The following is a 56,672-nucleotide window of genomic DNA, read 5'->3' as shown; positions in this document are numbered from 1 at the left end:
CCTTTATTGAGAAGTTTTTGTTGGAGCACCAGTGGACCTTTTTCTCCAGAGAGTTTGTTTTGGTCGAGGATGTTTTGGACATAGTGTCTGTCGTTAATCCAGTTATCGTCCTCAAGCTCCTTCAAAATTTGTGAGATAAAATGCTTTTCGATAGCATGGTCATGAAGGTAGTCGTAGATTTCTTTTTTGGTACGCTGCTTGAAGGAAAGGTGATAAAGGGCTAAATTTTTTCCGTAGGAAAGTTGAGCAAAGGTCTGGATTTCTGTCCATTGTTCTTCTGAAATATCTTTCTCTTTGGATAAAAAGAAGCGGACGATGGTATCTTCTGTAATATAGGTTTTCAATCCGGTATCTGTTTCGAGGAGATAAAGTCTTTTTTTCTTTTCGAGTTTCGTGATTTTCATGAGTAACTTTCTAGCCAAATGCTTCAAAAGCAGCAATGAGGCGCAATTTTTCTGTATCGATATTTTTTCTACCATAGTAATCTAAAAAGAGTTCACCATATTCTGAGGTACCAAGATTATAATGGAGTGACCAAATGGCCCAGTAGAGGTCAATGTGTTTGTCACTGATGCCAGCTAAGCCAACGTCGATAAAGGCAGAAAATGAAAGGTCATGGTTTAGAATGATATTTGGCAAACAAGCATCTCCGTGGATAAGGGCGTCTGGTGTCAGTAGGTGTCCTTTTTCTTGGATGAGACGATAGGCTTCTTCCCGATTAGAAATGCCAAATTGTGGTAAAAGGGCTTTTGGAGAGAAGTCGCCTTTTTCATAATTGTCTTGAGCAACTTTTCGATAGAGGTCAAGAGAATGACTGGTTGGGAAGTTTTGTGGAGCAAGATGATGGAGTTCTTTGAGTTTTTGGGCTAAGACCTTACAGATTGCTTCTGGTTCATGGAGATAGTAGGTCGCATTTTTTCCAGGTGCTTCTTTTGTGAGTAGGTAGTCCTTATCAGTAGAAAGATAGTGGATGACAGGTACTCCAAGGCCTGCTTTAGCAAACCATTTTGCTATGGTTGCTTCCCGATTTAATTTGCCCTTGGCATCACTTTTTAAATAGTAGCCATTATCTAGATAGATGACTCTAGCTCCAGAGTGTGATGAGGAATCGTAGGCAGTGCAATTTTTTAAAAAAGGATGGAGTGTGTCTGGATAATCTAATAGTTGGAGTGTGACTTTTTTCTTCATTCTTTCATTGTATCATAATGTCAAAAATTCTGGGGAAAGCGTGGTATAATGAGATTATGAATCTACAAGTGAAACAAAAAATTCCATTGAAAATCAAGCGGATGGGTATAAATGGTGAAGGGATAGGCTTTTTCAAAAAAACCTTGGTCTTTGTACCAGGGGCCCTCAAGGGTGAAGAAGTCTTATGTCAGGTAACGGCTGTCAAGCGAAATTTTGCAGAGGCTCGCCTCCTGACAATCCACAAGAAATCTAAATTTCGAATGAAGCCTCAGTGTGATATCTATGAGGTCTGCGGAGGTTGTCAGTTGATGCACTTGCGCTATGACAAGCAGCTGGATTTTAAGCTTGACTTACTACGTCAGGCATTAAAAAAATACCAACCAGCAGGGTATGAAGATTATGTCTTGCATCCGACCCTTGGGATGGCGAAACCTGAATTTTACCGTGCTAAGCTGCAATTTCAAACGCGTCAGTTTAAAGGGAAGGTTCAGGCTGGTCTTTATGCTCAAGGGAGTCATCGTTTGGTGGCTATTCAGGATTGTTTGGTTCAGGATAAGGTGACACAGGAAATTATTAACCAGGTAGCAAACTTGCTGACTAAATATCAGATTCCTATCCATGATGAACGTCGTCAGCTAGGAATAAGAACGGTCATGGTTCGTCGTTCTCGTAAGACTGGTCAGGTTCATTTAATTTTTGTAACCTCACGTCAGGTCAATTTGCAGCGCTTGCTTGGGGAACTAATCGCAATGCATCCTGAAATTATGACAGTGGCCCTCAATCATCATAAGAGTAAATCCAGTGAGATTTATGGGGAAAAAACAGAGATTATTTGGGGGCAGGAAAGTATTCGTGAATCTGTTTTGGGGTATGAGTTTGACTTATCTCCGAGAGCTTTTTATCAGTTAAATCCGGAACAGACTGAGGTTCTGTATGGGGAGGCGGTTAAGGCTTTGGACTTAGATGGGTCGGAGCACTTGATTGATGCATACTGTGGTGTGGGAACAATCGGCTTTGCTTTTGCACATCAGGTTCAGTCGGTAAGGGGGATGGATATTATCCCAGAGGCGATTGAGGATGCTAAGAAAAATGCTAGGCGCCTAGGTTTTGATAATACTTACTATGAGGCTGGGAGGGCTGAAGATCTTATTCCTAAGTGGTATGCGGAAGGCTATCGTGCGGATGCTCTGGTTGTAGATCCACCACGAACTGGTTTAGACAAACAACTTTTGGATACGATTTTAAGATACAAGCCTGCAAAAATGGTCTATGTTTCTTGCAATGTTTCTACTTTAGCTCGTGATTTAGTCGAGTTGACGAAGGCTTATACTGTCGAATACATACAGAGTGTGGATATGTTCCCACACACAGCACGGACTGAGGCGGTGGTGAAATTGACTAGGAATCACTAATCTAGGCATTCTCAAGATAAGGTCAGACAAAAACTGGTCAGGACCAATTTTCTCTTGCTTTCATGACTTGAAAATAATATAATAATTTCAAGTTCAAAGGAATCAGTCCCAAGAGATTTCTTTAGGGTGATAGTGGTTCTAGATTTTTAAGAAGGGAAAAAGGTAGATGTTGGACGGGGCTAGTGAGCAACCATTGTATTTACAATTAGTGGATCAGTTGGAGATGGAGATTCGCAACTCGATGTTGGCAAATGACAAGTTGTCTTCTGAGCGGGAACTGACCAAGATTTATGGTGTTAGTCGGATTACGGTGCGTTTGGCTTTGCAGGAGCTAGAAAAAAGAGGATTGGTTTACAAGAAGCATGGCAAGGGAACCTATGTGTCTGAGATTACCGATTCAGCGGTAGATTTATCAGCTGCATACAGTTTTACCGATCAGATGAAGAAGCTGGGAAAAGTTCCGCAGACCAAAATTTTATCCTTTAGGCTGATAGAGGCTCCTGAATCTATTGCCCAACAGATGCAGATTGCTCCTGGGGAATTAATTTTTGAAATTGAGCGTTTGCGGATTGCAAATGATACTCCAATGATGATTGAGCGGTCCTATGTGCCTCACACCTTGTTTGATGGCTTGACAGAAGAAATGTTGAGTGTGCATCCTCTGTATGAACTCTTTCAGTTACAGTTTTCGCAGACGATTCGTCTTGCCGAGGAGGAATTTTATGCCAGTATCGCCTTAGATAATGAAGCAGAGCTTTTAGGGATTCGCAGTGGCAGCCCTGTTCTTCATCTTCTGCGTAAGACATATAACACAAAAAATATCGTGATTGAGTATACCTTTAGTATAGCAAGGGCAGACCAATTTCGCTATAAAATTATTCACCAGAGAAATGATTGATGAGAAAAGAGAGTTCCACTTGGAACTCTCTTTAGTTGTTATTTGCGGCAATTTCAAATTTATAAAATTTCCAATGTTTGTATGTTTCAGTGTATTCTAAGACTTCATCGGTTCCATTTTTCCTAGTAGTTTTTATCTGAAGGACTGTCGGTTCGGATTGGCTCATCTGCATCAGTTCTGCAATGGCTTCTGGGGTTGGGAAGCAAATTTCATTGGTTTCAATGAAGGGTTCCTCAGACATGTGGATGTTAAAGTCTAGTTTAAATCGTTGGTAAATGGATTGGAAATGTTCCAGAGGTGCATCGGGTTGTTGTATGTAACGAGCTGGGATGAAGGATTGATGGAAGATATACGGCTCGCCTTTTGCTGAACGCAGGCGACTAATTTTATAGTAGAAGTTATTTTTATCTAATTGTAAGGTCTTGAGGATGCGTTGGTCATTTCCTTTTTCGCATGATAAAACTTCAACGGTATCTTCATCGGTTGAAAAGATTTCGATATCAGAGAATTTGACTAGTTTTCCTTTCCGAGAGCGCGAGACAAAGGTACCTTTTCCTTGCTGTCGGATGAGGTAGCCATCTTTGACGAGCTCGTTCATCGCTCGGATAACAGTGATGGAGCTGACATTGTAGAGTTTGGTTAACTCAGCTTCTGTATAAAATTTATCTCCATTTTCAAATTTTCCGGAGATAATTTGTTGGCGTAGTTCATTTTGAACCAGCTGGTATTTGGGGACTTTCATGACTGGAACTCCTTTCTGTTTACTAGCGTTATATTTCTAATGTTATTATACTAAATAATCATAAAAAAATAAAAAAATTATATAAAAAATTGAAAAAAATGAAACAAACTACTGGACATAACCAGTGTTCTATGTTAATATAATGACATAGAAAGAAAGCGATTACAAGGTGAGGTAAGATGGTCAATTTTCAGATAAAGGAAAATTTTTATCTAAATGGTCACCCTTTTAAGATTCTATCTGGGGCTATTCACTACTTTAGAGTTCATCCAGACGACTGGTACCATTCCTTGTATAATCTCAAAGCATTGGGATTTAATACTGTTGAGACATATGTTCCTTGGAATTTGCATGAACCTCAAAAAGGATGCTTCCAGGATGAGGGCATATTAGATGTTGAACGATTCTTGCAAATTGCACAAGATTTGGATTTGTATGCCATTGTTCGTCCGTCTCCCTATATCTGCGCTGAGTGGGAGTGGGGTGGCTTGCCTGCCTGGTTATTACGTGAGGATATTCGAGTACGGTCTAGTGATTCCGATTTTCTAAGTCACCTAGATGCCTACTATGCTTGGCTTCTGCCAAAACTAGTTCCGCATCAGTTGGAGCAGGGGGGAAATATTCTCATGTTTCAGGTGGAAAATGAATACGGTTCTTACGGAGAGGAAAAGGCTTATCTGCGAGCAGTAGCAGACCTGATGAGAAAATATGGATTGACAGCTCCCTTTTTTACTTCAGATGGCCCTTGGCGAGCTTGTTTGCGAGCAGGCAGTATGATAGAAGAGGATATTTTGGTCACAGGGAATTTTGGTTCCAAGGCCAAAGTTAATTTTGCCCAGATGCAAGCATTTTTTGATGAGTATGGTAAGAAATGGCCACTCATGTGTATGGAATTCTGGGATGGCTGGTTCAACCGCTGGGGTGAAGAGATTATCCGAAGGGGTCCAGAGGAACTAGCCCAAGCAGTTATGGAAGCTATTGAGCTAGGGTCAATCAATCTTTATATGTTCCATGGGGGAACCAATTTTGGCTTTATGAATGGTTGCTCAGCCCGTGGTCAAAAAGATCTGCCTCAGGTAACTTCTTATGATTACGATGCAATTTTAGATGAAGCGGGTAATCCGACTAGAAAATTCTATTTGATTCAGGAAAAAATGAAAGAAGTTTATCCTCATTTAGACTACCAGGAACCCCTGATAAAAGAGGCTAGAGCTTATCCTCAGGCTTCTCTGAAAGATAAGACAACCTTATTTAGTAACTTGGAACAATTGTCTAAGAAGTCTAGCTCTTTTTATCCACAGAATATGGAAGAGTTGGGTCAAAATACAGGCTATATCTTCTATCAAACCAAGTTGGAAAAGGATAAGGAAGAGGCAGAGCGTTTCCGGGTCATTGACGCCAGAGATCGCATTCAAGTCTATCAAAATCAAGAATGGGTTGCGACCCAGTATCAGGAAGAAATCGGTGAGGATATCCTGCTGGAATTTCCTGAAAAGGTATCTGAGATTTCGATCTTGGTGGAGAATATGGGTCGTGTAAACTATGGGCATAAGCTGACAGCTCCTACACAGATTAAGGGTCTAGGAAGAGGAGCAATGGCAGATTTGCATTATATTGGAAATTGGGATAGCTACCCCTTGCCATTAGATAACATCGGAAATGTAGATTATACCAAGGAGTGGAAAGAAGGTAGTCCAGCTTTTTATCGTTATCAGATAGAAATAGATGATTTGGCAGATACTTATTTAAATATGACAGGATTTGGAAAAGGTGTCGTCTTTATTAACCATGTCAATATCGGACGTTTTTGGGAAAAGGGTCCACATCTTTCTCTTTATGTACCGAAAGGATACTTGAAGAAAGGAGAAAATGAGATTGTGGTCTTCGAAACGGAGGGCCGCTTTAGAGAAAGCTTGACCTTTTCTCAAGAACCCGTTTTTAAAACAGATATTACAAACTAAAGGAGAATATGTATGGCAATTATCGCTACAAGGATTGATGGTCGCCTGATTCACGGACAGGTGGCAAATTTATGGACAGGAAAACTAAACATTAGCCGTATCATGGTCATTGACGATGAAGTGGCTCAAAATGATATTGAAAAACAAGGTTTGAAATTGGCTTGTCCTCCAGGTGTAAAATTGAGTATCTTGCCTGTTCAAAAGGCAGCTGAAAATATTTTAGCAGGGAAGTATGATTCCCAACGTCTCTTGATTGTAGCCCGTTATCCGGATCGTTTTCTACGTCTGGTAGAATACGGGGTTCACTTGGATGAACTCAATGTGGGCAATATGTCTCAAACACCAGAAACTCGTTCGGTAACCCGTTCGATCAATGTGGTGGACAAGGACATTGCGGACTTTGATGCCCTTCAAGCAAAAGGTGTAAAACTGATTGCGCAGATGGTACCAAACGATCCAGCTAAAGACTTTATGCCATTATTGGATAAAGTTCGTTAATATTTGGTTATATTTAAGAAAAATTTATAGGAGGTTCACTATTATGCAATGGTGGCAAATACTTTTACTGACGTTGTACTCATTCTATCAAATCTGTGATGAGTTGACGATTGTTTCATCTGCTGGTTCACCAGTATTCGCTGGTTTCGTAGCAGGTTTGGTTATGGGAGATGTGAAAACAGGTCTTCTCATTGGTGGTAGCTTACAGCTCGTGGTTCTTGGTGTGGGTACCTTCGGTGGTGCTTCTCGTATCGATGCGACTTCTGGTGCGGTTTTGGCAACAGCTTTTTCGGTGGCACAAAATATTGATCCAGAAATTGCGATTTCTACTATTGCGGTACCAGTAGCTGGACTTCTTGTCTATACTGATATTCTTGGTCGTTTCACAACAACCTTCTTTGCTCACCGCGTGGATGCAGCGATTGAGCGCTTTGACTATAAAGGAATTGAGCGTAACTACCTTCTAGGTGCGCTTCCATGGGGTCTCTCTCGTGCCCTACCAGTTTTCCTAGCTCTTGCATTTGGTGGTAGCCTAGTTGAAACCTTGGTTGCAGCCTTGGAAGAACCAAACTTTGCTTGGATTGCAGCAGGCTTGACATTGGCAGCTCGTATGCTTCCAGGTCTTGGTTTTGCGATCTTGCTTCACTACCTTCCAGTAAAACGCAATCTTCACTACTTAGCAGCAGGCTTTGGTTTGACAGCTATGCTAACAGTTCTATATGGAAATATCTCTGCTTTGGGTGGGGCTGTTGCAAGTATCGTGCCAGCAGTTAATGAATTGATTCCTGAAGCAACGCTTTCCTTCACTAACAATTTCAAAGGCTTGTCCATGATTGGTATTTCTATCATTGGTATCTTGCTAGCTGTGCTCCATTATCAAAACGCTCGTCGAACAGTAGTGGCTGCGCCAGTATCTAACGTAGAAAGCGGGGAGATTGAAGATGACGAATTCTAAATACAAACTAACAAAAGAAGATTTTAATCAAATTAATAAACGGAGCATGTTTACCTACCAGTTGGGTTGGAACTATGAGCGTATGCAGGCTTCTGGTTACCTCTACATGATTTTGCCACAGCTCCGTAAAATGTACGGAGATGGTACTCCTGAGCTCAAGAAGATGATGAAATTGCATACGCAGTTTTTCAATACTTCACCATTCTTCCATACGATTATCACCGGTTTTGACTTGGCCTTGGAAGAAAAAGAAGGCGTTGCATCTGCGGATGCGGTTAACGGTATCAAGACTGGTTTGATGGGACCATTTGCTCCACTTGGAGATACTATCTTTGGATCTCTTGTACCAGCTATTATGGGTACGATTGCAGCTTCAATGGCTGTTGAAGGCATGCCTTGGGGAATCTTCCTCTGGGTTGCGGTGGCTGTAGCCTATGATATCTTCCGTTGGAAACAGTTGGAATTTGCTTATAAAGAAGGTGTGAAACTTGTTACCACCATGCGAGACACTATGCAGGCCATCGTTGATGCAGCTTCTGTTCTTGGGGTCTTTATGATGGGGGCTTTGATCGCAACCATGATCAACTTTGAAGTTACTTGGGCACCAACAATTGGTGAAAAGGCTATTGATATCCAAGATATCCTAAACACCATCTTCCCACGCTTGGTACCTGCTATCTTCACAGGCTTTGTCTTCTGGTTGTTGGGTCGTAAGGGTATGAATTCTACAAAAGCAATCCTTATCATTATTACACTTGCGCTTGCTTTGTCTGCCCTTGGTCACTTCGTTTTAGGTATGTCTTAATATGGGAAAAAGTTTAATTCTAGTCAGTCATGGTCTTTTCAGTGAAGAATTAAAAAAATCAACTGAAATGATTATGGGACCACAGGCTGATATTCATACAGTGACACTTTTACCAGAAGAGGGACCAGAGGATTTTCTAAAGAAATTTGAAGAGACTGTCTCCAGTCTGGAAGACTATGTGGTATTTGCTGATTTACTTGGTGGTACCCCTTGTAATGTTGTTTCACGTCTCATCTTGGAAGGCAATCCGATTCAACTGTATGCTGGCATGAACATGCCGATGGTTATTGGCTTTTTGAACGGCGAGTTAATCGGTGAAGCAGTAGATTATGTCGAATTTGGTGCTAGCAATATTCGAGATATCAATGCTATGCTAGCTTCAGATGATGATGAAGATGATGAATAATGTATTAAAGTAGCTAGATAAAACTGGTTTTAGACTAAAAAGTGTAAACAGTACTTGAGTTTAAATTAAAAATATCCCCTGTTTAAAGCCAGTTTTAGATAGTACTGTGATATACTGTAAGTATCCTGAGAGAGACTAGGACTGTGCTCCTAGTCCTCTTTGGGTTTTAAGCTTTTATCAAGAAATATGAGAGGACGAAAGATTTATGGTGATGATTGACAGTAGCCCATTTGGGACCAGTCAGGCCCAACTTTATCGATTGACCAATGAAAATGGAATGCAGGTGACTCTGACCAATTTTGGAGCTAGGATTGTAGAAATCTTACTTCCTGTTGATGGTCAACTTCGCAATGTCAGTTTGGCTGCGAATTCGGATGAAGACTACTTGAACAAGGATGCCTATGTTGGCTCTACGGTGGCTCCAGTTGCAGGACGAATTTCAGGAGCTGCGACTCTTATCAAGAGAAAGACCGTTCATTTTACAGAAAATGAACCTGGACGGACCTTGCATAGCGGTGTTGAGGCTTCTAATGTACAATACTGGCAAGTGAATTTGGTGGAGAAGGAGAATCAGGTCATCTTTAATTTGGTTTTACCGGATGGTTACAATGGTTTTCCCGGTCCGGTCACAGTCACTGCGACCTATGAATTGACAGAAGATAATGAATTGAAGATTCACTATCAGGCTCACTCAGAATCGGATACCATTTTCAATCCAACCAATCATGTGTACTTTAATTTGTCTGGTGATTTTCAACAAAGTGTGGGAGAGCATCAATTGAAGATTGTGGCAGACCAGTTTGTACCTCTGGGTGAAGACAATATGCCTTTGGGTGAGTTTTGGCCAGTAGAGGGAACTCCCTTTGATTTTCGAGACTTTGCACCTATCCAACAAGGATTGAACAACCAGCATCCCCAAAACAAGGTTGTCGGTGGATATGATCATCCTTGGGTCTTATCTCAGGTAGATATTCCTGTGGAGGTCATCAGTCCTGATCAGAAGGTGCGCCTTATCATGCGGAGCAATCAACCAGCAGTGGTCATTTATACTTACAACCATGGACCAACTGCTATGACAGATCGTCATAGTGTCTTCTCTTTGGAATGCCAAGGCTTTCCAAATGCCTGCAATTTGGAAAATTTTGGGTCTATCTTGTTAGAAAAAGGTCAATCATTTGATAGTCAATTTTCTTATCAATTTATTTTTTAAAGACTCTCCTGACAGGGGTTCGGCTATGGCTGGCCCCTTTTTTGTAGGAAAAAGACTTAAAAATATGGTATAATACGGGCAGAATATCAAATAAAATGGGGAATATGAATGAATATAATTGACCTATCCATACCAGTAGCAGAAGTGGTAGAACAACATCCAGAGGTGCTGGACTTGCTGGTGGAATTAGGTTTTACACCACTGGCAAATCCTCTCATGCGCCAGACCCTTGGCCGTGCAGTTTCTATCAAACAGGGGGCCAAGATGAAAGGGATTGATATGGCTAAAATCAAGCAAAATCTGATTTGGAATGGTTACGAAATCAAGGGGGACTAAGATGTCTGAGGAGAGAATCCATATTTTACGGGATATTTTACTGGATTTGCACCATGGGGCTAGTCCAGAATCAGTTCAGGAACGCTTTAATGCTACTTTCTCGGGAGTCTCGGCTATTGAGATTTCACTAATGGAGCATGAACTCATGAACTCGGATACGGGCATCACTTTTGAGGATGTCATGGAGCTGTGTAATGTGCATGCCAATCTTTTTAAAAATGCAGTGGTTGGCGTAGAAGTGGCAGAAACGGAGCATCCTGGTCATCCTGTACGGATTTTTAAAGATGAAAATTTGGCTCTGCGAGCTGCCTTGATACGGGTAGGACGTCTGTTGGACTCCTATGCAGATAATGAAGACGAGCAAAGTCGATTGGAGATTAGTAAGGGGCTTCAGCGTCAGATGGACTTGCTTGGACAATTTAACCATCATTACCAGCGCAAAGAAGAGCTATTCTTCCCTATCATGGAGGCCTATGGGCATGATGCGCCTCCAAAGGTCATGTGGGGAGTGGATGATCAGATTCGAGACCTTTTCCAGGAAGCAAAGACTTCTGTAGCCAATTTGCCTCAAACAGATATTGGGCAAGCTAAAGCAGATTTTGAAGCTTTTTCTCAGGAATTTGAGAGTATGATTTTTAAGGAAGAGTCAATTCTGCTTATGATTTTGCTGGAGGCCTTCACCCAAGATGATTGGATTAAAATTGCAAAGGAAAGCGATGTTTATGGCTATGCTATTATCCGTCCAACTGAAACATGGCAACCCCAACGGGAAAACTTTGTACCAGCAGTAGAGGAGGAGTTGGATCATAACTTGGAAATGAGCACCCAGCAGATTATTGATACTCCGCAGGGACGCTTTACAATCCAATTTACCCCCAAAGAGTCAACCCAACAGGTGGATAGAACGACAGTCCAGCCTTTTGGTAATGGGTATTTATCGGTGGAAGAGGCCAATCTCATTCTTAATCATTTGCCTATGGAGATTACCTTTGTTAACAAGGAAGATATATTTCAATATTACAATGATGCGGTACCAGCAGAGGAGATGATTTTCAAGCGGACGCCTAGTCAGGTGGGACGACATGTCGAACTTTGCCATCCGCCCAAACTGTTGTTTAAGGTCAAGAAGATTTTTGAGGCCTTACGCAGTGGCAAAAAGGATCAGTTTGTCATGTGGTTCAAGTCAGAAAGTCGTGGTCAGTTTGTCCATGTGACTTATGCAGCGGTGCGCAACGAGGCTGGCGAGTTTCAGGGTGTGCTAGAGTATGTTCAGGATATTGCACCTTATCGGGCGATTGATACAGATTTTTACAGAGAGATTGGAGAGGAAAACGAGTGACCTACGAACAGGAATTTTTAAGAGATTTTGAGGAATGGATTCAGAACCAGATTATGGTGAATGAAATGGCGATGCATGAGAGCCGCCGAGTTCTGGAAGAAGACAGGGATGAGCGGGCAGCAGATGCCTATATCCGGTATGAAAGCAAGTTGGATGCCTATCAGTTCATCCAAGGGAAATTTGCCAATTACAAGGCTGGTAAAAGTTTTCATGATTTACCAGATGGCTTGTTTGGTGAGAGACGTTATTAGTTTGTCTTTACAAAGGAGTAAAAGATGAAGAAGAAAACGATAATCAGTCTGCTTAGTTTATGTGCAATCTTTGGTTTGTTAACAGCTTGTGGTTCGGGTAAAAAGAAGCAGGCAAATGACACAAGGACTACTGAGATGACCCATCAGTCAACGACCGAATCTGCTAGTTCAACCATCCTTTCGGATGTTCAGTTGGATTTGAAAGGCATGCAGCAAATTGGCAAAGAAGGCTATGGATACCTGTATGTACCCGATAATTGGCTTCCTTTTACTGATCTTGATGGCAGTGATACCTATCAATATACGAGAGAGGGATACAACATTGTCACTTTGTATTCTTACACAAAGGAAGATTTAGCTGTTGAAAAAATAGATCAACTGGCTGTAAAAAATGCAGCAGCTTCTTATTACTATGGCATGGAATCATCTAATATATATGAAAATTTGACAGCGTCAATGTCTGAGGTTGCAGGAAGAGAAGCCTATCAAGTTTATGGCACTGTAAAATCTGACGGGAAAATCCTCTGTGCATGGTTCTTTAAGACAGAAAAGAATGACAAGGTGTATTTGGTATCGCTGGAAGGTGATAAAGAAACATTGAACCAAGTTTTGCCCTACATCGAAGGGACTTGGACAGCAACAAAATAAAATGTAAAGTGAGAAAATATAATGGCAAAAAAAAGAAATCGTAAAAAAGAGTATATTCTAGGTTTGAAGCGTCAAGGTCTTGTGAAAACGGCTGTTGATGTAGTAAAGGTTATTTCAGACAAGACGGAAGAAGTGAAAAAGGAAGTCAGTACTGCGACTCAGAATTTTGACAAGTTTGTCAAAGAGTTGGAAGGTCTGGCAGTCAGTCGCCTAGAAACTTTTTATGCAGAAGGCATCAAATCTGCAAAAGATTTTGCCAAGTGGACTGAAAAAGAACTTTTAGCCCTTAAAGGTATTGGTCCTGCGACCATCAAGCAGTTGAAAGAAAAGGGTATTGCATTTAAAAAATGATTTGGTTTGCCTAAGTCTGGGAAATCTGTTAAAATAAGTACATTCAGAGGTGTTTTGAAGTCCATGTGTTACAGGAAGCGGCGTTATTGAGAAATCCGCACACATGTCAAAATTGGTTGCTGATGGTTCAATGGAATAAGTAAAGTTGCGGGTATCATACCCGAAATTGGGTGGTACCGCGGATATCATTAGAAATTCGTCCCTGTCTAGCTTGTCTAGGCAGGGATATTTATTTTGATGGAGGAAGAGAGGAGGTGTGTGATGGAAACCTATGCAGCATTTTTAGAGAGAGTGAGCCAGTTTGAACAGGCAGAACTTTCCATACCAGAACAGGAATTCTTGCCGAATCCTTCTATCAAAGCTAAGGTTAAGGCAGACAATACTTTTTCTAACTTTTATGGGGATACGGTTGTCTTTGACTTGGATGATGGCGTAAAGGCTTATTTGGCTGAAGTGGTGGATACTTTATATCGCACCGCCCCAACTTGCTTTGCGGAAAAACTGCCTACCTCTAGTTTTCACATGACGCTACATGATTTATCAAGTGGCAGTCAGTTGCCCCAGCTTCTCGATGAGCTGATTGTGAACCGTAAGCGACTAGAAGAAAAGTTGGTAAAAACTCCTCTGACACCAATGGTTATTCGGATGCGCAGTCATTTTCTCTTCAATATGGTAGATACCAGTTTGGTATTGGGCTTGATACCGGCAAGTAGGGCAGATTATGATAGGCTGATGGAACTGTACACATTAGTAGATGATGTGAAAAAACTGCCTTATCCTTTTACACCTCACATTACCTTGGCCTATTACAATCGAGATGGTTTTTCAGCGGAGCAGGCTAGAGACTTGAAACAGGTAGTTAGAGAGTTGAATCATGCACCTATTGAACTAGAGCTCGATACTCGTCGTCTTTATTACCAAACCTTTAGCAGTATGAAGGATTACCAGTCTATCTTTTCACTCTTGAAAAATGAAGGAGCGTGCCATGAATAATGGGGAAACATGTAACGAGAAAGCCTTGCCGCAAATCGAGACAGAACGCCTAATCTTGCGGCAGCGAACACTTGCTGATGCGGAAGATATATTTGCCTATGCCAAGTTAGCAGAAGTCAGCTATCCAGCAGGTTTTCCGCCTGTTGAGACCTTGGAAGATGAGATAACCTATCTGCGTGATATTTATCCCAAAAATCTAGCTGAGAAGAAGATTCCAGCGGGCTATGGTATAACCCTCAAGGGGCAAGATAAGGTGATTGGCTCCATTGATTTTAACAACCGCCATGCGGATGGTGTGCTGGAGATGGGCTACCTTCTCCATCCAGATTATTGGGGGCAAGGGATTGTGACAGAAGCTGCGCGTGCTCTGATCAACATCGGCTTTGACCTGCTCCAACTCCATAAAATTGAAATCGGCTGCTATGACTACAACAAACAGAGTCGACGTGTGGCAGAGAAACTGGGCTTTACCCTCGAAGCCACTATCCGTGACCGCCAAGATGTTCAAGGCAAACGCTGTGATGATTTACGGTATGGATTGCTGAAGAGTGAGTGGGAGAAAGAAAAGCAATGACCATCCCAATCAAACTTTACGAACCCCTCTACCAGCTCAAACCCATTGCTGAGAATATCTGGATCGTGGATGGCCCTGCTATTGAGATGCCTTTTGGTTTAGCCAAGGTGCCTTTTTCCACTAGAATGACCGTCGTCAGGCTGGCAAATGGCAAACTCTGGTGCCATTCGCCCATTGAGCCAAATCAGGCCTTGTTAGACAGCCTTGACCAGCTGGGAGAGGTGGCCTATCTGATTGGGCCCAATAAGCTTCACTATGCCTATCTTCAAGCATGGAAGGACCTCTATCCGCTGGCTCAAGTCTGGCTGGCTCCAGGAGTTAACCAACGAGCCCGTACCCAGAAAATGCCTTTGCCACAAGGGCAGGAATTGACAGACCAGGCGCCTCCTGATTGGTCAGCGGAATTAGACCAAGATCTCTTCAAGGGGAGCCGCTTTATGCAGGAAGCTGTCTTTTTCCACAAGGCCAGCAAAACCTTGATTTTGACCGATATGATTGAAAATATTGAAACCCATCAGATGAAGCCCCACCAGCGCCTGCTCTACAAGCTAGGCGACAATGCCTATCCCAATGGCAAAACGCCCAGAGATTTGCGCCTGACCTTCTTAGGTCATAAAAGCGAAGCCAAAGCCAGCTTTGAAATCTTGAAAAACTGGAAACCAGAAAAAATTATCCTAGCCCATGGCCAGTGTTTTCTGGAAAATGGACAGGAAGATCTGAACAGAGCCTTTAGGTGGGTGGGGGAGGAGAAATGAGCAAAGTTAGTATTATCAACTCATACAAAATTTGTACTAGTTGAACTGTTCAAAAAAATCGAACAGTTGAATCAAAAATAACTTGAGAGGAAAGAAATGGCGATTGAGGAAATTGTTAAATTATTATCTGCTTTTGGTATTGGAACAATTGTCAGTGCTGCTTTTGTTTTTATGCAGTCAAGCAAGAGAAATCAGTTGGATTATATCACAAAAGAGAGATCAGAGTGGCGGAAGGACGTTAAAAAGATTATTGTTTGTTTGCTGAGTGAAGATAAAGATAAACAAACTTTGGCGATAAATAAATTGAAAACCCAATTAAATCCTTATGGATTTGAACCTAATTTTAAGTTCTCTAGCGAATACTATATGAAAGATGGTCATATATGGGATTTAATATATGATTTTGATTTTACAACTGAAAAGATATTTAAACTTGAGAGATACTTAGAGTTACTTTTAAAATATGACTGGGAAAGAACAAAACAGGAAGTGAGTAATAAAATTCCATCTCTTTTCTATAGTTTTATCCGATTTTTCTCGATAATATTTTTACTAATTACTTTTTTTACAAGTACTTTCAAGAGTGAATCTTTTGCATTTTCTATACTAATATCTTGTGACTGGGCTGCCATTGTTTTTTTATCCCTGCAAGATTTCATTGAAGATACATGGACAATTGAAGCAAATATTAATCTCCCAAAACGTCTATTATGGGCAATAATAGCCTATGCCTTACCACTTCTCTATGTCATAGTAAAGTTGAACTATATTCTTTCAGATAGTTTTCCATGGGATGAACGATTGATTTTTTTAATTATTACAATTCTGGTTCTGAGTGGCCTTTATGCATTAGCAAAACAAAAATATGAGAAAGAATATGTTAGTAAGTTAAAACTTATTGATTTTGAAAATCCAGAAATAATAAAACAAACAAATGAACTATATAACGAGATAAATTATCTACAGAACAAGTTACATCGACTTGATTATGAAATTAATGAAGAAGATTTGAAAAAATTAAATATCAAAAAAGCTAAGCTTACAGAGAAAATAAAAGAAAAAAGGAGAACCTAAAATGAAAGAATTATCACCAAAATACAATCCAGCCGAGGTTGAGGCTGGGCGTTATCAGACTTGGTTGGACCAAGATGTTTTCAAGCCGTCGGGCGATGCAGAGGCTAAACCCTATTCCATCGTGATTCCGCCGCCCAATGTGACAGGGAAATTGCACCTGGGGCATGCCTGGGACACGACGCTTCAGGACATCATTATCCGCCAGAAGCGCATGCAGGGCTTTGACACCCTCTGGCTACCGGGCATGGACCACGCAGGGATTGCCACTCAGGCCAAGGTGGAGGAGCGCTTGCGGGAGCAGGGCGTGACCCGTTATGACCTGGGGCGGGAAAAATTCCTGGAGAAAGTTTGGGAATGGAAAGACGAGTATGCGGCCACCATTCGTGAGCAGTGGGGCAAGCTGGGCTTATCCCTAGACTATCAGCGGGACCGTTTTACACTGGATGAAGGTTTGTCAAAAGCCGTTCGCAAGGTCTTTGTGGAACTCTACAAAAAAGGCTGGATCTACCGCGGTGAATTTATCATCAACTGGGACCCAGCGGCCCGCACAGCCCTTTCTGATATTGAAGTTATCCACAAGGATGTTGAAGGTGCCTTCTACCGCATGACCTATATGCTGGAAGACGGCTCACGTGGTCTTCAAGTTGCGACCACTCGTCCTGAAACCATGTTCGGTGACGTGGCGGTGGCGGTTAACCCAGAAGACCCTCGCTACAAGGACTTGATTGGCAAAAATGTCATCCTGCCCATCGTTAACAAACCCATCCCAATCGTGGCGGATGAGCATGCCGACCCAGAATTTGGTACAGGTGTCGTGAAAATTACTCCTGCCCATGACCCCAACGACTTTAAGGTCGGACAGCGTCACAATTTACCACAAGTCAATGTTATGAACGATGACGGCACTATGAACGAGCTAGCTGGTGAATTTGCCGGGATGGACCGTTTTGAAGCCCGTAAGGCAACTGTTGCCAAATTGGAAGAATTGGGCCAACTAGTTGAAATTGAAAACCGTGTCCACTCTGTAGGGCATTCAGAGCGGACAGGTGTCATGGTTGAACCTCGCTTGTCCACTCAGTGGTTCGTTAAGATGGATGAACTGGCAAAGAATGCTATTGCCAACCAAGCGACAGATGACAAGGTGGAATTCTACCCACCTCGCTTCAATGATACTTTCCTCCAATGGATGGAAAATGTCCACGACTGGGTGATTTCCCGTCAGCTCTGGTGGGGTCACCAAATCCCAGCTTGGTACAATGAAGCAGGGGACATCTACGTCGGCGAAGAAGCGCCAGCAGGCGATGGCTGGGTGCAGGATGAGGATGTTTTAGATACTTGGTTTAGCTCTGCTCTTTGGCCTTTCTCAACCATGGGCTGGCCTGACACAGAAGCAGCAGACTTTAAACGCTACTTCCCAACCTCAACCTTGGTAACTGGCTACGACATCATCTTCTTTTGGGTGTCCCGCATGATTTTCCAATCGCTGGAATTTACAGGTCGCCAGCCATTTAAGAACGTCCTGATGCATGGCTTGATCCGGGCTGAGGATGGTCGTAAGATGTCCAAGTCTCTTGGCAACGGGATTGACCCAATGGATGTCATTGAGAAATATGGTGCAGATGCTCTGCGTTGGTTCTTGTCCAACGGCTCTGCTCCAGGACAGGATGTCCGTTTCTCATATGAAAAGATGGACGCGTCATGGAACTTCATTAACAAAATCTGGAACATTTCCCGCTATATCCTCATGAATAACGAGGGCTTGACGCTGGCCGATGCGACCGCAAATGTAGAGAAAGTAGCTAGCGGTGAAGCTGGTAATGTGACGGATAGCTGGATTCTTCACAATCTCAATGAGACCATCGCCAAAGTGACGGAGAACTTTGACAAGTTTGAGTTCGGTGTGGCGGGTCATATCCTCTACAATTTCATCTGGGATGAGTTTGCGGACTGGTATGTGGAGCTGACCAAGGAGGTGCTGTACAGCGACAATGAGGCTGAGAAAGTCATCACCCGCTCGGTTCTCCTCTATACCCTGGACCAGATTCTCCGCCTTCTTCACCCGATTATGCCATTTGTGACGGAGGAAATCTTCGGTCAAATCTCTGATGGTACCATCGTGACAGCTACTTATCCTGTGGTCAACCCTGCCTTTGAAAATGCGGAAGCCCACAAGGGAGTGGAAAGCCTCAAGGACCTGATCCGTGCGGTGAGAAATGCTAGAAGCGAAGTGAATGTTGCCCCTTCTAAGCCAATTACCATCTTGATTAAGACGGCGGATAGCGAGTTGGAAGCCTTCTTCAAGGGCAATGTCAACTACATCCGACGCTTCACCAATCCTGAAAAATTGGAGATCGCAAGCGATCTGACTGCACCAGAATTGGCCATGTCAGCCGTCATCACAGGTGCTGAAATCTTCCTGCCCCTGGCTGATCTGCTCAATGTCGAGGAAGAACTGGAACGCCTCAACAAAGAACTGGCCAAGTGGCAAAAAGAACTGGACATGGTCGGCAAAAAACTCAGCAACGAACGCTTCGTCGCCAACGCCAAACCAGAAATCGTCCAAAAAGAAAAAGACAAACAAGCCGACTACCAAGCAAAATACGATGCGACAGTAGGACGGATTGAAGAGATGAAGAAGTTGGTGGGGTAATAGTTCAAATTGCATAAATATTTGAATATTGATTGTTAAAGCTGAGAAAAAATAGCAGTTTGTTGACCATTAAAATTTTCAAGTGAACTTCAATTTAGAATAAAAGGAGAAATTATGGGGCTTTTAAAAAAGATTTTAAATAAGAAAATTGTTAATACTAATGGATATACACGCTCAGATACTGGGAAAGCTGTACATTCTTATTTAAGAACACATCCTAAAAATCAAGGTTTGGGGAAAAAGGTGACAAAAAGTATTATCAATGCTTTGAAAAAATAGCCTAATAAATAACGATATTACCCAGTCTAAAAGGCTGGGTTTTGTGGTATAATGGAAATGAGTAGATTCTTTATTATGATAGGGGTTTAGCCATGGCGTTAGTTGATTGGATAGAAAAGAAAGAATTGGATTATTGGGATTTTTCAAAGACCTTTTCAACTGGTATTCATAAAATCAGTGCGTATCCCGCAACTATGGTGCCAGATATGCAAAATGAGTTGATTAGATTGATTAAACTTGAAGATAGCAGCATTGAAAATATTTTGGATCCTTTCCATGGGTCAGGTGTGACACTGGTTGAGGGTGAGAAAAATGGTCTAGAACCAATTGGAATAGATATAAACCCCCTAGCTAATCTTATAACAACTGTAAAATTACAAGGTGTTAATAAAAAATATATAAAATCAGCAAATAAGAGACTTAAAAAGTTAGTGCAAGACAACAATTTTAAGTTTGAAGTTCATTCTTTCAATAATATTGAAAAGTGGTATCGTGAGGATTTTATTCATACTTTTAGTAAAATTAGGGTGGCAATTAAACAAGAAAAATATAAATATATTAGACAATACTATTGGGTTTGTCTAATTAATGTATTAAAAAAATATAGTAATACTAGAAGTTCGACATTCAAATTACATGTTAAAACCCAAGAAGATATTGAATCTATGGTAAATAATATAGAAGAAGATTTTTTCTATAACATAGAAACACATTTTCAGTATTTACCAGAATATTCTAAAGCGAAAAAATTAAATATTGTTATAGGAAAATCTGAAGAAGTTCTTTCAATGTTTGATGAATGTACTGTTGATTTAATTTGTACTTCACCACCATATGGGGATAATTCAACTACTGTCACCTACGGTCAATATTCTATGCTTCCTATTTATTGGATTGATCGAAAAGATTTAGGGAATTTCGATGATAATTTGATAGAGAATTATTCTAGTATTGACACTAATAGTCTTGGTGGCAATTCTAAGAGAAATCGGATAAAAATTGATTCAAAAATTCTTGAAAATTATTTGTCCATGATAAGTACTGATAAGCATAAGAAGGTAAAAAATTTTATTTCAGATTATTTTGAAGTATTAAATGAGTTAGTAAGGATATTAAGAAAAGAAAAGTATCTAGTATTGACTTTAGGGAATCGACGTGTGGATAATCAAGTTGTACCTCTTTCGGCTATCACTGAAGAATATCTAGAGAAAAACGGATTAAAGCTAGAAGCATCATTTACAAGGAATATCCCTCAAAAAAGAATGCCTCGAAAAGTTTCGAGAGTTGACAATAGTTCGGTAGAATCTATGAATATCGAATATATTATGATTTTTAAGAAAGGTTAAGATTAGTTATGAATCCAAAAGTACCAATAACAGTATCAGGTAATATACTTAGTGAGTTATCCGAGAAAATCCCAAATAATATTATTGCTCTAAATGAATTGATAAAAAATTCATATGATGCAAAAGCAACAGAAGTTAAAATTATTTTAGATACTGACAATAGTACCTTAACATTAATTGATGATGGAATAGGGATGGATACTGAAGATATAAAGAAACTATTTCATATTTCTAGTAGCGAGAAAAAGTATGGAATTGATTCTGGGTATGAAGGACGACTTTTACAAGGATCAAAAGGTTTGGGATTTTTATCCGTTTTTAAGTTCGGTAGAAATGTTACATGGAAAACATATAAAAATGGTGGTATAAGTGAATTTTCTGTAGAATTTGATTCTTTAATCCAGGAGTACAATCTGACTGATAAAACTATTGATATCCGTGAGGTTCAAGATGATAATTTTTCTGGTACAACAATAGTTATTCAAATTGATGAATATAATATAGAATCGCTAAAAAATTATTTTAGTGTTGAGATGAATCGGCTTAAAATATTAAACTCTTTTATTAAAGATCGATCAAGAAATGATAGTGTAGATATCACTATAGATAAATCATTTTCTATACAAATAGTTATTGATAATGAGAAATTTGAAACTGATAAGAGCATGGATTTAGCGACTCAGAATTCATCACAACAATTATTTCGTATTAAATATAATTCAGATAAAGAAGATTTAGACTTTTATAAAGAAGATAAATTGTTATTTACAGAAAAAATTCCTTTTTCATCAGAAAGATATACTCTTTCTATTGATTTGATGTCATATAGTCTAAAATCGAGAGGGAAAGAGAAGATAAATTCTTTATTTTATAATATAAATACTAATGAATTGACACCGTTATTATTTGTTAATCAAAATATTTTTAATAACTATACAATATTTAATACTGAAATAATGACGGTAAAGAAATATTCAGATGTTTTTAAACAATTAATAGGCTTTATTTCTATAAAATCTGATGATAGCGAATTAGAGTTTAATTCAGACCGTACTCAATTTTCACAAAATATCTTAACTGATGAAATTCTACAGTTTATCGAAAACATAAATTTGAAGATCCAATCTATAGGAAGTTCTTTAAAAAAAGAACTGAGAGATATTGATGCATTTAATACTAGAAGCATTGATGAAGAAATGTTAGACGAGTTTTTAAGGGATAATAATTTTTTAGAGTATGTAAAGCCTGATTTTAAATTAAAACAATTTTTAACACCTAGATTAAACAGTGATAAAAAAATAGTAGAAATGTGGTTGTTTGATGACTATATTTCATTAGAGATATTGCCAAAAGAAAAAGAAGTGAAGTTAATGGATTCCATAGAAGCGTGGTTAGACTTTGGAACATTAGATGAGCAAATAGAAGGTTTTAGTGAATTAATTCATTCTGCAACTCAATTTAAAGTTGATGGAACTACAGTTGAAGAGTTTTATCAACAAGAAGGAAACTGGGAAATTATAAAAGATAGCCCAAATTCTGTGGAGAAGACTATTTTGAATTTAAAAACTGTGCAACCACCAAAGATACAGTGTGTCCAAAATACTGTTGAAATGGGGTGTGATTATAGTTTAGATGAATTATTTAAAGTTTGGAATAGTTTTAATGAGGAAGATAAGGGTATAAAATTTGAACTAGATACTGAGGGAAATAATACAATCCACTTCAATAGTAGTGAAGGTAAGGTCAACTTTGGTCGTTCAGGGGAACAAAAAATTATTATTAAGATTACTGATAAGAAAACAAATCTAGTACATCAGTCAGATTTTATATTTAGAGTAATACAGAAGGCTTATGAGATTCCAAGTGCTTCTAAAGAAAATGATAAATTTATAAAATCACCAATAAATGTCAAACCTAATTATAATCCAGATATAATTCATTTTATAGATGAGCTTAACAGTGTCTTTCAGGATGAAAACTATAATACCATACCAGTCGTATCTTATAGGGCTCTTGTAGAAATTGTTGTAAGGGATATTTTATCTAACTTAGGTATTGCAAAAGATGAGAGCCTTTTGAAAAATTATTCCAAGGTTATTGAGAAAAGCGAGTCTATTATTGACAGTAGTTCATTAGATGCTGATGATAAAAGAACCCTTGGTACTTTATTAACTTCCTTGCAATCTCAGGTTGAAAAAGAAGCATTTTTGGCTTTTCTAAATTTATCGACTCATGGTGGACCCAGAATTATTACTAAAACAGAAGCATTGGCAAAGGCAAAGGAAATTAAATTCTTAATTGGTATCTTGTATATAACACATTGTAAATAATATTCATCCAGATCAGATGAATAGAAGCATTAGTATTTTTCTAGAAAGCAGGTGCTTACATGACAAATTCTGTAAGTTCGCGCCAGCAGGGGAAGTTTGCCATTGCAGCATTCTTTTCAGGTGTTGGTGGAATTGAGTTGGGCTTTGAGCAGACCAACGAGTTCAGAGTGGTGTATGCCAACGAATTTGATAAGTATGCCAGACAGACTTATCAGTTGAATTACCCAGATACCTATCTGGACGGGCGTGATATTCACGCCGTATTGCCAGAGGAAATTCCTTCGGAAACAGTCGATGTGATTGTCGGAGGCTTTCCTTGTCAGGCCTTTAGTATCGCAGGCTACCGCAAGGGCTTTGAAGATGACCGTGGCGACCTTTTCTTTGAGTTGCTTCGCATGATTGAAGCCAAGAAACCCAAGGCCATTTTTGTAGAAAACGTGAAGAACATGGTTTCTCACGACCATGGAAATACTTTCAAAGTTATCCGTGAAGCATTGACCGAGAACAACTACTTTATTAAGTGGAAGGTTCTGAACGGTAAGGATTACGGAAATATCCCGCAAAACCGTGAGCGGATTTATATCGTCGGCTTCGATAACAAGGAAGCCTATGACAACTTTGAGTTTCCAGAGGAAGTCAAACTCACGATGGGTCTCCAAGATGTCATTGATTTTGGGGCAAAACCTGAGGAGAACTACTATTACCGTGCAGGAAAACAGCCTTTCTTCGATGAGTTAAAACACGCTGTAACCAGTCAAGATACGGTTTACCAGTGGCGTCGTCAGTATGTCAGGGAAAATAAAAACGGTGTTGTTCCAACCTTGACGGCTAATATGGGAACAGGTGGGCATAACGTCCCTCTTATCTTGACAGATACTGGAGAAATTCGTAAATTGACGCCTAAAGAAACCTTTAATGTTCAGGGCTATCCAAAGAGTTTTAAAATTCCTGATGGAGTGTCCAATGGACAACTGTATAAACAGGCTGGAAATAGTGTTGTTGTGCCAGTTATCAATCGTATTGCTAATAAGATTGCCGAGGCCTTGAAAACCTCATCTGGAAAGTCACAGTTAGAACGAACTGGAGACGTCGCAATTATCTATACAAAGATGAATGGACAGTTTGAAGGTCAATCCTATGTAAAGGATTTTGTATCAACTTATGAAGAAGCGATTGACAAGATAGACAGCTACAATGATGGTTTAGGTATCTTATCAGACTATGAGTATTTACGCCTGGTCAAAAAAGGTGGAAATTTAGAATTTTACAGTATTGCTGTTACGAATAATTAAATTGAGGGCTAGTGAAAAACTAGTCTTCTTTTGTTATACTATATATTAAGGAAATGAGGTGCAAAGTATGTGGGAAAAGTTAAAATCTGAACAAAAAGAAAAATATAAGGCCCTTATCACTAATTTTGCCAGTCTTAGTGAAGCATTTTCGCAAAAATCAGAAGCTGGAGAAGCAGAAGAAGTACAAAACTATGTTGCACCAATTGTCAACTCAAAATTTCAAGAAACAGTCTTTCAGAGAGCTTTCGGTGCAGTAGCAGAAGATATTGCCAATACTTCATATGATGCTTCATTGAGAGTTGATGAAAATCATAAGTATCTGATTGGTCTGAAATCTTTTGGTTTTAATTCAGGAGATCAAAAAGTTGCACAATTTAAGAAGAACTCACAAGAGTGGAATGAGATTTTATCTGAAATTCAATTTTATGATTCAATTGGAGAGGATAATCGAGAACGCTACGAATTTTTAGCACGTGAAATTTCAATGTTAAGAAACCAACGGATAGAGTCCTCAAAAGCTCAAATTAAAGGATTTAATTCGGATGCGCTATCTGTTGAATCGGTATATCATGTGCTTATGCCAACATCAAAAGGTCAGAAACCTCAAATATTTGTTGGGGAGATAAGTTATTTACCCATTGATTTGGATAAATTGGAGATACTAGGTCCGACTGGGAAAAATAATCCAACAAATTTCCGATTTACAGATGGTCAGCACACCTATAAATATACTGCCGCAGATAGCCAACTGCACATGACCTTTCACAACAAGGAAATCGTGGTTGATACATGGGATGTTGATTATGTTGAGGATCCTTTCTATATTTTTGAAAATTTGCATACCTTAAAGAGTGAGGAAATTGAAGATCAAATTATTGATACAGTTTCTTGGGTTATGACAGATAGGAATGGTCAAGTTGAAGAAAATTCAGGATTCAACGCCTTCAATGGTGGTGCCAAATTAGCTAAAAAAGATAGATTATCTCGTATTCAGAAAATTCAAGAGGAGTTTGCTGATCAGCTATCCTCCGAAGAACTGGCATTTGTGACGTATTCTTTGGAAGAAGTTTTGTTGAAAAAGTGGTCAAGCAAAGAAGAGAAGGCTGAAATGAAGACAATTAGGACAGCCTTGATGGACTTTGCTCGTCAATCAGGAATTGATAAATTCTCTGACAAGATTGAAAAGTTGGTCTATCGTCCAGTTAGCGAGGTATATATTCCTTTGCCTGATTCTAAAAAGTTTCATAAAGACAGACCAGACTTTTTTGGCAAAAATATCGGAACTTTCGATGAATCAGGTAAGAAACTTGCTTTGCCCAAAGAAGAGCGAACCTTTACACTTCGCTTTCTCTCATCGGGAGATGCAATAGAAGCCTACATTAACCAAGAAGCTGGCAAAGCGATTCAGTCTGTTGATAAGCAAGATATTCTTGGAGAATGGCTGCTGAGGGGCGTTTTCCAGTTAGCTGAACGGGAAGTCTTAACAGGTAAAAAACTGGAATCCTTGGGAATAAATGGTATTCGATTGACAAAATTTAAAAACGGAGAAATCGGTATAGAGTTTATTTGGATTGATATTGACAATCCCCCTGCAGATGCGATTGGTTGGGTAGTAAGACAAAGGGATGGCTCAAATAAATAACGTACAATTTTTTTCAAATTCTATCAGTACCTTATATGGGATCAAATATCCCTAAGAGAGCCTGTATGCAACCAAAACACAATATCTACTCTCTAAATCTCTCCTCCGAAGTCAAGCAAGAGCTTTGGGAGACGAGGTTTTGGTTTCCAAAAAATAGTTGGGTTGAATACATATGTTTATATAGAATAGTTGGCTGATAAGCAGGTAAGTGGTGAATATACTTATGAGCAGATACATGAAAAAGTAACTAAACACCAGTAAGCAAGAGGTGATATTGTTTCCTTTCGTATTGTGTAAATCACAATATTCCTATGAACACAATTAGCCGAAGCAGTTGACTTCAAATTTCAACTCGAAACTGCTCCATTCTCGAATAAGATAAGTAGAAGAGTATGGTTAGCAAGTTCTACCCATTCTCCCAAGTTTGATTTTTCGCGGTAAATAGTTCTACCCCACCTCAAACAATGTCATGGATCTGAGGAGTTCGTTTTTGAACTTCTCTTTTTTGTGGACTTGGTAGAGGGGATTGTTTTTGATTAGGTTGTAGCGCTTCGAGAGGTTCCAGGTCTGGCTGGGGTTGAGGTGGGGATGCTGATTGACAAAGTCGATGGTCAGATTCCATTCACGCGTGTAGCCAAGGGGTCTAGAGTGGTAGCGGACTCCATCAATCTCCACTGTGCCATAGGAGCGATGAGCGTGACCAAAGACCACATCAGGCACTTGATAGCGTACAAAGAGCTCATGAAAGGCCTGACTGCCCAGAAAGGCGTTGAAAGGGGCAAACTTCTCATGCCACATGGTAAAGCGGCGGTGGGGGACAAAGTGCATGGCCAGGATCAGCCGGTCCCTGTCCAAGGTCTGCAGCTGGCTTTCCAGGACTTCCAGTTCTCTCTCCACGATTTCTTGGTCGCTTTTTCTTCGGTTCAAACGGCGGTCAAACCAGAGGTTTTTTCGCCTTAGAATCCGATCATATGCTTCGTTCGAAAAAGAATAATCATACCAGCCATGAAAGGCTAGGAGCTGGCGCTGTCCAATATTTAGGAGTTGAAAATTCTCCGCTTGAATAGCTGCTTCATCCATTCCCAGCATATCATGGTTGCCCAAATTGTAGCTGACATCCAAGTGTTGTCGGAGTTGATCCAAAAAGGGCAGAGTCTCTTTCACATGGTGGTTGGAAATGTCACCAGCAAGATGCAGGTGAACGACATCTTGCTCCTTTAGAGTGTGGATAAGTGTCTCGATTTCATCCTGCCCAAATTGATTGCTGTCGATATGCAGGTCACTCATGATAGCCAATTTTTTCATGACCCTATTATACCGAATTGACCACAAAAAAACAGTCTAAAAGACTGTTTTTCACGGATTGGAGCATGACAAAGCGGGTCAAGTTCAAGGGCTATTCTTATGGGCGGTTGATTTTACTGAGTGTGAATTGTTGCATGAAAAGTGCTGAGATAAAAAGGCCAGAGGCAGCAAACGATAGGATGATGGAAGCCATATTTGAGCTATAACGCAAGAACATACTGATAATCAATAGGGCCATGGCGATAGAAAGGCAGACCATGTAGGCTGGATTGGTCTCAATCAGTACTTGGTCCCCCTCTTGAATCTGGATATTGCTAGAACGGATTGACTTTACGGTCAGAATGGCTGTATCGCCTTCTTGAAGTGGGATATCCAAGAATTGGGTTGCAGAATTGGCCATTCTTACCATTTCAACTCCATTGATAAAGACTTTTAAACGGACTGCAAAACCAATCCAACCTGTATTTCGAGTGATGCTAATTTTCATAAAATACTCCTTAAATATTTTTAGATTACTATTATAGCAAGCACTTTCCTACCTGTCAAAATAGAAGAGAGATTATGGTACAATAAGAACAAGAGTCTGAGAAAGGAGAGGCTATGTCGCTAGACCAAGCTATATTTCAGAAAAAAGTAGTTCAGTTTGATAAGCTGGAGGCTGCTGGTTTTGTTTTTTCAGGTGAGAGTTATTTCTACAAAGAAGGGATTTTGGATGGGGATTTTGAGGTGCATGTCCAGATTGATGAGGCTGGTCGGTTGACTTCCCTGGTATTTGATAAAGATTTGGAAGAGGAGTACACAGCTGTTCAGGTTCCTTCTGCGATTGGACCTTTTGTAGGGCAGGTCAGAGAGGCTTATCTTGCTGTTCTTAATCGTCTGGCTGTGACCTGCTTTGAGGCTCTGCCTTTTGCCAAAGAACAGACCAACCGTCTAGCAAGGCGAATCCATAATGAGTGGGGTGACCCTATGGACCATCCCTTTGAAAAGCATCCAGACTATGCGTCCTATCGTATCGGAGGTAAGTGGTATGCCTTGATTTTTCCGCTGAAGCTGGGAAAGTTGGGAGTCATAGGAGATAGGGCAGAGGAGCAAGTGGAAGTGGTCAATCTCAAGGTTCGGCCAGGAGATATGCAGGATTTACTCAGTCTGCCGAGCATCTATCCAAGCTACCACATGTCCAAGAAAAGCTGGATTTCTCTGGTGTTGGATGAGCGCCTGACTGATGAGGAAGTCTGGGAATTGATAACAAAGAGCCGTCAACTAGCCAATCCCAATCCGCTGGCTAATGGAGAGGGACCAGATTTCTGGGTCATCCCTGCCAATCCCAAGGTCTATGATATTGACAGCGAGTTTGCGCAGACCAAGATAGTTTACTGGACACAAAAGGGTAAAATCCAAAAAGGAGACTTAGTAGCCATGTATATAACGGCACCTGTACAAGCCATTCGCTATGTCTGTCGTTGCTTAGAATCGGAGATTGAGAACACCATCTATCCAAACGAATCTCCTGTCAAAAAACTGATGAAAGTAGAGTTGATCGCCCAGTTTTCTGATGATATCTTGTCTAGGGAGAAAATGAAAGAATTGGGGGTCCGTGCTGTTCGTGGACCAAGGCGGATGACCAAGGAGCTGATAGCTGTGGTTAAGGAGGCAATGTTGGGATGATAAGTCCAAAAGAACCTTCTGATGCTTTCAGAAGGTTTGTTTTTTATTTTGACAATGCAAAACCAAAGTCATGATAATTTTGGTAATCGATCTCCTCAACAGTTGGACCGATGACTGCGATTGGTCTATATTGACCATTTTCAATTTTGAAGCCTGCCAGCATAACAAAAGTCCCTCCAATATTGGTGATACCTGGCAGGAGCGCATGAACTTGTCCTGTGTGATTCATGATGATATACGTATTTGGGGCAATATTTTTGAGTTCCGTAATGGTTGCAGTATATTCTTGTACGTCATCGATGCCACCTTCGCCTCCATAGACGAAGTGACTATAGGTGTTTATTTGACCATCTGCTGAAATGGTCACCCTCACTTCGGGGGCTAACTGACTCGCTCCTTCCCAAGTGCCGATTGCTTCAGCAGGGATAATAGAGGCTGGAGTAGGTTGACTTGTGCTTGGGATAGTAGGCATTTCAGTGGTAGGAGTAGTGCTTGTCGTCACCTCAGTAGTAGCAGATTGTTTCTGGTGTATGTGACTCGTTGAAGTCGAGGGTTTTGTCTTTTTTTGGCTACAAGAAGCGAGCAACACAAGAGAAAGGACAAGGCATAAAGCAGTCAAACTTTTTTTAAAAATTATTGATCTCATACCATTACTCCTTCTGAAATGAATGGTTATTTTTCAACTATATTATATCTACTTTTATGACAAAAAACAAGGAATAACGTAATATTTGTAATATTTTTGTAATATTTAAGAGTTTCTTGAATAGACATTTTCTTTCCTTCTTTAAAACGGTGTCAGGCTTATTTAGTCTTTTTACTTTTCTCAAAAATTTGCTATAATAACAGCTATGAGAGTTGTTTCTGGAAATTATGGTGGTCGCCCCCTCAAAACATTGGATGGTCAGACGACGAGGCCAACCTCGGACAAGGTTCGTGGAGCTATCTTTAATATGATTGGTCCCTATTTTGAAGGGGGGCGAGTTTTAGATTTGTTTGCTGGTAGTGGTGGTCTGGCTATCGAGGCGGTTTCCCGTGGTTTGTCATCGGCTATTCTGGTTGAGCGGGATCGTAGGGCTCAGGCAATTATTCGAGAAAATATAGCCATGACCAAGGAAGAAAAAAAGTTTCAGCTCCTGACCATGGAAGCAAATCAGGCCTTGGTCCAACTGACAGGAACTTTCGATTTGGTTTTTCTAGATCCTCCCTATGCCAAGGAAGCCATTATTGAAACAATTCAGCAGCTCTGTCAGAGAGACCTCTTGGCGGAGGATGTCATGGTGGTCTGCGAAACAGATAAAGCGGTACATTTGCCCGAAGAAATTGCAGATTTGGGTATCTGGAAGCAAAAAGTATATGGAATCAGCAAGGTGACGGTGTATGTCAGATAGAATCGGATTATTTACAGGGTCTTTTGACCCCATTACTTTGGGGCATTTAGACCTGATTGAGCGGGCTAGTGGCCTTTTTGATCATCTTTACGTGGGACTTTTTTACAATCCTCATAAGGTTGGTCTTCTGGATGTACCAACTCGCCATCGGATTTTGGAGGAGTTGTTTGCGGATCATGATAGAGTTTCAGTCTTGGTGTCAACTGATGAGTTAGTCGTAGATGTAGCAAGGTCAGTGGGGGTGACCCATCTGGTGCGTGGTTTGCGCAATGGTCAGGATTTGGAGTATGAAGCCAGCTTAGATTTTTACAATCGAGCATTAGCCCCAGAACTGGAAACTCTCTATCTTTTGGCTAAACCAGAGCTCAAGTTTGTCTCTTCGAGTCGGATGCGTGAATTGCTTCATTTCCGACAATCTATCGAACAATATGTTCCCCAAGTCGTTTTAAAGGAGTTAGCAAGTCGTGAAAACACATAAAAAAATTATTCTTATTCTTTCCATCATTTTGGCGACGGTAGCTGTCTGGGCAGCGGTTTTGGTACCACTGCCTTACTATATCGAGAGTCCAGGTGGTGCTACAGATATCCGTCAAGTTTTGATGGTCAATGGCCAGGAAGATCAGGAACCCGGTTCTTATAACTTTGTCTATGTTCAGGTTCGTCAAGCAACTGCTCTCCAACTCTTGGCTGCCAATTTTGATAAGCATTCGGACATCTATACCGATGAGGAGATGACTGGTGGTTCTTCCAGCGAGGACTATTTCCGTATCAGCCAGTTTTACATGGAAACTTCTCAAAATTTGGCTAAGTATCAAGGGTTGAGTCTAGCTGGTAAGCAGGTTAGTATGGACTTTTTTGGTGTTTATGTGTTGAGCCTGGCCAAAGATTCGACCTTTAAGGGCATTCTCAATGTGGCAGATACGGTGACCAGTATCAATGGCAAAACATTCCAAAGTTCGGCAGAATTGATTGACTACGTTAGCAGTCTCAAGCTAGGGAGTGATGTGACTGTGGGCTATGAAAGCCTAGGTGAGAAACGAACAGCAGATGGTCAGATTATTAAATTGGACAATGGGAAAAACGGGATTGGGATTGGCTTGGTGGACCATACGGAAGTCAAGGCAGATGTACCTATCGAGTTTCAAACAGCAGGAATCGGTGGACCAAGCGCGGGGCTGATGTTTACGCTGTCCATCTATACCCAACTAGCAGATCCTACTTTACGAGATGGTCGTGATATCGCAGGGACTGGTACAATAGAGCAAGATGGCTCAGTTGGTGACATCGGTGGTGTAGACAAGAAGGTCATCTCAGCAGCGAAAGCTGGCGCAACCGTCTTTTTTGCTCCGAATAACCCTGTTGATAAAGAAGTCTTAAAGGAGAATCCTGAGGCCCTCAGTAACTATGATGAGGCGGTCAAGACAGTGAAGGAAGAAGGTTTAGACATCGAAGTCGTTCCTGTGACCACTGTTCAGGAAGCTATTGCTTATTTAGAGAAGACGAAGGACAAATAGTCCTTCGTTTTTAGCTTGAAATTGTCTGAAATTTATTAGATTGGGTTCTGGCATGGTAAAAAGACTTGAAATAGGGTATAATTAGAGGGTTAGAGACCATTAGAAAAGGAATCGGAATGAAGAAAGAAGTTTCTCCAGAATTATATAATTACAACAAATTTCCTGGTCCAGCCTTTGCCCGTGTTGGGGACAAGGTGGTGTCAGAAAATATCGAGTTAAGCTTGTTGCTAGACCACAAGGAAGCATTTGATCAAACAGCCTTCGGTCAGCGTTTTTCACAAATTATGCTCAAGTTTGACTACATCGTGGGCGACTGGGGCAATGAGCAGTTGCGCCTGAAAGGCTTTTATAGGGATGATAAGCCAGTTACATCCGATTTGAAAATTGGGCGCTTGGATGATTATTTGACAGAGTATTGCAATTTTGGCTGTGCCTATTTTGTTTTAGAGAACAAACATCCGCAGGATTTGCCAGTGGAGCCTGAGGATAAACCACGACGCAGACGCAACCGTTCTCGGAACAACCGCAAACCGCAAGAAAACCGTAATGGGCATAAGCAGACGTCTTCCAATCAGAAACAACAGAGACAAGAACGCCAGAAGCGTCAAGATAAGAAGAAAATCAACCGTGAAATCCAAGAGGCCAAACGTGGCTTTGTGATTCGCGAGAAACAGAGGTAAGTATGAAACCATCAATTTATGGATTGAGTCGCAGCGCTCTGACAGACTGGATTTTGGAAAATGGGGAAAAGAAATTTCGAGCAGCCCAGATTTGGGACTGGCTCTATCGCAATCGAGTTCAATCGTTTGAAGAAATGACCAATCTATCTAAGAACCTCATTGCCAAGCTCAACGAGACCTTTGTAGTCAATCCTTTGCAACAGCGGATTGTTCAAGAATCAAAAGATGGTACGGTCAAGTACCTCTTTGAATTGCCTGATGGAATGCTGATTGAGACAGTGTTGATGCGCCAACATTATGGTTTGTCGGTTTGTGTCACCACTCAGGTTGGCTGTAACATTGGCTGCACTTTCTGTGCATCTGGTCTGATTCCTAAGCAGAGAGATTTAAGCAGTGGTGAAATCGTGGCCCAAATCATGTTAGTCCAGAGATACTTTGACGAGCGTGAGCAGGGTGAGCGGGTCAGCCACATTGTGGTCATGGGAATTGGTGAACCTCTTGATAATTATGACAATGTCATGACTTTTTTACGCGTGGTCAATGATGATAAGGGACTGGCGATTGGAGCACGTCATATCACGGTTTCGACCTCAGGTTTGGCACCAAAAATTCGTGATTTCGCTCGTGAAGGAGTTCAAGTTAACCTAGCTATTTCCCTTCATGCACCAAATAATGACCTGCGTTCGAGCATCATGCGTATCAATCGCAAATTCCCTATTGAAGTTCTCTTTGAGGCTATTGAGGATTATATCCAGATGACCAACCGCCGCGTGACCTTTGAGTATATCATGCTTAACGAGGTTAATGATGGAGTGCAGCAGGCTCAAGAATTGGCAGATTTGACCAAGAATATCCGCAAACTATCATACATTAACCTCATTCCTTATAATCCAGTCAGTGAGCATGACCAGTATAGTCGCTCGACACCAGAGCGAGTTGCGGCCTTTTATGATCGTCTCAAGAAAAATGGGGTCAACTGTGTCGTACGTCAGGAGCATGGGACGGACATCGATGCTGCCTGCGGTCAGTTACGTTCGAATACCCTCAAACGTGACCGTGCAGCTAATCGCGCTCGGATTGCTGCTGCTAAAGCTAAGGCAGGTATTGAGGATAGCAGGGCATGATAAAACATTTTGTGAAAGCAGATGGGGAGCTAACCCATCTAGGACAAAGAGTGATAAAAATAATGGCTGGACTGTATGCTCTGGTCATTGTTTGTATGTGCTTCTTGCCCCAGTATTGGTATCCCCAATACAAGAACTTTGAAACTCCCGGCATGGTTCAAATCGGTAGGCTTTATCTCCTCCCCACCCCCTTCAATAGTATTGTAAACGGACATCAGGTGGACAGCTTCTACGAACTTTGGCTGATTATCCTCCAAAATCTATCTAATATTTTTCTACTCTATCCTCTCGTCTTAACTTTTCTGTTTCTCTTTAAACAATGGCGGAGCCTTCGAGCAGCAATATGGTATAGTTTTTGTCTCAGTCTTTTTATCGAGTGCACCCAGCTTCTGTTGGACCTACTCATCGATGCCGGTCGTGTGTTTGAAGTAGATGATCTCTGGACCAATACGCTAGGTGGAGTTTTGGCTTATGGAACGTATTTGCGAATAAGGAAATGGATACAAAAAAAGGACTGATTTCAGTCCTTTTTATTACCTAAAAAATCCTCTTTTAAAATAGCGTATGCGGAAATATCCACTAACTTTCCTTTGAGGTTGACAGCTTGGCGGAAGGTTCCTTCATATTTCATGCCAGCTTTTTCCATGACGCGACCAGAGGCAGGATTGTCTGTGGCATGATCGGCCGTGATGCGATTGATGTGAACCTCTTGAAAGAGAAATGCAATGACAGCTTGCAGGGCTTCCGTCATCAGACCTTGTCCCCAATAATCTTGACTGAGGATATAACCTAGTTCACAGGACTGTGTAGAAGGATTGGTATGGATGACACTAATATCTCCAATCACCACCTCAGGTTGCTCCTTGAGAGCGATCACCCAGTGGAAAAAGCCAGGGTTTTCATAACTAGCTATCCATTCCTTTAAGAGCTGTTTGGTAAATGCTACGCTTTCATGAGGAGGCCAAGTCACATAAGTGACATTGTCAGCGCGAGAAGCCCAATTCTCAAACATAGCCGGTGCATCTTCTAAAACATAAGGGCGCAAGAGTAAACGTTGGCTGTTTAAAATTTTGGTACCAATAAGATTCATATCAGGCCTCCTGTATCAAAATGAAAGAAGAGAATTGTTGGGACTTTATTTTACTGGTTAGATGTGAGTTTAGGATTTCCAAAAATCATCAAAGATAGTGATGGGGAGGTGTCGCTTGTGTTGGCCTTTGTACCACCAGCTTTCAATTGTTTCTTGAGCGGTGGAGCTAATCGTCTTGCCTTCCAGATAGTCATCAATATCAGCATAGGTGACACCGAGGGCCACCTCATCTGCGAGACCTGGCCGATCTTCTTCTAAATCAGCTGTCGGAATCTTTTCATAGAGGCTAGGATCTGCTCCTAGTGCTACTAGGAGTTGTTTGCCCTGGCGTTTATTGAGGCGAAAAAGAGGAAGGATGTCCGCACCGCCATCGCCGAACTTTGTAAAGAAACCAGTGATGTTTTCTGCTGCATGATCTGTACCGATAACAGCCCCTGCATAGTGGCCGGCAATGGCATACTGGGTAATCATACGCTGGCGAGCTTTGACATTGCCTTTATTGAAGTCAGAAATAGGAACACCAGCTGTTTCCAATGCTGCGACTTGACCATCAACAGCCTCCTTGATATTAACGGTCAGTTCCATATCAGCTTGGATAAAATCAAGCGCACGTTGGGCATCTGCTTCATCAGCTTGGATACCATAAGGGAGACGGACAGCGATAAATTGGTAAGTATCATCACCTGTTTCTAAACGGAGTTCTTCCATAGCCAGTTGGGCCAATCGTCCCGCTAATGTGGAATCCTGTCCTCCTGAAATCCCCAAAACATAGGATTTTAAAAAGGGATGCTTAAGCATGTAGGCTTTGAGAAAGTCAATGCTGTTTCTGATTTCTTCCTGAGCATCGATGACAGGTTTGACGCCTTCATAAGCGATAATTTCTTCTTGTAGAGACATTAGTTCACTCCTTTGGCATAGGCTTCCTTGCGGATACGGTCAATCAAGGACATCTTGTTGTCCCAGACATCCTTGGCTAAGTCAACTGGATAGTCCTGAGGATTGAGGATTCGCTTGTACTCATCCCAGAGGCTATCCAATTCCTTACTGGCATAGGCTTGAATTTCCGATAGGGTAGGTAGCTCGTAGACTAGATTTCCTTTGTCAAAAATATCTACCATGAGCGGAACAGCATCGAAATTCTTGACTGTTTTGTTAATGTAGGTATAGGTTGGATGGAACATAAAAATCTCATCCATATCATTGACATCAACATCGGTAAAGGTGATATAATCCCCTTCGGACTTTCCTTTTTCACGGCTAGTAATACGCCACACTTGTTTTTTACCTGGCGTTGACACTTTTTCAGCATTGTTTGAAAGCTTGATTGTGTCAACCATCTGACCATCCTCATCTTCGATGGAAACAATCTTGTAAACGGCGCCTAGAGCTGGTTGGTCGTAGGCGGTGATAAGTTTGGTTCCCACACCCCAGACATCAATTTTTGCCTTTTGCATTTTTAGGTTGAGAATGGTGTGTTCATCGAGGTCATTGGAAGCATAGATTTTGGCATCTGGGAAGCCGGCATCATCCAGTTGTTGACGGACTTTCTTGGATAAATAAGCCAAGTCACCGGAGTCTAAACGGACGCCAAGGAAGTTAATCTTGTCACCCATTTCCTTAGCCACCTTGATAGCAGTTGGTACTCCGATGCGCAGCGTGTCATAGGTGTCGACTAAGAAAACACAGTCCTTGTGGGTACTAGCGTACGCTTTGAAGGCGTCATAGTCATTGCCATAAGCTTGGACAAGGGCATGGGCATGCGTGCCTGATATAGGGATACCGAAGATTTTACCAGCTCGGACATTGGAGGTGGCGTTGGCGCCACCAACGATAGCAGCACGGGTGCCCCAGATAGCTGCATCCATCTCTTGAGCACGACGGCTACCAAACTCCAAGAGGGGTTCATCTTCAATGACTGCTCGAATGCGAGATGCCTTTGTGGCAATCAGGGTTTGGAAATTAACAATATTGAGGAGGGCTGTCTCAATCATCTGACATTGAGCCAGTGGTCCTTCGATTTGAACGATGGGCTCGTTGGCAAAGACCAAGTCACCTTCGCGTGCAGACTTGACGGTCAATTCCAGCTTCAAATCGCGTAGATAGGTTAAAAAGGCTTCATTGTAGCCCTGATCACGTAGATAGGCCAGGTCTGTTTCTGTAAATTTGAGTTCTTGTAGGTATCTGACAATGCGCTCCAGTCCAGCAAAAACGGCATAGCCATTGCTAAAAGGAACCTTGCGGAAGTAAACCTCAAAGACGGCCTTTTTGTTGTGAATACCTTGTTCAAAATAGACCTGCATCATGTTTAGTTGGTAGAGGTCTGTGTGTAGGGTCAAACTATCATCTGGATACATAAGCAATCTCCTTTTATAATGACATCATTATAGCATAAAAAAGTCAGAAGGGATATTTCTTATCTGCTAAGACCCCATGCTTTAGCATGGGGTTGTTTTCTTAAAATACAAAGGAGACCAAGGGGAGATAGCAAAGTAGGCCTAGAAGGAGAAATGGGATAAAGGGGATGGGCTGGGATTTTTGTGGGAAAGAGACGGCAAAAAGGATACCAAAGAAGGAGCTGATTTGGATGACCCAGAGCAAGTCGGTAGTGGAGAAGACGAGGGCAATGAGAGCCATGTAGAGAAAATCTCCTGACCCCATCTTGAGGGGGAAAATTTCAGCTAGAATGGCTAGGAGAATAAAGAAAAAGAAGGTGGTGTTAAAACCTATGAGAGCTAGAACTAAACTGGCAAAGACCAACCAGACCATGAGAGGATACTCTCTGTGTTTGATATCGTAGACTGCCAAGACTAAACCAGCTAAAATCAGCAAAAGTTGAGATAGAGTTAGGTGGCCATACTCTAGCAAGAGTAGTAATCCTCCTGTAATGGCTTCAAAAATACCATACCAAATGGGAATCTTGGCTTGGCAATAGCCACAACGATAGTTGCGCCAAATCTGGGAAAAAATCGGGATCAAATCCCAAGCCTTTAGCTGTTTTTTGCAATGGTTGCAATGACTGGCAGGAAAGATGATGGATTCTTGTGGAAAACGGTCAATAACTAGACCAAGGAAGGAACCGAGGCTGGCACCAAGTAAAAATATAATAATAAGCTTCATACTTACTTATTCGCAAAAAGGTAGAAAAAAGTGGAGATAGGATACTGTTTTTTCCAAAAAAGACCTCTCAGGTATGCTATAATAAAGGAATATGAAACGTTACAATACATTAAATGATTATTACCGAAAACTCTTTGGTGAGAAGATTTTTAAGGTGCCCATTGATGCAGGTTTTGACTGTCCAAACAGAGATGGAACAGTGGCCAAGGGAGGCTGTACTTTTTGTACAGTGTCTGGTTCTGGTGATGCCATCGTGGCACCGGATGCCCCTATTCGCGAGCAATTTTACAAAGAAATTGACTTCATGCATCGCAAGTGGCCAGAGGTTCAGAAGTACTTGGTTTATTTCCAGAATTTCACCAATACTCATGACAAGGTGGAGGTCCTGCGTGAGCGTTATGAGCAAGCCATCAATGAGCCAGGCGTAGTGGGTATTAACATCGGTACGCGTCCTGACTGCCTACCCGATGAGACTTTAGCCTACATTGCTGAGCTGACAGACCGTATGCATGTGACACTGGAGCTAGGCCTGCAAACCACTTTTGAAACCACTTCTGAGTTGATTAATCGTGCGCATTCTTATAGCCTCTATGTGGAGACAGTCAAGCGGATCCGCAAGCTAGCCCCTAAGGCAGAAATTGTCGCGCATCTAATCAATGGTCTGCCCGGAGAGACTCACGAGATGATGGTGGAAAATGTTCGTCGTTGTGTGACGGATAATGATATTGATGGGATCAAGTTGCATTTGCTGCATCTGATGACCAATACCCGTATGCAGAGAGATTTTCACGAAGGAAGGCTCCAGCTGATGAGCCAGGAAGAATATGTCAATGTTATCTGTGACCAGTTGGAAATCATCCCTGCACGCATGGTTATCCACCGTATCACAGGTGACGCTCCCCGGCACATGTTGATTGGTCCCATGTGGAGTCTCAACAAGTGGGAGGTCCTCAACGCCATTGATAAAGAAATGGAGAGACGAGGAAGTAGGCAGGGCTGTAAGGCTGGGAAGTGAGTCAATATGAAACCAATAATTCCAAAAACACCAGCAGTACCTAAATTATCAGAAGAGGAGATAGCTTTTTTAACAAATCTTACCTTTGGTGAGTTAGTTTCTCCTCGAGTCTGTGATTCTCTTTTCGTATTTGGTGGTACTCATGCTGGACACTGGGAAAAGGCGATTGAAGCATACCAATCGGGTCTTGTAAGGCATATTATCGTGACAGGTGGTGTTAGTCCAACATCAACACCGAATCCGAATTGGAAATATGGAAAAGAAACACCAGAAGCAGAAGTGATTGTGAAATACTTGCTTGCAGCCGATATTCCGAATGAAGTGATTTTGTATGAGAATCGCTCTACCAATACGTTAGAAAATGTCCTTTTTGCGAAAGAAATATTTGATTTCGAAAGGATTCATTCGTTGATGTTTGTCTGTAAAAGTCATGTAACTGGTAGACAATGGCGGACATTAGCCAAACATTTGCCTGATCACCTAAACTTTATTCCTTTCACATTTAATGCAACCTATAAGGGAATTTCTATATCACGTGATACATGGATGGATACAGAAGTTGGGAAATCGCGTATTTGGGGAGAATATCTTAGAATACTCCACTATGGAAAAAAGGGTGATATTCAGGCACTTAATGTAGATGATGAATAAGGAGCAAATATGATCAAACGTCCTATCCACCTCTCCCATGATTTTTTGGCGGAGGTGTTAGATTCGAGTGCTGTTGCTGTGGATGCGACCATGGGCAATGGGCACGACACCCTCTTCTTGGCGCGGCGGGCTAAGTTGGTCCATGCCTTCGACGTTCAGGAGCAGGCTTTGGAAAAAACCAGTCAGCGCTTGGCTGAGGCTGGGCTCACTAATGCGAGGCTGCATCTGACAGGCCATGAGCATTTAGATGAGTTTGTCACGGAGCCCATTCGGGCAGCTATATTCAACTTGGGTTATCTACCATCTGCGGATAAGTCTATCATTACTCAACCTCAAACGACTCTGATAGCTATTGAGAAGGTCTTGAACCTACTGGAAGTGGGTGGTCGTCTATCTATCATGATTTATTATGGACATGAGGGAGGGGATGTAGAGAAGGATGCGGTATTGGATTTTATCCAAAAACTTCCTCAGGAAGATTTTGCTACCATGCTCTACAAGCCACTTAACCAAATCAATACCCCACCTTTTTTGGTTATGGTGGAGCGCTTGAAATAGTCTTGGTAAAGGAAAAATATGCTGGTAAAAGTAGATTTTAGTCTTCTGTACATGAATATAACGTGGGCAAAGTTAGGTGGGAATCGTATTGAACCTACTGCTTTCTCTGGATATTTAAGAAATAAGGTGCTTTTTTAGAGAGGTAGCTAGTCAATGTTTTGAGCATTTGGAGAAGTGTGCATGGAAATGGAGTTAGTCAATGACTGGATGGGGAAATCATCAGAAATAGGGGGGTGATAGAATGATAGACAATAGGATACTTCTTGAAAGTGGCATGGCTCTAGTTGTGCTGGTGGCTTGCTTATTTTTCCTGATCAAAAGAGGAAGGCAGAGACAGGGTTTCTATGATATTTTCTATATTTCAGATGGGAAATTGACTATTCTGGCTGGGATTCCTGTCAGCTATTCATTGGAAGACATCAGCCGAGTAGAGTTTTCGAAGTTTGCTACCACCAAATCAGGCTTTACAAATTTTATGGGTCAGCTTAGAATCATCAAAAAAGATGGTCGAATCAGTCGTCCTTATTGGTTTGATAGTAGTGTTTTGTACCAAAAGTTTGTGACTAAGAGTACAAAAGAAGAGATGGAAGAAACCATTCATATGCTGATGGCAAAACTGGAGAGTCAGGGAATTCCCTCACGGATGGTTGTGATGAAATAATGGCTTTAGTTCTTTCTAGTACAGCCTGAAGTGTGATGGAGGATAATCCAATCTATTTGCCCTCATAAGGCAACAAAAAGTGAGCAGGTATAAGTCTGTTAAGATGAACATCTGGCTGTCAGTTTAAAGTCAAAAAAGAAGCAAAAAAAGCCCTGATGGGCTTTTTTACTGTTCATCTTCATACTTTTGGTTTAATAAAGACTCTTTCATCACCAAGTGGTATCAACTCGACTTGGTTTCCGTAAAAGTTTTCGAGGAGTTCTGCGGTCAAGATCTTTTGTTTTGGTCCTTGAGCTAGGACTTTTCCTTCTTTAAGGAGGAGCACATGGCTGAAGTCAGCGGTGATTTCTTCTGCATGATGGGTGACAAAGACGATAGCGGGAGCATGCTCTAGTTGGCAGATATGGTGGAGGTGCTTGAGCAGGCGTTCTCTTGCCAGCAAATCCAGTCCAACTGTAGCTTCATCTAAGATCAAGAGTTCAGGGCTTTCCATGAGACTGCGGGCGATGAGGAGGAGTTGACGTTCTCCCTGAGACAGGCTAGCATAGGTGCGACCGATCAGGTGGGCACCATCGATACTGGTCAGCATCTCGATAGCTTCATTTAGCTCTTTTTGCCCGTATTCACGGTAGAGAATGGAGGACTTGTATTTGCCGGTCAAGACGATTTGTTCAGCTAGAAGATCTGTGGGAAAACGCTCAGCTAGAAAGGACCCGACGATGCCGATTTTGGTGCGCAATGTTGGAATATCGCCCTTACCAAACGGTACACCCAGGACAGTTAAGTCTCCAGATGATTTCCAAAATTCTGCTGTTAGAATCCGCAGGAGGGTGGATTTTCCAGCCCCATTGAGTCCCAAAATAGCCCAAGTTTGCCCTTTTTCAAATTCCCAGCTAATCTTGTCAAGGATATATTTGCCCTGTCTGCGAAAGCTAACTTCTTTCATGGATAAAATCATCATTGCATCTCCATTTTTAGTTTTTTGTTTATTTTACCATAAAAAGAGAGTCAGCGCGTACTTCCTTCTTTTTTGATAAAATTGGAATCTTTTCTATATAAAAAGCCTGTTATTTCCGTAATTCTTAAAATATGATATAATGAGGTTACTATTTTTAAGAAACAGGAGATTGTCATGGAAGACCCCGGTAGTCAGACCATTTATCTTAAACTTATCGTCTTATTATTTCTAACTTTTTTGAATGCCTTTTTCTCAGCTTCTGAGATGGCCTTGGTATCGCTGAACCGCTCGCGGGTGGAGCAAAAGGCTGCAGAAGGTATTCTAAAATTCGTCCGACTCCAGCAGGTTTTGGACAATCCAAATAACTTCTTATCGACCATTCAGGTCGGGATAACCCTCATCAATATCTTATCAGGGGCGAGCTTGGCTGGTGATTTAGGGGCTATTTTTGCAGGCTGGATAGGAAACACTACTACAGCTCAAACCGTTGGCTATTGGCTCGCACTGACACTTTTAACGTATATCTCCATTGTTCTAGGCGAGCTTTATCCAAAGAGGATTGCGATGAACATGAAGGAAAATTTGGCGGTTCTATCAGCACCAGTCATCATTGGATTAGGTAGGATTGTGAGTCCCTTTGTCTGGTTGCTGTCTGCCTCGACCAATCTTCTCAGTCGTATCACTCCAATGACTTTTGACGATGCGGATGGGCAGATGACGCGTGATGAAATTGAGTACATGCTAACACGTAGCGAGGAGACCCTAGATGCAGAAGAAATCGAGATGTTACAGGGAATTTTCGCTCTTGATGAGCTCTTGGCACGTGAAGTCATGGTACCTCGAACAGACGCCTTTATGGTGGATATCAAGGACGACCCAGAGACCATTATGTCTGCTGTCCTCAAACAGAATTTCTCACGTATTCCTGTCTATGATGGGGATAAGGACAATATTATCGGCCTCATTCACACGAGGAAAATTTTGGCAGAAGGGTTTACAAATGGCTTTGATAACCTGAATATCCGTCGGATTATGCAAGAACCCCTCTTTGTACCAGAAACCATCTTTGTCGATGACTTGCTCAGACAGTTGCGTAACACCCAAAATCAAATGGCCATCTTGCTGGATGAGTACGGTGGCGTGGCTGGTCTAGTCACTCTGGAAGATTTGCTAGAGGAGATTGTTGGAGAGATTGATGATGAGACGGATAAGACGGAAATTTTCGTCAGAGAGATTGCGGACAATACCTATATTGTACAAGGCAATATGACCATCAATGACTTCAATGAGCACTTTGGGCTGGAATTGGAAAGTGATGATGTGGATACGATTGCGGGTTATTATCTGACCGGAGTGGGAACAATCCCTACTCAGGAAGAAAAAGTGGCTCACGAGTTGGATAATAAGGGACATCATTTGGTCATGATGAACGACAAGGTCAAAAATGGTCGTGTCACCAAGCTGAAAATTCTCATCACACCACTTGAAGAACTGGAAGGAGAGGGAGCTGGGAAGACCTCAAACAGTTGAAATAGCAGGCAATATTGATTTGTTGAAGGATGCTATCCTCTCACCTCGTAGGGGATTTTGCTCTTGCTTTCGCAAGGCTGACTGGCTTGTTAGATTAGCTTAAATAAAGGATATGCTAGCCAACCTTGTGCCTTCGGTATGTAGAAAATATAAAATCAAGAGGGTGGCTTTTGCTAACTCTCTTTTTGACTTTCTAGGAGTACTATACCCCCATTTACCGCAATGAACTATTTCATCGGTATTGTCTCAACTAAAAGATAGTAGCGTTTACATTTTTGTGTTATACTAGACTTATTAAGGGATGAGGAAAAGTATATGACAGAGATTGATTATCGGAATGTAACAGGTTTGGTTCATTCAACAGAAAGCTTTGGAGCTGTAGATGGACCAGGTATTCGCTTTGTGGTCTTTATGCAGGGTTGTCATATGCGCTGTCAATATTGCCACAATCCAGACACTTGGGAGTTGGTCAATCCCAATGCTAGGGAGCGGACGGCTGAGGATGTACTCAATGAAGCGCTTCGTTTCAAGATGTTTTGGGGCAGGGATGGAGGAATCACTGTATCTGGTGGGGAAGCGACCATTCAGATAGATTTTTTGATTGCCCTCTTTACATTGGCTAAGGAAAAGGGAATTCATACAACACTAGATACCTGTGCTCTGACTTTCCGCAATACTCCCCGCTATCTGGAAAAATACAATCGTCTGATGGAAGTCACCGATTTGGTTCTATTGGATATTAAGGAAATCAATCCAGAGCAACACCGTATCGTGACAGGTCACAGCAATAAAAATATCCTGGCCTGTGCAGAGTACCTATCTGAGATAGGTAAGCCTGTCTGGATTCGACATGTGTTGGTGCCTGGGCTAACAGACCGCGATGAAGATTTAATCAAATTAGGCGAATATGTCAAGACATTGAAGAACGTCGAGCGCTTTGAAGTGTTGCCCTACCACAACTTAGGGGAATTTAAGTGGAGGGAACTAGGCAAACCTTACCCACTAGAAGGCACCAAGCCGCCAACGAAAGAACGAGTTGAAAATGCAAAAAGACTGATGGAAACAGAGACTTATCAGGATTACCTAAATCGAATACGTAGTTAACAATCAGAAACAGAAGTATTAGAACATGCTCCTCCTATAGTGGATAGTGAATAGACAAATATTCATTCGAAACAATGGGAGGAGTTTTTCTATACTCATTCATATTGAGTATTCAGTGTCTGTTGTATAGTCGCACACAAACATCTCAGGAGGTGGTTCAGTTTTTGGTGATGTTCTCCTTTTTCTGATCTTTGTTTGCCTGCTTTGTGGAGAATAAAATGATTTAAGATAGGCAATTAAAAAAGCTGTGAGAGATTCTCACAACTTTTACATAATAGGCTTACAAAGCCTTGTCATCAATGGCATTCAACCAGTCATTTGCCGCTTTGACAGTGGCTTCAAGAGCCCCTTCTTTGAAAGGAGATTGGAGATTTGCTGCTTCGACGATTTGTAGGAAGGATTTACTGCCACCTAAGTCACAGATACGCAAGTAATCTTCCCAAGCTGTTGCATCGTGATCAACCTGCGTACGTTTCCAGAATTGGAGAGCGCAGACTTGAGCCAAAGTATAGTCAATATAGTAGAACGGGCTAGCAAAAATATGTCCTTGGCGGAACCAGAAACCACCCCGACTTAAGAAGTCTGATTCTGAATAATCACGGTCAGGCAAATAGAGGTCTGCTAGGCGCTTCCAAGTAGCTTTGCGTTCTGCAGGAGTCATCTCAGGATGTTCATATACTTCATGTTGGAAGTGGTCAACCAAGACACCGTAAGGCAAGAAGAAGAGGGTACTGGATAGGTGGCTAAACTTGTATTTATCCACTTGCTCCTTGAAGAAATGATTCATCCAAGGCCAAGTGATAAACTCCATAGACATGGAATGAATCTCACAAGATTCATAGGTTGGCCAGATGACTTCAGGGCATTGTATCCAGCGTGAGCGAAAGACCTGAAAGGCATGGCCGGCTTCATGAGTTAAAACATCAATATCGGCACTAGTACCGTTAAAGTTGGCGAAGATGAAAGGACTCTGGTAATCGGCAATGTAGGTACAATAACCACCGGTATCCTTCCCTTCCTTGGCGAGCAAATCGAGTAAATCATGTTCCACCATGAAATCAAAAAATTGTCCTGTTTCCGGTGACAGCTCTTGATACATCTTTTGAGCTTGGGCGACTAGTTCTTCAGGGCTGCCCTTTGGTGTGGCATTGCCATCTAGGTATTCTAATAAGAGGTCATAGTATTTGAGTTCTGGGACTTGGATACGTTTGGCTTGACGCTGGCGTAGTTTCTCAACAACTGGCACTACATGCTTGAGGATTTCTTCTCGGTAAATTTTGACCATATCACGATTGTAGTCAAAACGGTTCATCATCTTGTAGCCATATTCCACATAGTCTTTGAACCCTAAAGTGGTTGCAATCTCATGACGGACCTTGACAAGTTGATCATAGACAGAATCAAAATCAGCTTCTTTTTCTTCAAAAAAGCTTGTCACAGTTTCCGACGCTTCCTTGCGGATTGCACGGTCAGTTGACTGGGTAAAAGGTCCCATCTGAGAGAGGTTGTAAGTTTGCCCATTGAAGTTTAGTTGGGCAGTGGCCATGAGGTTATTGTACTGGTCCACCAACTCATTTTGCTTTTGGAAAAGGGGGATGGCTTCTGATGAGAAGATTTGGAGTTGGTTTTCAGCCAGCATAAAGAAGGTCTCTGGTAAGAGATCTGCCAAGTTGGTGCGGTAAGGACTCTCTACGATGACCCGGTAGTAATTAGTCCAGAGTTCATTAAAGAGTGGGCTGTGCTCGTTCCAAAATTTAGTTTCTTCATTGTAAAACTCATCCTGCATATCGATAGAATGACGAATACTCCAGATATTCATCTGAGTGTCAACTGTTGAGCTGATAGCGGTGATATCTTGTACGATTTGGCGTGTTTCCTCAGCAGAAGCAGCATGTGCTAATCTGTTTGTCAAATCAGCCATCTTGGCTTTGATACTTTCATAATCGGGACGAGTGTAGCGATAATCTGCAAATTTCATTTTATTTCCTTTCAACATCTATGGAAAACAATACAAGTCAGCATAGAAAGACTGGATTGAACGGGGCTCATAAGTTTTCTATCTAAAGTTTATTGCCTTCCAATTTTTACTATACCTATCTTACTCCAAATGGAAGCGATTTGCAAATCTAGTTAGACGGGATTTCACAAGTTTTGAAAAATATGATAAAATAAATCGATTATAGAAAAAGAGGTTTTAGAATATGGCAAAATTGTTAGTTTTTGGTCACCAAAATCCTGATACAGATGCGATCGCATCTTCGTATGGTTGGGCCTACCTAGAGCGTGAGGCTTGGGGACGAGATGCAGAAGCAGTGGCTCTGGGTGAGCCAAATGAAGAAACAGCCTTCGCCTTGGATTACTTTGGTATCCCTGCGCCACGTGTGGTAGAATCTGCTGTGGCAGAAGGGGTGAGTCAAGTTATCCTGACTGACCACAATGAGTTCCAGCAATCAATTTCAGATATTCGTGAAGTGGAAGTTGCGGCTGTCATTGATCACCACCGTGTAGCTAATTTTGAAACGGCCAATCCTCTTTATATGCGTTTGGAGCCAGTTGGTTCAGCTTCTTCTATCGTTTACCGTGCTTCTAAAGAAGCAGGTATTACCTTACCAAAAGAAGTCGCAGGTATGCTCCTTTCTGGCTTGATTTCGGATACTCTCTTGCTTAAATCACCAACTACCCATAAATCAGACCCACAGGTTGCGGCAGAACTGGCAGAAATAGCAGGAGTCAATTTGGAAGAATATGGCTTAGCCCTACTCAAAGCCGGTACCAATCTGGCAAGCAAATCTGCAGAAGAATTGATTGATATTGATGCTAAGACTTTTGAACTCAATGGAAATCATGTCCGCGTGGCTCAGGTCAACACCGTGGACATTGCAGAAGTCTTGGAGCGCCAGGAAGAAATCGAAACAGCTATCAAATCAGCCATTACCGCAGAAGGATACTCTGACTTTGTACTGATGATTACAGATATTGTCAACTCTAACTCTGAAATCTTGGCTCTAGGTGCCAATATGGACAAGGTAGAGTCAGCTTTTGCATTTACTTTAGAAAACAATCATGCTTTCCTAGCTGGGGCTGTCTCTCGTAAGAAACAAGTTGTGCCACAGTTGACTGAAAGTTTTGGTGGATAACTCCTTCATAAAGTTTCGAGTAGATTTGTTGAAACACTTTTCGTTCAATAGGAGCAAGAATGAAAAAACTATCTTTTGTCATGTTATTGGGAGCTATGCTACTCTTAGGTGCCTGTCAGTCTGACCATTCATCAAGTTTAGGTCAAGAATCAAATTCTTCACAATCTAGCATAGACTGGTCTCAGGCTGGACCTGATGCCCAGAAAAATCAGATTTCTTTTATGGATGTGAAGGCTGATGTGGAACAGGGGGCAAAATTTTTCGATGTCCGCAGTGAGGCTGAGTTCAATGCTGGAAATTTCGGTATTACAGATAATGTTCCCATCTCAGACCTTCAGTCTGGAACCTTGCCTGAAATCCCAAAAGACACCAAGATATATGTCCACTGCCTGAGAGGTATTCGATCAGCGGAAGCGACCAAGATTCTGCGTGATGCAGGCTTCACTCAAGTCTATGATTTGGGAGGATTGGAGCAGGTAGAGGCTATTGGCGGCAAGATAGAATAACGGTACGACCAGCTTGCTGGTTGTACTTTTTTTGACCTGTGCTATAATGGTTTTATGATTAGAATCTTTCATACCAACAAACTGACCCGTCAGCCCTTTTTTCAGGCTCTTATCAACTTTCTTCATGACAATCAGGATGTGACTCTACGCCAGATCAAAGCGAGGTTTGAAGAGGAAAACAATATAGATAGACAGTTAGAAGCCTATATCAAAGCAGGATATATTGTTCGTGAAAATCGCCGTTATCGCAACGGATTTCATTTGTTGGATAGCTTAGATGATCTCACTCTAGATCAAGAAATTTTTGTGGATACAGAGTCAGCTATTTTTGAAAAACTCAAAGGAGTTACTGTCAAACAGCAGACCACTAATACCAGCAATCACTTAATCATTGAGGAAGAAGTAGATGTGGTACGGGAGCGCCTGACCTTAAATTCTTACTTTTACAAGATGAGGAGCCAAGAAACATTGTCCCTTGACCAAGAAAAACTCTATTCTGTTTTGGGGGATGTTAATCCAGAGTATGCTCTTAAATATATGACCAGTTTTCTTTTGAAATTCACTCGGAAGGAACGCGTCATTCAGCGACGGCCAGATATCTTTGTTCGAGCTCTGATTATTCTCGGCTTCATGGAAGAGGTTGCGCCTCAGACCTATATCTTGACCATGGATATAGATCAAGAAAGTCTGATTTTTACAAGTCAGAACTAGATACGCAAATGGGTGACTGCCAAGTTGTCAGTTACATTCTACACATGTTTTAGTGGAATTCTTCAGATTATACTTTGAATTTCTTTTTTATCATAGAAAAGGGAGCTAGAAGACATAGAGAAAAGACGAGGCTTAGGCGTCGTCTTTTTTCTTATTTGCCATTAGTGAGCGAATTTTTTTGGGTAAATGTAGCTTTTCTAACTTGGGTATTTTTTTCTGCAAATCCTCTGAGATGTTGAAATCGGTTAATTTATTCAAATCAGGTAGGTGTTCTTTCCATACTTGCACTCTTGTGTCAATGAGCTGCCGGCTTAATCGGTCTATCATGTCCGCTTGTTCTGGACTTAGATTTTTTTTATTTTCTACCATTTTTTGGACTTTTCCAAGTGTGTCTACAGTAATATCCCCGAATCGGTAAATACCTGCTTCAATAAAAATGCCAAAAAAGAGGTCGAAGAACTCTCGTAATTCTTCCTCCGTCAGGCTAGCTGTCCAAGCTTTCAGAGTTTCATCTACTTGGAGACTATTTTTTGTTACCTTGGGTACTTCTTTGAAACCATCACCTTCGATCTCCCAAGAAAAAGTGAGATGTTGGAGGAGGCCGAAAGTTCGACTTTTGACAATGAAGTTAATTTCAGGCGTTTCTAGCATCATACCAACGATAGAATGTTCGGGGATGATGGTTTGAAGTTTTCCTTCAATCGCCTTAAAACCTTCTGAATGACGAATGGATGTATGGAGACCAGGAGCATCAAAGTTGTAGATTGTCCGAATTCTTTTCTGGATGTCTTTATCTACTTGGCTTGCTGCATAGGTGGCTAGATTTCCTCCCTTCGAGTGCCCAGACACCCAAAATTTTCCCTCCAAATGCTGGCTGATCTGGTTCAGGTAGTTCTTTGCTGCTAGCTGAGCAGGGATTTCTTTCATATAGCTCATGTGAAAATCTTCCTTCCAGCCAATCAGAGTGTCATCTGTTCCTCGAAAGACAACTAAATATTCCTTGGGACGAATTTGGTAGGTGATGGCTGCAAACTGTTTTTGACTGTCTAAGCTGTAGTCACTGGCAAAGGCTAGAGCATGAATATGCTTATAACGTTTAAAACTTGACAAGTAGCTCAACAAGCGAAGTCTGTGGGCATTTACCATACCAAGTGTTGGGTATACACCGTGAAATGTTTGCTCGAATTGATTAGCTAACTGCTGGAGTGAGAGGTAACTCTCTGCTGATATTTCTGCAGAGACTAAATCTTCAAAGGGAAGATAGGTCAGTTCGGTCAGGGCTAGGGCGTCTAAAATTGTAAAATCTTTATCGTAAAAACTTTCATATTGGTTGGTTTTTAGGTACTCAAATATGGTAGACATAACTTCTTCTTTCTATCGATTATCTGTCTGCATTATAACGTGAAATACTGAAAAATTCAAGGATTTCAAAGAACGCTATTATGCTTTACAAACTAGTAGAAAATGGTCAGACTAATTTGTTTTACAAGCTAGGGAAGGTATAAGATGAAAAGAAATGATCTCGGAAATGGGTCTCTTTCTACCTGTCTTTACTTTTTATCTTTGTAGCGGCTTGGTGCAAATCTATGTTCAAACCCACGGTATTACAGGTGATTTCTGGAATAGATGGTTGCCAGCAGGAGCTGTACTGATAGGAGCAGTGATTTTCCTACTGGGGACATTCGTCCTTATCTCCACAAAAAGAAGGAAAATAGAAACACGGAAAAAGTGAGGAGGAGAGGCTCTTTTATCTTTATTTAAAAAAGACCGTGAGATATGCTATAATGAAACAATAATAAAGAGGAGAGAAATCATGACATTTGAAGAAATTTTACCGGGCTTGAAAGCCAAAAAAAAATATGTTCGGACAGGTTGGGGCGGAGCAGAGAACTACGTTCAGCTTTTTGATACCATTGAGGTTCACGGGCAAAAGCTAGAAGCTACACCGTACTTCCTCATTAATGTAACTGGTGAGGGAGAAGGTTTTTCCATGTGGAGCCCAACCCCTTGTGATGTACTTGCGACAGACTGGGTGGAAGTCCATGACTAGGCGGGTCTTAGTCACAGGAGTCTCTAGTGGCATCGGTCTGGCTCAGGCTAAACTCTTTTTGGAAAAAGGTTATCAGGTTTACGGAGTAGATAGAAGTGAGAATCCCAATTTGAAAGGGGATTTTCACTTTTTACAGTTGGATTTGACTGGCACACTAGTACCGCTTTTTGAGTGGCTACCTGATGTAGACATCCTTTGCAATACAGCTGGTATTTTGGATGACTATAATCCTTTATTGAGGCAAACAGATGCGCAGATGCAAGAAATTTTTGCAGTTAATCTGTTTGCACCAACTAACATTTGTCGTTTTTACTTGCCCAAGATGTTAGAAAGAAAAGCTGGCATCATTATTAACATGTGCTCCATCGCTAGTTTCCTAGCTGGTGGTGGTGGGTCATCCTACACATCTTCCAAGCACGCCTTAGCTGGTTTTACCAAGCAGCTAGCTCTTGATTATGCCGACCAAGGAATCCAGGTGTTTGGACTTGCTCCTGGTGCAGTTCAGACAGCCATGACTCAGGCTGATTTTGAGCCAGATGGATTGGCTGATTGGGTAGCAGGAGAAACTCCCATCAAGCGCTGGATTCAGCCCGAAGAGATTGCAGAGATGACGCTTATTCTTGCCTCTGGTAACATGCAGGCCATGCAAGGTGAAATCATCAAAATGGATGGTGGGTGGAGTTTGAAATAAAAGATACCTTACTCTTGATTTTGATGGAACCAAGATGATGGAAAAGACTGTCTGGATTTGCGATAGGAATAATGTTTAGAAGAGCAACACAAGGTATATATTTTAAGTTTTACATCGGAGGTTTTTATGACACCACAAGAATTATGGAATGAATACAAGAAATCTCATCCAGTGACTGAAGCTGAGCCAGATGCATGGGCTTTTGGAGCTGAGCCAGATCTGCTAGCAGATTTGGTTGCAAAAGGCATCAAGACAGCGACAGCATCAGCCTATGACGAACACATCTATTACAAGGAGCCTCTGGGGAGAGTAGGCGAGAAGAGCATTGTCTTAGATAGTCATGGAAATGCCATTTGCATGATTGAGACGACACGAATAAGGGTAGTCCCTTTCAAGGAGGTATCAGCAGCACATGCTTATCTGGAAGGTGAGGGAGACCGTAGCTTAATTTACTGGCGCCAGGTCCATGAAGAACTGTTTACAAAGTGGCTAGCTGACATCGGCATCACTTTTACTCCTGATAGTCAGGTTGTTTTGGAAGAATTTCAGGTAATCTACAAACCATCAGAAGTCTAGTTATAGCATAGGTAAAATACCCTAAACTTAGTCAATCAATTTATTGGGCTTTTTAAAGTCAATCATTCAGACACTATTTGGGTAAAAAATCGTCGTCCTTTAATTACAAGAAATAAGCTATAATATAAGCTATATATAGAAGAAGAATAAATTCAGGAGGATTCAAGATGAAATTAGCCTTACTTGGAACCGGCATGATTGTAACAGAAGTCTTGCCAGTCTTGCAGGAAATAGATGGGATTGAACTGGCAGCCATCCTATCTACGCCACGCTCTATTGAAAAAGCCCAGCACTTGGCGGAGCAATATCAGATACCACAGGCGACTAGCAACTATGAGGATATTTTAGCGAATCCTCAAGTAGATACCATTTATGTGGGGACTCCCAACCATACCCATTACACCTACGCCAAGCAGGCTCTTTTGGCTGGAAAACATGTTATTTGTGAAAAGCCTTTTACCTTGCTAGCATCAGAATTGGAAGATTTAGTTAGTATTGCATCTGAGAAAAAGCTGTTCTTACTTGAAGCAATCACTAACCAGTATTTGGGGAACTTCCATTTCATCAAAGAAAACCTGGCCAAGCTCGGGGAAATTAAAATTGTATCTTGTAATTACTCCCAATATAGTTCCCGCTACGATGCTTTCAAACGTGGGGAAATTGCGCCAGCTTTTAACCCAGAGATGGGAGGAGGTGCACTTAGGGATCTCAATATCTACAATATCCATCTGGTAGTCGGGCTCTTTGGTCAACCCAAAACTGTGCAATACTTGGCGAATATAGAGCGAGGGATAGATACCTCGGGTATGTTGGTGATGGACTATGGCCAATTCAAGTGTGTTTGTATTGGAGCTAAAGACTGTGGTGCGGAAATCAAATCAACCATTCAAGGAAACAAAGGATCGATATCCGTTTTGGGTTCAACCGGTGGGATGCCAGCTATCAACATCAGTCTCAACGGTCAAGACAGTCAAAATTTGGACATGAACCGTCCGTTCCATCGCATGCATGATGAGTTTGTAGCCTTTGAGGAGATGATTTCTCAGAAGGATTATGCTCGTGCCCATGAAGCTCTAGACCACAGCCGAGCGGTTATGCAGATTTTGGATCAGGCTGTGAAGAGCATGTAAAAAATGGTTCACTGTGTTCGTTCAGTAGATTGAGTGAGGAAATCTTAAGGCGGTAACAAGTAAGATTAGGTTCATTGTCATATGGATGCAAAAAATATGATATAATGGAGCGGTATTATGTTAATCTACCTAAAGGAAATAAAATTATGTCAAATTATGCGATTATTTTAGCAGCAGGGAAAGGTACCCGTATGAAGTCGGATTTACCAAAAGTTCTTCATAAGGTAGCAGGTATTTCCATGTTGGAGCATGTCTTCCGCGCTGTCTCTGAAATTGAGCCTGAAAAAATTGAGACCATTGTTGGTCACAAGGCCGAATTGGTAGAAAAAGTCTTGGTCGGACGCTCAGATTTTGCTCTCCAATCGGAACAGTTGGGGACAGGTCATGCGGTGATGATGGCAGAGCCTAGCCTAGCTGGTTTGGAAGGGCATACCTTGGTGATTGCTGGGGACACCCCCTTAATCACAGGAGAGAGCCTTAAGAACTTGGTTAATTTCCATGTCAGTCATAAGAATGTGGCGACGATCTTAACGGCCCAAGCAGCTGATCCATTTGGTTATGGTCGTATTATCCGCAACTCAGATGGCGAAGTCGTCAAGATTGTGGAGCAAAAAGATGCCAATGATTTTGAAAAACAAATCAAGGAAATCAATACTGGAACCTATCTTTTTGAGAATAAACGCCTCTTTGAAGCCCTTAAAGACATCAACACGGACAATGCTCAAGGAGAGTACTATCTGACCGATGTCATTTCCATCTTCCGCCAGGCTGGTGAGAAAGTTGGAGCCTATATTTTACGTCATTTTGATGAGAGTCTAGGGGTTAACGATCGAATTGCTCTAGCTACTGCTGAGAAAGTGATGCGCAAGCGTATCAATGAAAAACACATGATCAATGGAGTGACTTTTACGAATCCTGAGTCTACCTATATTGATGTAGATGTAGAGATCGGAGCAGAGGCTGTTATTGAAGCAAATGTCGTTCTAAAAGGTAAAACCACAGTCGGTGAGCGGACCGTCTTGACCAATGGTACGCGCGTGGTGGATAGCCAGATTGCAGCAGATGTTATCATCTCTCAATCTGATATTGAAGAATCTATTATCGAAGAAGGGGTAACGGTGGGTCCTTATGCCCACATCCGACCAGGTAGCATCCTGCAAAAAGGAGTCCATATTGGTAACTTTGTCGAGGTCAAATCCTCTACCATCGGAGAAAATACAAAAGCTGGTCACTTGACCTATCTTGGCAATGCTCAAGTAGGGAAGGAAGTCAATTTTGGAGCCGGTACTATTCTGGCCAATTACGATGGTAAGAACAAGTTTACCACTATGATTGGGGACCATGCTTTTATCGGTAGCAATTCTACTATCATTGCTCCTTTGACGATTGGAGACCGTGCCTTGACAGCAGCAGGCTCTGTTATTACGAAAGAAGTGGCAGCAGATGCTGTTGCGATTGGTCGTGGGCGCCAAGAAAACAAAGAAGGCTATGCCAAACACTGCCCTCACCATCCAGAGAAAAAATAAGATTAGACTAGAACCCTTGGCCGTTAGTTTAAGGGTTCTTTTTGCATCTCAGCTCCATTCAGTGCATATTATCTTCTGTCAGTTATTTCTGAGGAAATATTCTGCTATAATAAGGCAAGGAGAAAAGCTGTGAAGTTACATTTAGAAGAAATTTCCGAGGGTCAGGAAGAGGTTCTTGTCCGCTATCGGCAGATGAATGCGACAATCCAGGCTATCTGTGATCTCGTTCAGAAGCCGGATAAGAAGCTCTTGGTCAGCAGTGATGGTAATCAACAGTACATGCTAATAGATGATTTTCTTTATTTTGAAAGCATTGACGGCAAAACCTTTGCCTATACAGAGGACTCCGTCTATCAGGTCCACCACAGTCTCAAGGATTTGGTTCAGGCTTATCAGGACAGAGGGTTTTTACGGGCTGCCAAGTCCCTGGTTCTCAATCTTTATCGGATTGCCCACTTTAAGAGCCAATCCTTTGGGCGGATTGAGGCGACCTTGGACAACGGGGAAAAGGTGCTGATTTCCCGCAAATATGCTGCCAAACTGAGACAATTATTGAGGGAAGGAGTGGCTGATGAAGACTAAGTGGGAAGAAGTTTTAAGCCAGGAAATTGCCATTAAATATAAAGCAGGTATTTATAGCCTCTGTCATCTTTTATATTTTGCCCTCTACCTGCTCAGCCAGCAGAAAAACCAGATTGGTTTGCTCCAGCTGGCAGAGATTGTGCTCCTGGCCTGGATTGTCAATCATCTTCAAGTCTATTTGGGGGATAATTTCGATGAAGCGGATCAGATTTCAGTCAAATGGTGGTTCTCTGCCATCATCTGCTCTATCTTTTACGTTCTTGCAGCCAGTCTTTTGAACTGGTTCGAGGGAGATAAACTCGCCACCCTTGGTTTTGGTTTCTTTCAACTATTTTGCTACATTGGTGTTTACATCAACAATAAAATCAAGCGTCAAATCGATAGCAGGCAGCTCAACCAACAGCTGCAAGACTTCAAGAAAAGAAGGGGGAATCATCATGACTGAGATCGTGATCAATATCCAGGAACTGGAAAAATATTATGGAAAGCATTTGGCTGTCAGTGATTTGACTTTGTCCGTCCAGAAAGGGGAGATTTTTGGTTTCTTGGGAGCCAATGGTGCCGGCAAATCAACGGTCATTCGCTGTCTCTTGGGCCTTATCAAGAAAACTGGGGGAGACATCAGCCTCTTTGCTGGGAAATATGGCAGTCTAACTGAAAACTTAGCCCACATTGGCTACCTGCCCTCTGAGTCGCAATTTTACCCAGATATGAACGTCAAGGAAGTCATTGCCTTGGCAGCAAGGGCCAGGAAAAAAGATTGCCGGATAGAGGCCGAGCGGATTTGCCAGATTTTGGAAGTGCCAATCGATAAGAAAATCAAGGATTTATCCCTGGGCAATCGCAAGAAGGTCAGTATTGTCTGTGCTCTCCAGCACCAGCCAGAACTCTTGATTTTGGATGAGCCGACTTCTGGCTTAGACCCGCTCATGCAGGAGCGCTTTTTCAAGCTCATTAAAGAGGCTTGTGCAGCTGGGACCACCTGCTTCTTGTCTTCCCACAATCTGGCAGAAGTCAAAAACTACTGTGACCGGGTAGCCATCATTAGAGAGGGGAAGCTCTTAACCATTGACACCATTGAAAACTTGACCCGCAGCCAAACCAAACGAGTTACGATTTGGAAGGATGATCAAGCTGAGACTTTCAACTTTGCAGGAACTAGTTCGGAGTTGCTGGCTCATATACAGAACTTGCAGCCTACGGATTTCTTGGTAGAAGAGCCATCGCTGGAGGAACTCTTTTTGCACTATTATGAGGAGGTGAAGGCATGATACTCTTGATACATGAGATAAAAGAAAATCGTAAAAGCTTGCTCATTTGGTCTGTAACAGTTGGTTTGATTTGTTATGGCTGTATCCTACTCTATAAGAGTGTGGCAGGACAGCTGGCCGAAGTAGCTGACCTCTATGCCAATATGGGAGAAATGACCAAGGCTTTGGGCTTGGACAAGGTTAGTCTGGCCACT

Annotated in this window: 61 protein-coding genes (2 of these 61 cut by a window edge); 48 read left to right on the top strand and 13 right to left on the bottom strand. The window is 41.7% G+C overall.

Going from position 1 to position 56,672, the window contains the following annotated elements; genetic code table 11:
* Positions 1-404 carry the 5' portion of a recombination regulator RecX gene (gene recX, locus F602_RS0110025; RefSeq protein WP_018167851.1) on the bottom strand. The gene continues 373 nt to the left of window position 1, outside the view, so 404 of the gene's 777 nt are visible here — the first part of the coding sequence; the start codon lies at positions 402-404; its stop codon lies off the left edge, out of view.
* 10 nt (positions 405-414) lie between these two features.
* Positions 415-1,188, bottom strand: a complete 774-nt coding sequence (locus tag F602_RS0110020; protein WP_018167850.1) for an aminoglycoside 3'-phosphotransferase — start codon at positions 1,186-1,188, stop codon at positions 415-417.
* 56 nt (positions 1,189-1,244) lie between these two features.
* Between F602_RS0110020 and rlmD the strand changes: the two genes are divergently transcribed.
* Both rlmD and F602_RS0110010 read left to right on the top strand, forming a co-directional pair.
* Positions 1,245-2,600 carry a 23S rRNA (uracil(1939)-C(5))-methyltransferase RlmD gene (rlmD, locus tag F602_RS0110015; RefSeq protein ID WP_018167849.1) on the top strand — a complete coding sequence of 452 codons (1,356 nt, stop codon included), beginning with the start codon at positions 1,245-1,247 and terminating at the stop codon, positions 2,598-2,600.
* Between the two features lie 166 nt (positions 2,601-2,766).
* On the top strand, positions 2,767-3,498 hold the full coding sequence (locus tag F602_RS0110010; protein WP_018167848.1) for a GntR family transcriptional regulator: 732 nt from the start codon (positions 2,767-2,769) through the stop codon (positions 3,496-3,498).
* 31 nt (positions 3,499-3,529) lie between these two features.
* Here the strand turns inward: F602_RS0110010 and F602_RS0110005 are convergent, their stop codons facing one another.
* On the bottom strand, positions 3,530-4,240 hold the full coding sequence (locus F602_RS0110005; RefSeq protein WP_018167847.1) for a GntR family transcriptional regulator: 711 nt from the start codon (positions 4,238-4,240) through the stop codon (positions 3,530-3,532).
* 179 nt (positions 4,241-4,419) lie between these two features.
* Between F602_RS0110005 and F602_RS0110000 the strand changes: the two genes are divergently transcribed.
* From F602_RS0110000 to F602_RS0109900, 21 genes are all read left to right on the top strand, one after another.
* Positions 4,420-6,201 carry a glycoside hydrolase family 35 protein gene (locus tag F602_RS0110000; RefSeq protein ID WP_018167846.1) on the top strand — a complete coding sequence of 594 codons (1,782 nt, stop codon included), beginning with the start codon at positions 4,420-4,422 and terminating at the stop codon, positions 6,199-6,201.
* Between the two features lie 12 nt (positions 6,202-6,213).
* Complete coding sequence (locus tag F602_RS0109995) at positions 6,214-6,699, top strand: PTS sugar transporter subunit IIB (protein WP_018167845.1); 486 nt, start codon at positions 6,214-6,216, stop codon at positions 6,697-6,699.
* A 40-nt stretch (positions 6,700-6,739) separates the two neighbouring features.
* Complete coding sequence (locus tag F602_RS0109990; protein WP_026183412.1) at positions 6,740-7,654, top strand: PTS mannose/fructose/sorbose/N-acetylgalactosamine transporter subunit IIC; 915 nt, start codon at positions 6,740-6,742, stop codon at positions 7,652-7,654.
* Complete coding sequence (locus F602_RS0109985) at positions 7,641-8,459, top strand: PTS system mannose/fructose/sorbose family transporter subunit IID (protein ID WP_018167843.1); 819 nt, start codon at positions 7,641-7,643, stop codon at positions 8,457-8,459. The genes F602_RS0109990 and F602_RS0109985 overlap by 14 nt, the downstream gene beginning before the upstream one ends.
* A 1-nt stretch (position 8,460) precedes the next feature.
* Positions 8,461-8,865, top strand: coding sequence for a PTS sugar transporter subunit IIA (locus F602_RS0109980; RefSeq protein WP_018167842.1), 405 nt, complete (start codon positions 8,461-8,463; stop codon positions 8,863-8,865).
* 211 nt (positions 8,866-9,076) lie between these two features.
* The gene (locus tag F602_RS0109975; protein WP_026183411.1) at positions 9,077-10,075 is read left to right on the top strand and encodes a galactose-1-epimerase; all 999 of its coding nucleotides are present in this window, start codon (positions 9,077-9,079) and stop codon (positions 10,073-10,075) included.
* 108 nt (positions 10,076-10,183) lie between these two features.
* Positions 10,184-10,411, top strand: a complete 228-nt coding sequence (locus F602_RS0109970) for a DUF1858 domain-containing protein (RefSeq protein ID WP_018167840.1) — start codon at positions 10,184-10,186, stop codon at positions 10,409-10,411.
* 1 nt (position 10,412) lies between these two features.
* The gene (locus tag F602_RS0109965; protein ID WP_018167839.1) at positions 10,413-11,750 is read left to right on the top strand and encodes a DUF438 domain-containing protein; all 1,338 of its coding nucleotides are present in this window, start codon (positions 10,413-10,415) and stop codon (positions 11,748-11,750) included.
* On the top strand, positions 11,747-12,001 hold the full coding sequence (locus tag F602_RS0109960) for a DUF1912 family protein (RefSeq protein ID WP_018167838.1): 255 nt from the start codon (positions 11,747-11,749) through the stop codon (positions 11,999-12,001). Before F602_RS0109965 ends, F602_RS0109960 begins: the two co-directional genes overlap by 4 nt.
* Positions 12,002-12,025: 24 nt before the next feature.
* Entirely contained in the window at positions 12,026-12,649 is a 624-nt protein-coding gene (locus tag F602_RS0109955; protein ID WP_018167837.1) for a hypothetical protein, read from the top strand.
* A gap of 21 nt (positions 12,650-12,670) precedes the next feature.
* Entirely contained in the window at positions 12,671-13,000 is a 330-nt protein-coding gene (locus tag F602_RS0109950) for a helix-hairpin-helix domain-containing protein (RefSeq protein WP_018167836.1), read from the top strand.
* Positions 13,001-13,261: 261 nt separating this feature from the next.
* Complete coding sequence (locus F602_RS11130; protein WP_018167835.1) at positions 13,262-13,993, top strand: hypothetical protein; 732 nt, start codon at positions 13,262-13,264, stop codon at positions 13,991-13,993.
* Positions 13,986-14,567 (top strand): GNAT family N-acetyltransferase, encoded by a 582-nt coding sequence (locus F602_RS0109940; protein WP_018167834.1) that lies wholly within the window; start codon positions 13,986-13,988, stop codon positions 14,565-14,567. The genes F602_RS11130 and F602_RS0109940 overlap by 8 nt, the downstream gene beginning before the upstream one ends.
* Positions 14,564-15,322, top strand: coding sequence for a DUF4336 domain-containing protein (locus tag F602_RS0109935; protein WP_018167833.1), 759 nt, complete (start codon positions 14,564-14,566; stop codon positions 15,320-15,322). The genes F602_RS0109940 and F602_RS0109935 overlap by 4 nt, the downstream gene beginning before the upstream one ends.
* A gap of 96 nt (positions 15,323-15,418) precedes the next feature.
* On the top strand, positions 15,419-16,396 hold the full coding sequence (locus F602_RS10510) for a hypothetical protein (protein WP_018167832.1): 978 nt from the start codon (positions 15,419-15,421) through the stop codon (positions 16,394-16,396).
* Position 16,397: 1 nt separating this feature from the next.
* The gene (locus F602_RS0109925; protein ID WP_018167831.1) at positions 16,398-19,046 is read left to right on the top strand and encodes a valine--tRNA ligase; all 2,649 of its coding nucleotides are present in this window, start codon (positions 16,398-16,400) and stop codon (positions 19,044-19,046) included.
* 114 nt (positions 19,047-19,160) lie between these two features.
* Positions 19,161-19,325: a hypothetical protein gene (locus tag F602_RS11010; RefSeq protein ID WP_018167830.1), complete on the top strand. Its 165-nt coding sequence runs from the start codon at positions 19,161-19,163 to the stop codon at positions 19,323-19,325.
* A 92-nt stretch (positions 19,326-19,417) separates the two neighbouring features.
* Positions 19,418-20,671: a DNA methyltransferase gene (locus tag F602_RS0109915; RefSeq protein WP_018167829.1), complete on the top strand. Its 1,254-nt coding sequence runs from the start codon at positions 19,418-19,420 to the stop codon at positions 20,669-20,671.
* A gap of 8 nt (positions 20,672-20,679) precedes the next feature.
* Positions 20,680-23,001: an ATP-binding protein gene (locus F602_RS0109910; protein WP_018167828.1), complete on the top strand. Its 2,322-nt coding sequence runs from the start codon at positions 20,680-20,682 to the stop codon at positions 22,999-23,001.
* 59 nt (positions 23,002-23,060) lie between these two features.
* Positions 23,061-24,293, top strand: a complete 1,233-nt coding sequence (locus F602_RS0109905) for a DNA cytosine methyltransferase (RefSeq protein ID WP_018167827.1) — start codon at positions 23,061-23,063, stop codon at positions 24,291-24,293.
* A 67-nt stretch (positions 24,294-24,360) separates the two neighbouring features.
* A complete protein-coding gene (locus tag F602_RS0109900) occupies positions 24,361-25,935 on the top strand; it encodes a hypothetical protein (RefSeq protein WP_018167826.1) in 1,575 nt (524 codons plus the stop codon).
* A 447-nt stretch (positions 25,936-26,382) separates the two neighbouring features.
* On the opposite strand, the gene F602_RS0109895 is transcribed toward F602_RS0109900, so the two are convergent.
* Positions 26,383-27,240 (bottom strand): metallophosphoesterase, encoded by an 858-nt coding sequence (locus tag F602_RS0109895; protein WP_018167825.1) that lies wholly within the window; start codon positions 27,238-27,240, stop codon positions 26,383-26,385.
* A gap of 97 nt (positions 27,241-27,337) precedes the next feature.
* A complete protein-coding gene (locus F602_RS0109890; RefSeq protein ID WP_018167824.1) occupies positions 27,338-27,727 on the bottom strand; it encodes a hypothetical protein in 390 nt (129 codons plus the stop codon).
* Positions 27,728-27,840: 113 nt separating this feature from the next.
* On the opposite strand from F602_RS0109890, the gene F602_RS0109885 reads away from it, so the two are divergent.
* Positions 27,841-28,905, top strand: coding sequence for an MmcQ/YjbR family DNA-binding protein (locus F602_RS0109885; protein ID WP_018167823.1), 1,065 nt, complete (start codon positions 27,841-27,843; stop codon positions 28,903-28,905).
* Positions 28,906-28,948: 43 nt separating this feature from the next.
* Here the strand turns inward: F602_RS0109885 and F602_RS0109880 are convergent, their stop codons facing one another.
* Positions 28,949-29,551, bottom strand: a complete 603-nt coding sequence (locus F602_RS0109880) for a hypothetical protein (protein ID WP_026183409.1) — start codon at positions 29,549-29,551, stop codon at positions 28,949-28,951.
* Positions 29,552-29,756: 205 nt separating this feature from the next.
* Between F602_RS0109880 and rsmD the strand changes: the two genes are divergently transcribed.
* The 6 genes from rsmD (at position 29,757) to F602_RS0109850 (ending at position 34,132) form a co-directional block, all read left to right on the top strand.
* A complete protein-coding gene (gene rsmD / locus F602_RS0109875) occupies positions 29,757-30,296 on the top strand; it encodes a 16S rRNA (guanine(966)-N(2))-methyltransferase RsmD (RefSeq protein ID WP_018167821.1) in 540 nt (179 codons plus the stop codon).
* Positions 30,286-30,774: a pantetheine-phosphate adenylyltransferase gene (coaD, locus tag F602_RS0109870; RefSeq protein ID WP_018167820.1), complete on the top strand. Its 489-nt coding sequence runs from the start codon at positions 30,286-30,288 to the stop codon at positions 30,772-30,774. Before rsmD ends, coaD begins: the two co-directional genes overlap by 11 nt.
* Positions 30,761-31,810: a SepM family pheromone-processing serine protease gene (locus tag F602_RS0109865; RefSeq protein WP_018167819.1), complete on the top strand. Its 1,050-nt coding sequence runs from the start codon at positions 30,761-30,763 to the stop codon at positions 31,808-31,810. Before coaD ends, F602_RS0109865 begins: the two co-directional genes overlap by 14 nt.
* Positions 31,811-31,926: 116 nt before the next feature.
* Positions 31,927-32,490: a YutD family protein gene (locus F602_RS0109860; protein WP_018167818.1), complete on the top strand. Its 564-nt coding sequence runs from the start codon at positions 31,927-31,929 to the stop codon at positions 32,488-32,490.
* A 2-nt stretch (positions 32,491-32,492) separates the two neighbouring features.
* A complete protein-coding gene (gene rlmN, locus F602_RS0109855; protein ID WP_018167817.1) occupies positions 32,493-33,614 on the top strand; it encodes a dual-specificity RNA methyltransferase RlmN in 1,122 nt (373 codons plus the stop codon).
* Complete coding sequence (locus F602_RS0109850) at positions 33,611-34,132, top strand: VanZ family protein (RefSeq protein ID WP_018167816.1); 522 nt, start codon at positions 33,611-33,613, stop codon at positions 34,130-34,132. Before rlmN ends, F602_RS0109850 begins: the two co-directional genes overlap by 4 nt.
* A 2-nt stretch (positions 34,133-34,134) precedes the next feature.
* On the opposite strand, the gene F602_RS0109845 is transcribed toward F602_RS0109850, so the two are convergent.
* The 4 genes from F602_RS0109845 to F602_RS0109830 all read right to left on the bottom strand — a co-directional run bounded on the left by F602_RS0109845 (position 34,135) and on the right by F602_RS0109830 (position 37,821).
* Positions 34,135-34,704, bottom strand: coding sequence for a GNAT family N-acetyltransferase (locus F602_RS0109845; RefSeq protein WP_018167815.1), 570 nt, complete (start codon positions 34,702-34,704; stop codon positions 34,135-34,137).
* 69 nt (positions 34,705-34,773) lie between these two features.
* Entirely contained in the window at positions 34,774-35,601 is an 828-nt protein-coding gene (gene nadE / locus F602_RS0109840; protein WP_018167814.1) for an ammonia-dependent NAD(+) synthetase, read from the bottom strand.
* Positions 35,601-37,058 (bottom strand): nicotinate phosphoribosyltransferase, encoded by a 1,458-nt coding sequence (locus tag F602_RS0109835; protein WP_018167813.1) that lies wholly within the window; start codon positions 37,056-37,058, stop codon positions 35,601-35,603. The genes nadE and F602_RS0109835 overlap by 1 nt, the downstream gene beginning before the upstream one ends.
* Positions 37,059-37,158: 100 nt before the next feature.
* Entirely contained in the window at positions 37,159-37,821 is a 663-nt protein-coding gene (locus F602_RS0109830) for a prepilin peptidase (RefSeq protein ID WP_018167812.1), read from the bottom strand.
* A gap of 91 nt (positions 37,822-37,912) precedes the next feature.
* Here F602_RS0109830 and mnmL point away from each other — a divergent pair, with 91 nt between their 5' ends.
* From mnmL to F602_RS0109805, 4 genes are all read left to right on the top strand, one after another.
* Entirely contained in the window at positions 37,913-38,836 is a 924-nt protein-coding gene (gene mnmL, locus F602_RS0109825) for a tRNA modification radical SAM protein MnmL/YtqA (RefSeq protein WP_018167811.1), read from the top strand.
* Between the two features lie 6 nt (positions 38,837-38,842).
* Entirely contained in the window at positions 38,843-39,487 is a 645-nt protein-coding gene (locus F602_RS0109820; protein ID WP_018167810.1) for a YdcF family protein, read from the top strand.
* 9 nt (positions 39,488-39,496) lie between these two features.
* On the top strand, positions 39,497-40,045 hold the full coding sequence (gene mnmM, locus F602_RS0109815) for a tRNA 5-(aminomethyl)-2-thiouridylate-methyltransferase MnmM (RefSeq protein WP_018167809.1): 549 nt from the start codon (positions 39,497-39,499) through the stop codon (positions 40,043-40,045).
* Positions 40,046-40,286: 241 nt separating this feature from the next.
* Positions 40,287-40,706, top strand: coding sequence for a hypothetical protein (locus F602_RS0109805; protein WP_018167807.1), 420 nt, complete (start codon positions 40,287-40,289; stop codon positions 40,704-40,706).
* Positions 40,707-40,884: 178 nt separating this feature from the next.
* Here the strand turns inward: F602_RS0109805 and F602_RS0109800 are convergent, their stop codons facing one another.
* A complete protein-coding gene (locus F602_RS0109800; RefSeq protein ID WP_018167806.1) occupies positions 40,885-41,664 on the bottom strand; it encodes an ABC transporter ATP-binding protein in 780 nt (259 codons plus the stop codon).
* 174 nt (positions 41,665-41,838) lie between these two features.
* On the opposite strand from F602_RS0109800, the gene F602_RS0109795 reads away from it, so the two are divergent.
* A complete protein-coding gene (locus F602_RS0109795) occupies positions 41,839-43,194 on the top strand; it encodes a hemolysin family protein (RefSeq protein WP_018167805.1) in 1,356 nt (451 codons plus the stop codon).
* Positions 43,195-43,509: 315 nt separating this feature from the next.
* Positions 43,510-44,298 carry a pyruvate formate-lyase-activating protein gene (pflA, locus tag F602_RS0109790; protein ID WP_018167804.1) on the top strand — a complete coding sequence of 263 codons (789 nt, stop codon included), beginning with the start codon at positions 43,510-43,512 and terminating at the stop codon, positions 44,296-44,298.
* 280 nt (positions 44,299-44,578) lie between these two features.
* Here pflA and F602_RS0109785 read toward each other — a convergent pair whose 3' ends face one another.
* Complete coding sequence (locus tag F602_RS0109785; protein WP_018167803.1) at positions 44,579-46,276, bottom strand: M3 family oligoendopeptidase; 1,698 nt, start codon at positions 46,274-46,276, stop codon at positions 44,579-44,581.
* Between the two features lie 223 nt (positions 46,277-46,499).
* On the opposite strand from F602_RS0109785, the gene F602_RS0109780 reads away from it, so the two are divergent.
* Genes F602_RS0109780 through F602_RS0109770 form a run of 3 tightly spaced genes read left to right on the top strand, consistent with a single transcriptional unit; the run spans position 46,500 to position 48,652 of the window.
* The gene (locus F602_RS0109780) at positions 46,500-47,435 is read left to right on the top strand and encodes a manganese-dependent inorganic pyrophosphatase (RefSeq protein WP_018167802.1); all 936 of its coding nucleotides are present in this window, start codon (positions 46,500-46,502) and stop codon (positions 47,433-47,435) included.
* A gap of 59 nt (positions 47,436-47,494) precedes the next feature.
* On the top strand, positions 47,495-47,941 hold the full coding sequence (locus F602_RS0109775) for a rhodanese-like domain-containing protein (protein WP_018167801.1): 447 nt from the start codon (positions 47,495-47,497) through the stop codon (positions 47,939-47,941).
* A 54-nt stretch (positions 47,942-47,995) separates the two neighbouring features.
* Positions 47,996-48,652: a DUF1803 domain-containing protein gene (locus F602_RS0109770; RefSeq protein WP_018167800.1), complete on the top strand. Its 657-nt coding sequence runs from the start codon at positions 47,996-47,998 to the stop codon at positions 48,650-48,652.
* A gap of 132 nt (positions 48,653-48,784) precedes the next feature.
* Here the strand turns inward: F602_RS0109770 and F602_RS0109765 are convergent, their stop codons facing one another.
* The gene (locus F602_RS0109765; RefSeq protein ID WP_018167799.1) at positions 48,785-50,014 is read right to left on the bottom strand and encodes a DUF2974 domain-containing protein; all 1,230 of its coding nucleotides are present in this window, start codon (positions 50,012-50,014) and stop codon (positions 48,785-48,787) included.
* Positions 50,015-50,465: 451 nt separating this feature from the next.
* Between F602_RS0109765 and F602_RS0109755 the strand changes: the two genes are divergently transcribed.
* The 9 genes from F602_RS0109755 to F602_RS0109715 all read left to right on the top strand — a co-directional run.
* Positions 50,466-50,702, top strand: a complete 237-nt coding sequence (locus tag F602_RS0109755; protein ID WP_004194840.1) for a DUF2829 domain-containing protein — start codon at positions 50,466-50,468, stop codon at positions 50,700-50,702.
* A complete protein-coding gene (locus F602_RS0109750; RefSeq protein ID WP_018167797.1) occupies positions 50,695-51,393 on the top strand; it encodes a 3-oxoacyl-ACP reductase in 699 nt (232 codons plus the stop codon). Before F602_RS0109755 ends, F602_RS0109750 begins: the two co-directional genes overlap by 8 nt.
* 126 nt (positions 51,394-51,519) lie before the next feature.
* On the top strand, positions 51,520-51,969 hold the full coding sequence (locus F602_RS0109745) for an ASCH domain-containing protein (protein ID WP_018167796.1): 450 nt from the start codon (positions 51,520-51,522) through the stop codon (positions 51,967-51,969).
* Between the two features lie 167 nt (positions 51,970-52,136).
* The gene (locus F602_RS0109740) at positions 52,137-53,099 is read left to right on the top strand and encodes a Gfo/Idh/MocA family protein (protein WP_018167795.1); all 963 of its coding nucleotides are present in this window, start codon (positions 52,137-52,139) and stop codon (positions 53,097-53,099) included.
* A gap of 146 nt (positions 53,100-53,245) precedes the next feature.
* A complete protein-coding gene (glmU, locus tag F602_RS0109735) occupies positions 53,246-54,625 on the top strand; it encodes a bifunctional UDP-N-acetylglucosamine diphosphorylase/glucosamine-1-phosphate N-acetyltransferase GlmU (RefSeq protein ID WP_018167794.1) in 1,380 nt (459 codons plus the stop codon).
* A 129-nt stretch (positions 54,626-54,754) separates the two neighbouring features.
* Positions 54,755-55,207 carry a LytTR family DNA-binding domain-containing protein gene (locus F602_RS0109730; RefSeq protein ID WP_018167793.1) on the top strand — a complete coding sequence of 151 codons (453 nt, stop codon included), beginning with the start codon at positions 54,755-54,757 and terminating at the stop codon, positions 55,205-55,207.
* The gene (locus tag F602_RS0109725) at positions 55,197-55,652 is read left to right on the top strand and encodes a hypothetical protein (protein ID WP_018167792.1); all 456 of its coding nucleotides are present in this window, start codon (positions 55,197-55,199) and stop codon (positions 55,650-55,652) included. Before F602_RS0109730 ends, F602_RS0109725 begins: the two co-directional genes overlap by 11 nt.
* Positions 55,645-56,478 (top strand): ABC transporter ATP-binding protein, encoded by an 834-nt coding sequence (locus F602_RS0109720; RefSeq protein ID WP_018167791.1) that lies wholly within the window; start codon positions 55,645-55,647, stop codon positions 56,476-56,478. The genes F602_RS0109725 and F602_RS0109720 overlap by 8 nt, the downstream gene beginning before the upstream one ends.
* Positions 56,475-56,672, top strand: partial view of an ABC transporter permease subunit gene (locus F602_RS0109715; protein ID WP_018167790.1) — the beginning only. It continues 591 nt past the right edge of the window; 198 of the gene's 789 nt are visible here — the first part of the coding sequence; it begins with the start codon at positions 56,475-56,477; its stop codon lies off the right edge, out of view. Before F602_RS0109720 ends, F602_RS0109715 begins: the two co-directional genes overlap by 4 nt.

The sequence above is a fragment of the Streptococcus minor DSM 17118 genome (assembly GCF_000377005.1).
Taxonomy (GTDB): Bacteria; Bacillota; Bacilli; order Lactobacillales; family Streptococcaceae; genus Streptococcus; species Streptococcus minor.
The sequence above is the reverse complement of the archived record's forward strand: the minus strand, read 5'-3'. Positions and strand labels throughout refer to the sequence as shown.

What these genes read in the sequence shown, in the direction of transcription:
- F602_RS0110020 (WP_018167850.1), bottom strand. Translation starts at nt 1,188, where the DNA reads ATGAAGAAAAAAGTCACACTCCAACTATTAGATTATCCAGACACACTC.
- rlmD (WP_018167849.1), top strand. Translation starts at nt 1,245, where the DNA reads ATGAATCTACAAGTGAAACAAAAAATTCCATTGAAAATCAAGCGGATG.
- F602_RS0110010 (WP_018167848.1), top strand. Translation starts at nt 2,767, where the DNA reads ATGTTGGACGGGGCTAGTGAGCAACCATTGTATTTACAATTAGTGGAT.
- F602_RS0110005 (WP_018167847.1), bottom strand. Translation starts at nt 4,240, where the DNA reads ATGAAAGTCCCCAAATACCAGCTGGTTCAAAATGAACTACGCCAACAA.
- F602_RS0110000 (WP_018167846.1), top strand. Translation starts at nt 4,420, where the DNA reads ATGGTCAATTTTCAGATAAAGGAAAATTTTTATCTAAATGGTCACCCT.
- F602_RS0109995 (WP_018167845.1), top strand. Translation starts at nt 6,214, where the DNA reads ATGGCAATTATCGCTACAAGGATTGATGGTCGCCTGATTCACGGACAG.
- F602_RS0109985 (WP_018167843.1), top strand. Translation starts at nt 7,641, where the DNA reads ATGACGAATTCTAAATACAAACTAACAAAAGAAGATTTTAATCAAATT.
- F602_RS0109980 (WP_018167842.1), top strand. Translation starts at nt 8,461, where the DNA reads ATGGGAAAAAGTTTAATTCTAGTCAGTCATGGTCTTTTCAGTGAAGAA.
- F602_RS0109975 (WP_026183411.1), top strand. Translation starts at nt 9,077, where the DNA reads ATGATTGACAGTAGCCCATTTGGGACCAGTCAGGCCCAACTTTATCGA.
- F602_RS0109970 (WP_018167840.1), top strand. Translation starts at nt 10,184, where the DNA reads ATGAATATAATTGACCTATCCATACCAGTAGCAGAAGTGGTAGAACAA.
- F602_RS0109965 (WP_018167839.1), top strand. Translation starts at nt 10,413, where the DNA reads ATGTCTGAGGAGAGAATCCATATTTTACGGGATATTTTACTGGATTTG.
- F602_RS0109955 (WP_018167837.1), top strand. Translation starts at nt 12,026, where the DNA reads ATGAAGAAGAAAACGATAATCAGTCTGCTTAGTTTATGTGCAATCTTT.
- F602_RS0109950 (WP_018167836.1), top strand. Translation starts at nt 12,671, where the DNA reads ATGGCAAAAAAAAGAAATCGTAAAAAAGAGTATATTCTAGGTTTGAAG.
- F602_RS11130 (WP_018167835.1), top strand. Translation starts at nt 13,262, where the DNA reads ATGGAAACCTATGCAGCATTTTTAGAGAGAGTGAGCCAGTTTGAACAG.
- F602_RS0109940 (WP_018167834.1), top strand. Translation starts at nt 13,986, where the DNA reads ATGAATAATGGGGAAACATGTAACGAGAAAGCCTTGCCGCAAATCGAG.
- F602_RS0109935 (WP_018167833.1), top strand. Translation starts at nt 14,564, where the DNA reads ATGACCATCCCAATCAAACTTTACGAACCCCTCTACCAGCTCAAACCC.
- F602_RS10510 (WP_018167832.1), top strand. Translation starts at nt 15,419, where the DNA reads ATGGCGATTGAGGAAATTGTTAAATTATTATCTGCTTTTGGTATTGGA.
- F602_RS0109925 (WP_018167831.1), top strand. Translation starts at nt 16,398, where the DNA reads ATGAAAGAATTATCACCAAAATACAATCCAGCCGAGGTTGAGGCTGGG.
- F602_RS11010 (WP_018167830.1), top strand. Translation starts at nt 19,161, where the DNA reads ATGGGGCTTTTAAAAAAGATTTTAAATAAGAAAATTGTTAATACTAAT.
- F602_RS0109915 (WP_018167829.1), top strand. Translation starts at nt 19,418, where the DNA reads ATGGCGTTAGTTGATTGGATAGAAAAGAAAGAATTGGATTATTGGGAT.
- F602_RS0109910 (WP_018167828.1), top strand. Translation starts at nt 20,680, where the DNA reads ATGAATCCAAAAGTACCAATAACAGTATCAGGTAATATACTTAGTGAG.
- F602_RS0109905 (WP_018167827.1), top strand. Translation starts at nt 23,061, where the DNA reads ATGACAAATTCTGTAAGTTCGCGCCAGCAGGGGAAGTTTGCCATTGCA.
- F602_RS0109900 (WP_018167826.1), top strand. Translation starts at nt 24,361, where the DNA reads ATGTGGGAAAAGTTAAAATCTGAACAAAAAGAAAAATATAAGGCCCTT.
- F602_RS0109895 (WP_018167825.1), bottom strand. Translation starts at nt 27,240, where the DNA reads ATGAAAAAATTGGCTATCATGAGTGACCTGCATATCGACAGCAATCAA.
- F602_RS0109890 (WP_018167824.1), bottom strand. Translation starts at nt 27,727, where the DNA reads ATGAAAATTAGCATCACTCGAAATACAGGTTGGATTGGTTTTGCAGTC.
- F602_RS0109885 (WP_018167823.1), top strand. Translation starts at nt 27,841, where the DNA reads ATGTCGCTAGACCAAGCTATATTTCAGAAAAAAGTAGTTCAGTTTGAT.
- F602_RS0109880 (WP_026183409.1), bottom strand. Translation starts at nt 29,551, where the DNA reads ATGAGATCAATAATTTTTAAAAAAAGTTTGACTGCTTTATGCCTTGTC.
- rsmD (WP_018167821.1), top strand. Translation starts at nt 29,757, where the DNA reads ATGAGAGTTGTTTCTGGAAATTATGGTGGTCGCCCCCTCAAAACATTG.
- coaD (WP_018167820.1), top strand. Translation starts at nt 30,286, where the DNA reads ATGTCAGATAGAATCGGATTATTTACAGGGTCTTTTGACCCCATTACT.
- F602_RS0109860 (WP_018167818.1), top strand. Translation starts at nt 31,927, where the DNA reads ATGAAGAAAGAAGTTTCTCCAGAATTATATAATTACAACAAATTTCCT.
- rlmN (WP_018167817.1), top strand. Translation starts at nt 32,493, where the DNA reads ATGAAACCATCAATTTATGGATTGAGTCGCAGCGCTCTGACAGACTGG.
- F602_RS0109850 (WP_018167816.1), top strand. Translation starts at nt 33,611, where the DNA reads ATGATAAAACATTTTGTGAAAGCAGATGGGGAGCTAACCCATCTAGGA.
- F602_RS0109845 (WP_018167815.1), bottom strand. Translation starts at nt 34,704, where the DNA reads ATGAATCTTATTGGTACCAAAATTTTAAACAGCCAACGTTTACTCTTG.
- nadE (WP_018167814.1), bottom strand. Translation starts at nt 35,601, where the DNA reads ATGTCTCTACAAGAAGAAATTATCGCTTATGAAGGCGTCAAACCTGTC.
- F602_RS0109835 (WP_018167813.1), bottom strand. Translation starts at nt 37,058, where the DNA reads ATGTATCCAGATGATAGTTTGACCCTACACACAGACCTCTACCAACTA.
- F602_RS0109830 (WP_018167812.1), bottom strand. Translation starts at nt 37,821, where the DNA reads ATGAAGCTTATTATTATATTTTTACTTGGTGCCAGCCTCGGTTCCTTC.
- mnmL (WP_018167811.1), top strand. Translation starts at nt 37,913, where the DNA reads ATGAAACGTTACAATACATTAAATGATTATTACCGAAAACTCTTTGGT.
- F602_RS0109820 (WP_018167810.1), top strand. Translation starts at nt 38,843, where the DNA reads ATGAAACCAATAATTCCAAAAACACCAGCAGTACCTAAATTATCAGAA.
- mnmM (WP_018167809.1), top strand. Translation starts at nt 39,497, where the DNA reads ATGATCAAACGTCCTATCCACCTCTCCCATGATTTTTTGGCGGAGGTG.
- F602_RS0109805 (WP_018167807.1), top strand. Translation starts at nt 40,287, where the DNA reads ATGATAGACAATAGGATACTTCTTGAAAGTGGCATGGCTCTAGTTGTG.
- F602_RS0109800 (WP_018167806.1), bottom strand. Translation starts at nt 41,664, where the DNA reads ATGATTTTATCCATGAAAGAAGTTAGCTTTCGCAGACAGGGCAAATAT.
- F602_RS0109795 (WP_018167805.1), top strand. Translation starts at nt 41,839, where the DNA reads ATGGAAGACCCCGGTAGTCAGACCATTTATCTTAAACTTATCGTCTTA.
- pflA (WP_018167804.1), top strand. Translation starts at nt 43,510, where the DNA reads ATGACAGAGATTGATTATCGGAATGTAACAGGTTTGGTTCATTCAACA.
- F602_RS0109785 (WP_018167803.1), bottom strand. Translation starts at nt 46,276, where the DNA reads ATGAAATTTGCAGATTATCGCTACACTCGTCCCGATTATGAAAGTATC.
- F602_RS0109780 (WP_018167802.1), top strand. Translation starts at nt 46,500, where the DNA reads ATGGCAAAATTGTTAGTTTTTGGTCACCAAAATCCTGATACAGATGCG.
- F602_RS0109775 (WP_018167801.1), top strand. Translation starts at nt 47,495, where the DNA reads ATGAAAAAACTATCTTTTGTCATGTTATTGGGAGCTATGCTACTCTTA.
- F602_RS0109770 (WP_018167800.1), top strand. Translation starts at nt 47,996, where the DNA reads ATGATTAGAATCTTTCATACCAACAAACTGACCCGTCAGCCCTTTTTT.
- F602_RS0109765 (WP_018167799.1), bottom strand. Translation starts at nt 50,014, where the DNA reads ATGTCTACCATATTTGAGTACCTAAAAACCAACCAATATGAAAGTTTT.
- F602_RS0109755 (WP_004194840.1), top strand. Translation starts at nt 50,466, where the DNA reads ATGACATTTGAAGAAATTTTACCGGGCTTGAAAGCCAAAAAAAAATAT.
- F602_RS0109750 (WP_018167797.1), top strand. Translation starts at nt 50,695, where the DNA reads ATGACTAGGCGGGTCTTAGTCACAGGAGTCTCTAGTGGCATCGGTCTG.
- F602_RS0109745 (WP_018167796.1), top strand. Translation starts at nt 51,520, where the DNA reads ATGACACCACAAGAATTATGGAATGAATACAAGAAATCTCATCCAGTG.
- F602_RS0109740 (WP_018167795.1), top strand. Translation starts at nt 52,137, where the DNA reads ATGAAATTAGCCTTACTTGGAACCGGCATGATTGTAACAGAAGTCTTG.
- glmU (WP_018167794.1), top strand. Translation starts at nt 53,246, where the DNA reads ATGTCAAATTATGCGATTATTTTAGCAGCAGGGAAAGGTACCCGTATG.
- F602_RS0109725 (WP_018167792.1), top strand. Translation starts at nt 55,197, where the DNA reads ATGAAGACTAAGTGGGAAGAAGTTTTAAGCCAGGAAATTGCCATTAAA.
- F602_RS0109720 (WP_018167791.1), top strand. Translation starts at nt 55,645, where the DNA reads ATGACTGAGATCGTGATCAATATCCAGGAACTGGAAAAATATTATGGA.